The 56,636-nt window shown below is 62.3% G+C and carries 54 protein-coding genes, 2 other RNA genes and 2 pseudogenes (2 of these 58 cut by a window edge); 22 read left to right on the top strand and 36 right to left on the bottom strand.

Annotated features, from left to right (window positions below; translation table 11 throughout):
- Positions 1-408: the 3' portion of a methionine synthase gene (locus RQH86_RS12220; protein ID WP_311239169.1), read on the top strand. 624 nt of this gene lie to the left of the window's left edge; only the last 408 of its 1,032 coding nucleotides appear in the window; its start codon lies beyond the left edge, outside the window; it ends in the stop codon at positions 406-408.
- A gap of 175 nt (positions 409-583) precedes the next feature.
- Here RQH86_RS12220 and RQH86_RS12215 read toward each other — a convergent pair.
- Positions 584-748, bottom strand: a pseudogene (locus tag RQH86_RS12215) (porin); the annotation flags it as partial.
- A gap of 364 nt (positions 749-1,112) precedes the next feature.
- Here RQH86_RS12215 and RQH86_RS12210 point away from each other — a divergent pair.
- The gene (locus RQH86_RS12210; protein WP_311239170.1) at positions 1,113-1,850 is read left to right on the top strand and encodes an SDR family oxidoreductase; all 738 of its coding nucleotides are present in this window, start codon (positions 1,113-1,115) and stop codon (positions 1,848-1,850) included.
- Positions 1,851-1,941: 91 nt separating this feature from the next.
- On the opposite strand, the gene RQH86_RS12205 is transcribed toward RQH86_RS12210, so the two are convergent.
- Positions 1,942-2,640, bottom strand: coding sequence for a YafY family protein (locus RQH86_RS12205; RefSeq protein WP_311239171.1), 699 nt, complete (start codon positions 2,638-2,640; stop codon positions 1,942-1,944).
- Between the two features lies 1 nt (position 2,641).
- Entirely contained in the window at positions 2,642-3,577 is a 936-nt protein-coding gene (locus RQH86_RS12200) for an NAD(P)-dependent alcohol dehydrogenase (protein WP_311239172.1), read from the bottom strand.
- Between the two features lie 604 nt (positions 3,578-4,181).
- Here RQH86_RS12200 and RQH86_RS12195 point away from each other — a divergent pair.
- From RQH86_RS12195 to RQH86_RS12185, 3 genes are all read left to right on the top strand, one after another.
- Positions 4,182-4,775, top strand: a complete 594-nt coding sequence (locus tag RQH86_RS12195; RefSeq protein ID WP_311239173.1) for a TetR/AcrR family transcriptional regulator — start codon at positions 4,182-4,184, stop codon at positions 4,773-4,775.
- Between the two features lie 160 nt (positions 4,776-4,935).
- Complete coding sequence (locus RQH86_RS12190; protein WP_311239174.1) at positions 4,936-5,796, top strand: oxidoreductase; 861 nt, start codon at positions 4,936-4,938, stop codon at positions 5,794-5,796.
- 58 nt (positions 5,797-5,854) lie between these two features.
- Positions 5,855-6,853 (top strand): NADP-dependent oxidoreductase, encoded by a 999-nt coding sequence (locus RQH86_RS12185; RefSeq protein WP_115526808.1) that lies wholly within the window; start codon positions 5,855-5,857, stop codon positions 6,851-6,853.
- Between the two features lie 177 nt (positions 6,854-7,030).
- On the opposite strand, the gene RQH86_RS12180 is transcribed toward RQH86_RS12185, so the two are convergent.
- From RQH86_RS12180 to RQH86_RS12170, 3 genes are all read right to left on the bottom strand, one after another.
- On the bottom strand, positions 7,031-7,663 hold the full coding sequence (locus RQH86_RS12180) for a dihydrofolate reductase family protein (protein ID WP_311239175.1): 633 nt from the start codon (positions 7,661-7,663) through the stop codon (positions 7,031-7,033).
- A 64-nt stretch (positions 7,664-7,727) separates the two neighbouring features.
- Positions 7,728-7,804: non-coding RNA, sX9 sRNA (locus tag RQH86_RS12175), on the bottom strand.
- Positions 7,805-8,442: 638 nt separating this feature from the next.
- Positions 8,443-9,426 (bottom strand): zinc-binding dehydrogenase, encoded by a 984-nt coding sequence (locus tag RQH86_RS12170; RefSeq protein ID WP_311239176.1) that lies wholly within the window; start codon positions 9,424-9,426, stop codon positions 8,443-8,445.
- Between the two features lie 191 nt (positions 9,427-9,617).
- Between RQH86_RS12170 and RQH86_RS12165 the strand changes: the two genes are divergently transcribed.
- The gene (locus tag RQH86_RS12165; protein WP_055853470.1) at positions 9,618-9,989 is read left to right on the top strand and encodes a helix-turn-helix domain-containing protein; all 372 of its coding nucleotides are present in this window, start codon (positions 9,618-9,620) and stop codon (positions 9,987-9,989) included.
- Between the two features lie 429 nt (positions 9,990-10,418).
- On the opposite strand, the gene RQH86_RS12160 is transcribed toward RQH86_RS12165, so the two are convergent.
- Both RQH86_RS12160 and RQH86_RS12155 read right to left on the bottom strand, forming a co-directional pair.
- Positions 10,419-11,870, bottom strand: coding sequence for an OprO/OprP family phosphate-selective porin (locus tag RQH86_RS12160; RefSeq protein ID WP_115526810.1), 1,452 nt, complete (start codon positions 11,868-11,870; stop codon positions 10,419-10,421).
- A 782-nt stretch (positions 11,871-12,652) separates the two neighbouring features.
- Positions 12,653-13,543 (bottom strand): SDR family oxidoreductase, encoded by an 891-nt coding sequence (locus RQH86_RS12155; protein ID WP_311239177.1) that lies wholly within the window; start codon positions 13,541-13,543, stop codon positions 12,653-12,655.
- A gap of 135 nt (positions 13,544-13,678) precedes the next feature.
- Between RQH86_RS12155 and RQH86_RS12150 the strand changes: the two genes are divergently transcribed.
- The 3 genes from RQH86_RS12150 to RQH86_RS12140 all read left to right on the top strand — a co-directional run bounded on the left by RQH86_RS12150 (position 13,679) and on the right by RQH86_RS12140 (position 17,194).
- Positions 13,679-14,116, top strand: coding sequence for a helix-turn-helix domain-containing protein (locus RQH86_RS12150; protein ID WP_115515067.1), 438 nt, complete (start codon positions 13,679-13,681; stop codon positions 14,114-14,116).
- A gap of 499 nt (positions 14,117-14,615) precedes the next feature.
- On the top strand, positions 14,616-15,113 hold the full coding sequence (locus RQH86_RS12145; protein ID WP_311239178.1) for a hypothetical protein: 498 nt from the start codon (positions 14,616-14,618) through the stop codon (positions 15,111-15,113).
- Positions 15,110-17,194 carry a methyl-accepting chemotaxis protein gene (locus tag RQH86_RS12140; protein WP_311239179.1) on the top strand — a complete coding sequence of 695 codons (2,085 nt, stop codon included), beginning with the start codon at positions 15,110-15,112 and terminating at the stop codon, positions 17,192-17,194. The genes RQH86_RS12145 and RQH86_RS12140 overlap by 4 nt, the downstream gene beginning before the upstream one ends.
- 106 nt (positions 17,195-17,300) lie before the next feature.
- Here the strand turns inward: RQH86_RS12140 and RQH86_RS12135 are convergent, their stop codons facing one another.
- Positions 17,301-17,714, bottom strand: a complete 414-nt coding sequence (locus tag RQH86_RS12135; protein WP_311260587.1) for a DUF5655 domain-containing protein — start codon at positions 17,712-17,714, stop codon at positions 17,301-17,303.
- Positions 17,715-17,854: 140 nt separating this feature from the next.
- Positions 17,855-18,250, bottom strand: a complete 396-nt coding sequence (locus tag RQH86_RS12130; RefSeq protein WP_311239181.1) for a DUF1801 domain-containing protein — start codon at positions 18,248-18,250, stop codon at positions 17,855-17,857.
- 953 nt (positions 18,251-19,203) lie between these two features.
- On the opposite strand from RQH86_RS12130, the gene RQH86_RS12125 reads away from it, so the two are divergent.
- A non-coding RNA gene (locus RQH86_RS12125) (sX9 sRNA) lies at positions 19,204-19,272 on the top strand.
- A gap of 4 nt (positions 19,273-19,276) precedes the next feature.
- Here RQH86_RS12125 and RQH86_RS12120 read toward each other — a convergent pair.
- The 3 genes from RQH86_RS12120 to RQH86_RS12110 form a co-directional block, all read right to left on the bottom strand.
- Positions 19,277-19,663 carry a YfeK family protein gene (locus RQH86_RS12120; protein WP_311239182.1) on the bottom strand — a complete coding sequence of 129 codons (387 nt, stop codon included), beginning with the start codon at positions 19,661-19,663 and terminating at the stop codon, positions 19,277-19,279.
- Positions 19,664-19,914: 251 nt separating this feature from the next.
- Positions 19,915-20,706, bottom strand: a complete 792-nt coding sequence (locus RQH86_RS12115; RefSeq protein WP_311239183.1) for a hypothetical protein — start codon at positions 20,704-20,706, stop codon at positions 19,915-19,917.
- Between the two features lie 481 nt (positions 20,707-21,187).
- Positions 21,188-21,682 carry an N-acetyltransferase gene (locus RQH86_RS12110; RefSeq protein ID WP_311239184.1) on the bottom strand — a complete coding sequence of 165 codons (495 nt, stop codon included), beginning with the start codon at positions 21,680-21,682 and terminating at the stop codon, positions 21,188-21,190.
- A gap of 95 nt (positions 21,683-21,777) precedes the next feature.
- On the opposite strand from RQH86_RS12110, the gene RQH86_RS12105 reads away from it, so the two are divergent.
- Positions 21,778-22,023: a hypothetical protein gene (locus RQH86_RS12105; RefSeq protein ID WP_311239185.1), complete on the top strand. Its 246-nt coding sequence runs from the start codon at positions 21,778-21,780 to the stop codon at positions 22,021-22,023.
- A gap of 37 nt (positions 22,024-22,060) precedes the next feature.
- On the opposite strand, the gene RQH86_RS12100 is transcribed toward RQH86_RS12105, so the two are convergent.
- The 13 genes and pseudogenes from RQH86_RS12100 to RQH86_RS12040 all read right to left on the bottom strand — a co-directional run bounded on the left by RQH86_RS12100 (position 22,061) and on the right by RQH86_RS12040 (position 33,285).
- Positions 22,061-22,276, bottom strand: a complete 216-nt coding sequence (locus RQH86_RS12100; protein WP_311239186.1) for a DUF4287 domain-containing protein — start codon at positions 22,274-22,276, stop codon at positions 22,061-22,063.
- 874 nt (positions 22,277-23,150) lie between these two features.
- The gene (locus RQH86_RS12095; RefSeq protein WP_311239187.1) at positions 23,151-23,417 is read right to left on the bottom strand and encodes a hypothetical protein; all 267 of its coding nucleotides are present in this window, start codon (positions 23,415-23,417) and stop codon (positions 23,151-23,153) included.
- A gap of 80 nt (positions 23,418-23,497) precedes the next feature.
- Complete coding sequence (locus RQH86_RS12090; RefSeq protein WP_055853953.1) at positions 23,498-23,815, bottom strand: ribonuclease E inhibitor RraB; 318 nt, start codon at positions 23,813-23,815, stop codon at positions 23,498-23,500.
- Between the two features lie 69 nt (positions 23,816-23,884).
- Entirely contained in the window at positions 23,885-24,424 is a 540-nt protein-coding gene (locus RQH86_RS12085; RefSeq protein WP_055853444.1) for an HAD family hydrolase, read from the bottom strand.
- A gap of 44 nt (positions 24,425-24,468) precedes the next feature.
- A pseudogene (locus RQH86_RS12080) lies at positions 24,469-24,927 on the bottom strand (hypothetical protein).
- Positions 24,928-26,201: 1,274 nt separating this feature from the next.
- On the bottom strand, positions 26,202-26,618 hold the full coding sequence (locus RQH86_RS12075; RefSeq protein WP_311239188.1) for a hypothetical protein: 417 nt from the start codon (positions 26,616-26,618) through the stop codon (positions 26,202-26,204).
- 507 nt (positions 26,619-27,125) lie between these two features.
- The gene (locus tag RQH86_RS12070; protein ID WP_311260582.1) at positions 27,126-27,725 is read right to left on the bottom strand and encodes a DUF4304 domain-containing protein; all 600 of its coding nucleotides are present in this window, start codon (positions 27,723-27,725) and stop codon (positions 27,126-27,128) included.
- Positions 27,726-28,646: 921 nt separating this feature from the next.
- Entirely contained in the window at positions 28,647-29,597 is a 951-nt protein-coding gene (locus RQH86_RS12065; protein ID WP_153066213.1) for a hypothetical protein, read from the bottom strand.
- A 963-nt stretch (positions 29,598-30,560) separates the two neighbouring features.
- A complete protein-coding gene (locus RQH86_RS12060) occupies positions 30,561-30,818 on the bottom strand; it encodes a hypothetical protein (protein WP_153066731.1) in 258 nt (85 codons plus the stop codon).
- 437 nt (positions 30,819-31,255) lie between these two features.
- On the bottom strand, positions 31,256-31,612 hold the full coding sequence (locus RQH86_RS12055; protein WP_153066214.1) for a hypothetical protein: 357 nt from the start codon (positions 31,610-31,612) through the stop codon (positions 31,256-31,258).
- 70 nt (positions 31,613-31,682) lie between these two features.
- Positions 31,683-31,886 carry a hypothetical protein gene (locus RQH86_RS12050; protein WP_153066732.1) on the bottom strand — a complete coding sequence of 68 codons (204 nt, stop codon included), beginning with the start codon at positions 31,884-31,886 and terminating at the stop codon, positions 31,683-31,685.
- 228 nt (positions 31,887-32,114) lie between these two features.
- The gene (locus RQH86_RS12045) at positions 32,115-32,528 is read right to left on the bottom strand and encodes a hypothetical protein (protein WP_311239191.1); all 414 of its coding nucleotides are present in this window, start codon (positions 32,526-32,528) and stop codon (positions 32,115-32,117) included.
- A gap of 412 nt (positions 32,529-32,940) precedes the next feature.
- A complete protein-coding gene (locus tag RQH86_RS12040; protein ID WP_161964593.1) occupies positions 32,941-33,285 on the bottom strand; it encodes a hypothetical protein in 345 nt (114 codons plus the stop codon).
- 325 nt (positions 33,286-33,610) lie between these two features.
- Between RQH86_RS12040 and RQH86_RS12035 the strand changes: the two genes are divergently transcribed.
- Both RQH86_RS12035 and RQH86_RS12030 read left to right on the top strand, forming a co-directional pair.
- Entirely contained in the window at positions 33,611-33,850 is a 240-nt protein-coding gene (locus RQH86_RS12035; RefSeq protein WP_311239192.1) for a phage integrase N-terminal SAM-like domain-containing protein, read from the top strand.
- 56 nt (positions 33,851-33,906) lie between these two features.
- Entirely contained in the window at positions 33,907-34,149 is a 243-nt protein-coding gene (locus tag RQH86_RS12030; RefSeq protein WP_311239193.1) for a tyrosine-type recombinase/integrase, read from the top strand.
- Positions 34,150-34,537: 388 nt separating this feature from the next.
- Here RQH86_RS12030 and ilvD read toward each other — a convergent pair whose 3' ends face one another.
- Positions 34,538-36,376, bottom strand: a complete 1,839-nt coding sequence (ilvD, locus tag RQH86_RS12025) for a dihydroxy-acid dehydratase (protein WP_311239194.1) — start codon at positions 36,374-36,376, stop codon at positions 34,538-34,540.
- Between the two features lie 405 nt (positions 36,377-36,781).
- On the opposite strand from ilvD, the gene RQH86_RS12020 reads away from it, so the two are divergent.
- A complete protein-coding gene (locus RQH86_RS12020; protein WP_115561029.1) occupies positions 36,782-37,048 on the top strand; it encodes a YkgJ family cysteine cluster protein in 267 nt (88 codons plus the stop codon).
- A 56-nt stretch (positions 37,049-37,104) separates the two neighbouring features.
- Here the strand turns inward: RQH86_RS12020 and RQH86_RS12015 are convergent, their stop codons facing one another.
- A complete protein-coding gene (locus RQH86_RS12015; RefSeq protein WP_115561030.1) occupies positions 37,105-37,650 on the bottom strand; it encodes a gamma carbonic anhydrase family protein in 546 nt (181 codons plus the stop codon).
- 900 nt (positions 37,651-38,550) lie between these two features.
- Here RQH86_RS12015 and RQH86_RS12010 point away from each other — a divergent pair.
- From RQH86_RS12010 to RQH86_RS11985, 6 genes are all read left to right on the top strand, one after another.
- Positions 38,551-39,861 carry an MFS transporter gene (locus RQH86_RS12010; protein ID WP_311239195.1) on the top strand — a complete coding sequence of 437 codons (1,311 nt, stop codon included), beginning with the start codon at positions 38,551-38,553 and terminating at the stop codon, positions 39,859-39,861.
- A gap of 150 nt (positions 39,862-40,011) precedes the next feature.
- The gene (locus RQH86_RS12005) at positions 40,012-41,265 is read left to right on the top strand and encodes an HD-GYP domain-containing protein (RefSeq protein WP_311239197.1); all 1,254 of its coding nucleotides are present in this window, start codon (positions 40,012-40,014) and stop codon (positions 41,263-41,265) included.
- 548 nt (positions 41,266-41,813) lie between these two features.
- Positions 41,814-42,290 carry a MarR family transcriptional regulator gene (locus RQH86_RS12000; protein WP_115552710.1) on the top strand — a complete coding sequence of 159 codons (477 nt, stop codon included), beginning with the start codon at positions 41,814-41,816 and terminating at the stop codon, positions 42,288-42,290.
- Positions 42,291-42,478: 188 nt separating this feature from the next.
- Positions 42,479-43,447: a transporter gene (locus RQH86_RS11995; RefSeq protein ID WP_311260586.1), complete on the top strand. Its 969-nt coding sequence runs from the start codon at positions 42,479-42,481 to the stop codon at positions 43,445-43,447.
- Positions 43,448-43,480: 33 nt separating this feature from the next.
- A complete protein-coding gene (locus RQH86_RS11990) occupies positions 43,481-44,248 on the top strand; it encodes a coniferyl-alcohol dehydrogenase (RefSeq protein ID WP_055853410.1) in 768 nt (255 codons plus the stop codon).
- Positions 44,249-44,278: 30 nt separating this feature from the next.
- On the top strand, positions 44,279-45,760 hold the full coding sequence (locus RQH86_RS11985; protein WP_115526830.1) for a benzaldehyde dehydrogenase: 1,482 nt from the start codon (positions 44,279-44,281) through the stop codon (positions 45,758-45,760).
- Positions 45,761-45,886: 126 nt separating this feature from the next.
- On the opposite strand, the gene RQH86_RS11980 is transcribed toward RQH86_RS11985, so the two are convergent.
- Complete coding sequence (locus RQH86_RS11980; protein WP_311239526.1) at positions 45,887-46,783, bottom strand: helix-turn-helix domain-containing protein; 897 nt, start codon at positions 46,781-46,783, stop codon at positions 45,887-45,889.
- Positions 46,784-46,879: 96 nt separating this feature from the next.
- On the opposite strand from RQH86_RS11980, the gene pobA reads away from it, so the two are divergent.
- Positions 46,880-48,067, top strand: coding sequence for a 4-hydroxybenzoate 3-monooxygenase (pobA, locus tag RQH86_RS11975; RefSeq protein ID WP_311239527.1), 1,188 nt, complete (start codon positions 46,880-46,882; stop codon positions 48,065-48,067).
- Between the two features lie 214 nt (positions 48,068-48,281).
- Entirely contained in the window at positions 48,282-48,794 is a 513-nt protein-coding gene (locus RQH86_RS11970) for a nuclear transport factor 2 family protein (RefSeq protein ID WP_055853403.1), read from the top strand.
- Between the two features lie 111 nt (positions 48,795-48,905).
- Here RQH86_RS11970 and glpK read toward each other — a convergent pair whose 3' ends face one another.
- From glpK to RQH86_RS11935, 7 genes are all read right to left on the bottom strand, one after another.
- Positions 48,906-50,405: a glycerol kinase GlpK gene (glpK, locus tag RQH86_RS11965; protein WP_115512812.1), complete on the bottom strand. Its 1,500-nt coding sequence runs from the start codon at positions 50,403-50,405 to the stop codon at positions 48,906-48,908.
- 130 nt (positions 50,406-50,535) lie between these two features.
- Positions 50,536-51,357, bottom strand: coding sequence for an MIP/aquaporin family protein (locus RQH86_RS11960; RefSeq protein ID WP_055853399.1), 822 nt, complete (start codon positions 51,355-51,357; stop codon positions 50,536-50,538).
- Between the two features lie 170 nt (positions 51,358-51,527).
- Positions 51,528-53,042, bottom strand: coding sequence for a glycerol-3-phosphate dehydrogenase (gene glpD, locus RQH86_RS11955; protein WP_311239528.1), 1,515 nt, complete (start codon positions 53,040-53,042; stop codon positions 51,528-51,530).
- A 224-nt stretch (positions 53,043-53,266) separates the two neighbouring features.
- Entirely contained in the window at positions 53,267-54,094 is an 828-nt protein-coding gene (locus RQH86_RS11950) for a DeoR family transcriptional regulator (RefSeq protein ID WP_311239529.1), read from the bottom strand.
- Between the two features lie 140 nt (positions 54,095-54,234).
- The gene (locus RQH86_RS11945) at positions 54,235-55,218 is read right to left on the bottom strand and encodes a PDR/VanB family oxidoreductase (protein ID WP_311239530.1); all 984 of its coding nucleotides are present in this window, start codon (positions 55,216-55,218) and stop codon (positions 54,235-54,237) included.
- On the bottom strand, positions 55,211-56,014 hold the full coding sequence (locus tag RQH86_RS11940) for a GntR family transcriptional regulator (protein WP_055853392.1): 804 nt from the start codon (positions 56,012-56,014) through the stop codon (positions 55,211-55,213). The genes RQH86_RS11945 and RQH86_RS11940 overlap by 8 nt, the downstream gene beginning before the upstream one ends.
- A gap of 22 nt (positions 56,015-56,036) precedes the next feature.
- On the bottom strand, positions 56,037-56,636 hold the 3' portion of the coding sequence (locus RQH86_RS11935) for an aromatic ring-hydroxylating dioxygenase subunit alpha (protein ID WP_055853391.1). It continues 477 nt past the right edge of the window; the window shows 600 of its 1,077 coding nt (coding positions 478-1,077); the start codon falls outside the window, past its right edge; it ends in the stop codon at positions 56,037-56,039.

The raw sequence follows: 56,636 nt of genomic DNA, 5'->3' as shown, positions 1-56,636 counted from the left end.
GCCGTCCATATTTGCTATGGCTACGGCATCAAGGCCAATACTGACTGGAAGCAGACCCTGGGCTCGGAGTGGCGTCAGTACGAAGAGTCGTTCCCCAAGCTGCAGACATCCACGATCGACATCGTCTCGCTGGAGTGCCACAACTCGCACGTGCCGATCGATCTGATCGAACTCGTCCGCGGCAAGAAGGTGATGGTCGGCGCCATCGACGTGGCAAGCAACACGATCGAAACACCGCAGGAAGTGGCCGATACGCTGCGCAAGGCGCTCCGCTTTGTCGATGCCGACAAGCTCTACCCGTCCACCAACTGCGGGATGGCGCCTCTCGCCCGACACATCGCGAGAGGCAAACTCTCTGCCCTCAGTGCAGGCGCAGAGATCCTTCGTGCAGAACTGGCGGCGCGGTAGCGCGTTGGTGCTTGCGTGGATCGGCGGCCGACGCAGTGGGGCCAGGCGCGCTCCATCCTGCCGAAGCAACGGGTGACCGATATCGGCGACGCAACAGCATCACGCCCCCGCACGCGAGGGCGCGATGTCTTTCATCGGGTTGCAGGACGCGGTCATTGATCTGCAACTGCAACTGCAACTGCAACTGCAACCGCAGCAGGTCGCCTTCGACCACCGGAGACGGTGCGGCGGTGACGTCGCTGCGCTTGATCTTCGCGTACGCCGACACCAGTTCCAGCGTGCTCATCGGTTGTCATGGCACAGCGGCTTCCACAGCGTCCAGGCGCAGCGCATTGGGGGCGACCACCTGGTCATTGCCTGCGACGTGCACGTCCACGCCGTCGGCCTGTTTGTCGCGCGCCATCGCGGCGTAGGCGGCCAGCGGAGCGCGCGCGGTGAGCGCAGCCGACACAATGCCGACGCTGAACCTGCGTACGTCACTGCGTCCCGCGCAATTGCCTGCGTTGCATGGCATGGCTACAGTGGCGGGGTCGAAAGAGTGCAGGCCGGATGGTAGCCCGGTCATCCATCCGATCCGGGTGGCAAGCTCTCCCGCTGAGGGTATCCGCGACACCGAGACCGGCATTGCCGGAACGAGGTGTGCCCGGTGATCTCTCACGACCCATCATCGGCGCGCCTCCACTGACCCTGGAAGGATATTGCGCATGCAACTCACCTCACACACCCTCTTGATCACCGGCGGTGCCACCGGCATTGGCTTTGCGCTCGCACGCGCGCTGGTGGAGCAGGGCAACACCGTCATCATCTGTGGGCGCAGCGCCGCGGCGTTGCGCCAGGCCAAGGACACGCTGCCAGCGTTGATCACCCAGGTCTGCGACATCACCGACACGGCGAGTCGTCGTGCACTGGTGGACTGGTTGCAGGCACACCACCCGCACTGCAACGTGCTGATCAACAATGCCGGTGTGCAACAGCATCGCGATTTCACTGGCACCGATGCTGCGGCCCATCTCGATCAGGAAATCGCCATCAACCTGGCCGCGCCGATCCATCTGATAGCCGAGCTGCTGCCGTTGCTGCAGCAGCAACAGCACGCGGCCATCATCAACATCACCTCGGGGCTGGCGTTCTCGCCGATGGCCGATGTGCCGGTGTACTGCGCCAGCAAGGCGGCGCTGCACTCCTTCACCCTGAGTCTGCGTCACCAGTTGAAGGACAGCGCTGTCCGCGTGATCGAGATTGCCCCGCCAATCGTCGATACCGGGCTAGGTGGCGGCACGCGCAGTGCAGGGACCGCAGCGCGCAACATGATGTCTGCCGAGCAGTTTGCGCAAGAGGCCATTGCCCAGCTGGAAGCCGGCAAGGACGAGGTGTTGATCGGCATTTCGGCCGACACCCGTCGGTTGGGTGAAGCCTTGTTCGAGCGGATGAATCACCGCTAGGTTGGGTGACGTCACTGGTGGTCGTTGCACAACGCCACCAGCGACGTCTTGGCGACGATAGCGATCGGTGTCGCCGCTGCAGGTCAAGCGCTCAGCAATCGCTCTGCTTGCATGGATTGCCAGCGCTAGCCCGCCATTGCTTCACCAGTTGGCGGCGATTGCGTTGATACTGCTCCTGCAGATAATCGATCCTGTCGATAGAGTCTGCCTGGAAGATGCGGAAATCGCCGCACGCTTCGCACCACGCGGCGATATGCCACCGTGCGTCGACCAAGCCCAGCATGATCGGCCAGATCGTGCGCTCCGAGATCACCCCGGTCTTGCTCGTATAGCCGATCTGCAACTTGCGCTGCGCATGCAGCGCCTTGCGGATTTTTCCAAGGTCGACGATTGCTTCTGGCCGCCGTGCCCGGCTGATGTACAGCACGTTGTCGTCCAGTGCCAGGCGCACCTCCTGCGAGATCACCCCGTCGAGTTTTGCCAGTGCGTTCTGCACTGCCTGCGTCATCGCATCGTCGCTCTGGCTGCTGACCCACTGCGCGCCGGTGACCAGCGCGCGGATTTCTTCCTCGGTGAAGGAGAGCGGCGGAAGCACAAAGCCTGGTCTCAGGATGTAGCCCACGCCCGCTTCGCCTTCGACATCGGCACCCATCGCCTGCAGGGTCGCAATGTCGCGCCGGATCGTGCGCAACGAGACGCCAAGCTCTTGTGCGAGCGTGCTGCCGGACACGGTTCCCCGGTGTCGACGCAACACTTGCAAGAGATCGAACAGGCGCTGGCTACGCGACATGTCAGTCCATTCTGACCAGGCCCTTGCCCGGGCGCTTCTGGCCGGATTCAAGGGTATTCATCAAGCCGATGGCATTTTCCAGCGGAACGATCTCGCCGATCGGCAGGCCGAAGGTTCCCGATTCCGCAGCGCTGGCGAGGTAAGCAAGGATGGCACTGGACGGCTTGCCGATCACCAGCTTGAAGCGGCGGTCCACCACGGCGCGGACGAACTTTCCCAGGTCGGGTTCCAGATCCAGGAAGCTGCCGCGCTTGTCGCGCAACAGCGCCAATCCCGCAGCAGCTTTCATGACGGCCGAGGTGTCGAAGATCACGTCGAAGCGCTCATGGATGTCTTCCGGTCGGGTCACCCTGTAATCGTAGACCTGTTTCAGGCCCAGCGATCTGGCCCGCTCCATCGACCTCGCGCTACAACTCCCGGACACGGTTGCACCCAAGAGCTGCGCCAGCTGCACCGCCGCTTCGCCCACCGCGCCGGCGCAGCCGTTGACGAACACATGCTGGCCTTTCTTCAGCGCCGCCTTGTCGACCAGACCATTCCACGCGGTGACTCCGGGCGTGCCCAGGCACGCGGCGTTTTCATAGGAGACGTTATCGGGTTTCTTGACCAGGCTCTCTTCGGTGGTGATCACCGCTTCGCCCAATGCGCCGCACTCCTTGAAGCGCGCCAGACCGAACACCGCATCGCCGGGCTTGAAGCGGGTGACGCCTTCGCCTACCGCGAGCACCACGCCCGACAGATCCATGCCCATCGCACGTGGAAAGGTCCGCCCGGTCACGATCTTCATGACGCCGTTGCGCATCTTCCAATCGACCGGATTGATCGCGGCGTACTTCACCTTCACTGCGACTTGTCCTTTTGCCGGCGCACCAAGCGTGAACTCGGCCAGCTGCATGACGTCCTGGCCACCATAGCGGTTGTATTGAAGGCGCTTCATTGGCGCGGCGCTCCGGTGGCAGCGGCACGTGTGGACGTGACCTTGCAGGCGAGAAGCACGTGTCGGCGGTCGACCGGGTTGCCGGGATGGGCGGCAGGCCCGGTGCGGCGGCCAACAAAAGGCCGGCCAGCGCTGCGGAACACAAACGTGACCGGACGCGAGGGCATCAGTGTGGGCGCGTGGGCATCGAGCGCGCTTGAAGCTGCAGGGTCGGTCGGGCGGGAGCGGGTGAAGATGGTCACCAGGACATTCCTCGGAGTGGGCGCCCAGTGTAGAAAGCGGTGGTGACAGATTTTGTCACCATGCTTTTCGCCAGATCGTGGATGCGCAACCGCCGTCGCCAGCGCCGGCATCGCGTGACTTCACGGCATGCCCGCGCAGCCCGACCGGCGCGAACCGAGCTCGTCATCCGGTCTGTCAGACAGCCGCGCGCGCTGCCAGGCCAGCGCTCCATCGAAGCGTGCGACTGCCATTCCCGTTCCCTTGTCTGTGCTGTCGCGGTGCCGCTGGGTCCTGAAAGCGGGCGGCGCCCCGTGGTCTACCGCTCGTCGGACAGCCGCCGGCGCGGCTTCCATCGCGACCGATCTTATGTATGATGACCATCATGAAAAAGACCTCGCCACGCTCCCGCGCATCGTCAGGCCGCAAGGCCGATAGCCATGCACGCATCGTCGAAGTCGCTGCGCGTGCGATCCGGCGCACCGGCTACGACGGCACCGGCGTGGCCGACATCATGAAAGAGGCCGGCCTGACCCACGGTGGCTTCTACGCGCATTTCTCTTCGCGCGATGCGCTGCTTGCCGAGGCTGCCGACCATGCCGGCGCGCAGACGGTGGCCAACTCTGCGCAGATCGCTGCCGCCGTGCCGCCGGAGCAGGCGGCGCAGGCACTGATGCGGGCGTATCTGTCCGATGGGCACGTCAACAACGTCGAATCCGGCTGCCCGATCGCTGCGCTGGGTTCGGAGATGCCGCGTCAGGCACCGGCGGTGCGCCAGGTGGCGACGCGTCGCATCAAGGAGATGATCGACCTGGCCGCGCGCCAATCGCCGGACTGGGGAACGCCGCAGGCGCATGCACGTGCGCTGGTGACCGTCTGCGCCATGGCCGGCACCTTGATGCTGGCGCGTGCCGTGGACGACCCCGCATTGTCGGCCGCGATGCGTGAGGCGGCACTCGAGCACTTCGGCGCAGCCTGAGCAAAACGCTCGGGTTGATCGTTGTTTAAAAATATGATGTTCGTAATATTTTAGCCGTGCAGATCGTAGTCCGCCGCAGCCGCGGCTCTCCACCACCACCGCGTGCGACGGCAGCCCCTCAATGGCTTGCCGGCACCCATCACTCGAGACAGAGACACCCATGAACAGCAAGATCGCACTCGTCACCGGAGCCTCCTCCGGTATCGGCGAAGCCACCGCCGCCCACCTGGTCAAGGCCGGCTACACCGTCTATGGCACCAGCCGCCGCGGTGGTCGCTCCAGCACGCCCGGCGTGCAGATGCTGTCGCTGGATGTCACCAACGACGAGTCGGTGGCCACCGCCATCGATACCTTGCTGCGCAAGGAAGGCCGCCTGGACCTGTTGGTCAACAATGCCGGCTTCAGCGTTGCACCGGCCGCGGCAGAGGAAAGCTCCATCGCGCAGGCGCAGTCGGTGTTCGACACCAACTTCTTCGGCACCGTGCGGATGAGCAATGCGGTGATCGGCCAGATGCGCAAGCAAGGCAGCGGGCGCATCCTCAACATCGGCTCGGTGCTGGGGCTGGTGCCGATTCCGTATACGGCGATGTATGTGGCCAGCAAGCACGCCGTCGAGGGTTACAGCGAATCGCTGGATCACGAATTGCGCGATTGGGGCATCCGGGTGTCGGTGATCGAGCCGGCCTACACCAGGACGCCGTTCGACGCCAATGCGCTGCAACCGGATGCTCCGCTGGAGATCTATCGGGACATGCGCGCGCATCTGGCCGCACACGTTGCACAGGTGATGCAAAAGGCCGATGCGCCCAGCGTGGTGGCCGAGGTGGTGCTCAAGGCAGCGCAGGATCCGCAACCGAAGGTGCGCTACACCGCCGGCAAGGTGGCCAAGCAGATGAGCCTGCTGCGTCGCCTGTTGCCCAACCGCATGCTCGGCAATGCGCTGCGCAAGGAACTCAAGCTGGATCAGGTTGCATCGCCAGCCCGCGCCAGCGGCTCGGCTGCTGCCGGAGCACGCGCATGATGCACAGGATCGATCGCACCGATGCCAAGATGTGGGCACGCGCCTGCGGGGAACACGCATGAAAGCCGTCATTGTCGACCAGTACAAGAAACATGGCCCGGTGCGCATCGGCGAGATGCCGATGCCGCAGCTGCGCCCCAACGATGTGTTGATCAAGGTCAGCGCCGCCAGCCTGAACCCGCTGGATGCCAAGGTGCGCGACGGCGAATTCAAGATGCTGCTGCCGTTCAAGACGCCCTTCGTGCTGGGTAACGATGTGGCCGGCGTGGTGACGCAGGTCGGCACCGCAGTGCGCGACTTTGCGGTTGGCGATGCGGTATTCGCCAAGATCGAACCCGGCCGCATCGGTACCTTGGCCGAGTTCGTGGCGATCGATGCAGCGGTGGTCGCGCACAAACCGGCCAGCCTGAGCATGGAGCAGGCCGCATCGTTTCCGCTGGTCGGCCTGACCGCCTGGCAGGCGCTTGTGGAAACCGCCGCGCTCAAGCCGGGTCAGAAGGTGTTGATCCATGCCGGCTCCGGCGGTGTGGGTACCATCGCGATCCAGCTGGCCAAGCATCTGGGAGCGTACGTGGCTGCCACCACCAGCACTGCCAATGTGGAGCTGGTCAAATCGTTGGGTGCCGATCTGGTGATCGACTACAAGCGGCAGGACTTCCAGGCGCTGGTGCGCGATTACGATGTGGTGCTGCACAGCTTGGATACGCCGACGCTGCTCAAGTCGCTGCAACTGCTCAAGCCCGGCGGTGTATTGATTTCGCTGACCGGCCCGCCGACGCCGGCATTTGCGCAACAACTTGGCCTGGCGTTTCCGCTCAAGCTGGTAATGCGCCTGCTCAGCCGCAAGGTGCGCGCGCAGGCCAGGCAGCGGCAAGTGTCGTACACCTTCCTGTTCATGCGCGGCGATGGTCCGCAGCTGCGCACGTTGGCAGGTTTGCTCGACAGCGGCGTACTGCGCCCGGTGATCGATACGGTGTATCCGCTCGCACGTGCGCAAGAAGCGCTCGCGCAGGTGGACAGCGGCCGCGTCAAAGGCAAGGTCGTGGTCACGCTGTAGCAGCGGCGATCGCGTGGTGCTGCCTTATCGGTGACAGCGATAAAGCCGTGCTTCGAAAACGATAACGTGGCGGGCAGGGTGCCCACCCCGTTTGCGTCTGCGCTATGTGCGGAGTGAGCGTTTGCAATAAGAGGGGCTTTGGCGCCTCGCACCTAAGTGTATGAGCCAGGCCTCAGCTCACTGCCGCACATAGCGCAGGTGGGCGGCCGCAGGCCCATCAAACACCCTGTCGATACGAAATTGTGTCGCGGGCTCGCCAAGGTGTTCGAACAGGCGTCGTCCGCCGCCGAATAAGACCGGTGCCAACGCAATCTCCAGCTCGTCGACAACGCCCAAGCTCAGATACTGCTGGATCAGATCCGCTCCACCGGCAATCCGAATATCACGGCTGCCAGCCGACTCGCGAGCCAGTTCCAGCGCATGTTCCGGCCCGTCGTTGATGAAGTGGAAGGTCGTTCCGCCGGGGCGCACCCAGGGCTCGCGTTTCTCGTGGGTCAGCACGTAGACCGGTGTGTGGAACGGAGCCTCCTCTGGCCAGGCAACCTCGCCTTGATCGAACATCCGCTTGCCCATGATGTTGGCGCCGATACGCGCGAAGGTGCTGCGGACCAGGTCGTTGACCGGGCCGGTGTCACCACCCGATGCGAGCTTGAGCACGTTCTCGCGGAAATACTGCGTTGTGATCAGCCACCCCATCATCGCGCCCCACTTGGCTCCCCAGTTTTTGTGCTCGGGATCGTCCATGGTCATCCCTTCCGGCGCCATGTAGCCATCAAGGCTAAGGCCGATGCTGACGAATACCTTGCTCATGATTTCACCTGTGGCGCGTCTGAGGGCTGCAGAACATCCGAATTCATCTCGACCCGCTAAGAGCGGCTAATAAACCGAAGCGAGCAGTGGTCAGCTGGGTGTGGACGGCGTGTTCAGAACCGGAGTGTACGCGTGGTACCTACCGCACCGAATATCGGCCGCGCCCGCCTGACGGTGAGCACAGTCCTTTTGTTAGCTGCTCTTAGTTGCGTCTGCTTGCATGCATTGTTAGTCCCCATGATGCGCAGTCTTCGCCTGGTACAGCGCTGATGCAACCACATCTGCAGGCCAGTGGTTTTTTTCCGTTATTGAAGATAGAAACCACCAGAAACGCCATGCGCCGTAGTCCAACGCCTGCGCATGTCGGTGGGTTGCCAACCGATCTATGCGTGCGTCCTTGTGGCGTGCTGCACGGTGTCGTTACCCGCGTCTTAGGGGGCTAACCGCAAACGATGTGCTGGCGCTGATACCGAGTGCGCCCGGTAGGGCCCGGCCGCAGCGCAACGATCCAGCAATGGCCGCAGCGCCATCGCGCGGTGCGGCGTGCAGACGTGCATTTTGAAACGCGCAACGTGCAACACCCGCAGTGACCGCCGATTCGATGGCCGCTGCGGGTGTCGTGTGGTGTGACCAGCAGTCATGCCGTCCATGCCTTCAAATCCATCCAATCTCGCGATGGGTTTGAGCCCGGTTGCGGGCCTCACCACGCAACCCGGTGCATGGCGCTCGCCGACGCCGACCGCGCCCGATTGCCGGGGCGGTCGTTTTGTCTGTCGCGGTTACTCGGCCCAGGGCTCCAGCACTACCTTGCCGGTGGTCTGGCGACTTTCCAGCAATTGGTGCGCCTGCGCGGCCTGCGACAGCGGCAACACCGTGCCGATTTGCGGGGCCAGCTTGCCGGTCATGATGAAGCCCATGATTTCGCCCAGCACCTCCTGCAGCAGTCCGGGCTGTGCCTGGTAGCCGCCGATGTAGAAGCTGGTCAGCGTGTGGTTCTTCAGCGTGAGCTGCCAGGGGTCGATCAATGCGGTCTTGCCGCTCGACTGGCCCAGAAACACCATGCGCCCGAACGGTGCCAATGCCGCCAGGCCTTCGCCCACACTGTCGCCGCCGGCACTTTCCAGGATCACATCCACGCCGCGTCCATCGGTCAGTGCCAGCACCTGCTCGGACCAGCCGGGTGCGGTGTAGTCCACCGAGGCATCGGCGCCCAGGCGTTCGGCCAGTGCGCGTTTTTCCGGCGAGCTGGCTGCAGCGATCACCTTGCCGGCGCCATAGAGTTTGGCCAGTTGCACCGCGAACGAACCCACACCGCCGGCCGCCGCTTCGATCAATATCGTCTCGCCCGGTGCCAGTCGTGCGGCTTGCCGCAACGCGATACCGGCAGTGAGCCCGTGCGCGACCACTGCGGCGGCCTGCACCGCGCTCACGCCCGGCGGCAACGGCACCACCAACGCGGCGGGGAAGGCGATGTATTGCGCATAGCCGCCCACGCCCGGCGTGGCCAGCACGGCCATGCCCACCTCCAGCCCGGTGACGCCTTCGCCGAGCGCGGCGATCGTACCGGCCACCTCGATCCCGAGGGTGTACGGCAGTGGCGATGCCTCGATGTAATCGCCGCGCCGACGCATGACGTCGGCAAAGTTCAGGCCGGCCGCTTCGATCTTGATCAGCACTTCGCCATTGCCGGGCTGCGGCTGCGGAACTTCTTCATAGACCAGCACGTCGGTGCCGCCGTGCTGGTGAAACCGTACTGCCTTCATGATGCGTGCTCGCTGGGTCAGGGGGCCGAATGGCCGGAGACGCCTGCCGCAACCAGAGTGCCGGCAGGAGATGTTGTCCCGGGGAGAGGCTGTGCAGCCGGTCGTCGCGGGATGCATCACAAGGTATATTCTATAAACCTGATGTCAATCAGGCACCACTTATCCACCAGGTATCCCACGAGACACTTGCAATGAACACAGCGATGCTGCAACCCGCTTTCAAATTCGATTGCCCAGGCCGTGAGACGTTGGAGCAACTGGCAGACAAATGGTCGGTGATGGTGCTGGCGTGTCTGCTGGTAACGCCGCTGCGTTTCAACGCGATCAAGCGCAATCTCGAAGGCGTTTCGCAAAAAGCCCTGACCCAGTGCCTGCGTCGGCTGGAGCGCAACGGCATCATCGTGCGCACGGTCATCGTGCGCTCGCCGATTGCGGTGGAATACCGCATCACTCCGCTCGGCCTGCGTCTGAAAGAACCAATCCAATTGCTGTGCGCCTGGACGCTGGATAACCAGCACGCGATCGAGCAAGCGCGTGAGGCATTCGACCGCGAAGCAGCGTAAGCGTTGGTACGGAGACAGGCGACAGGACGCGCCTGCGTTGCGATGTGCACCTCAGTGGCAGACAGTCACGCCGCGATGCTGGATGACCCGGCATCGCAGCGCACGCAATGGCGCACGATCCGCGCTTGCACCAGCCTGGCGGGCACGGACAACCGCAAGGCAATGCAGTGCTTACACCGTGTCATCGACATGTCGCTGCCGCGCGATGAGTCGCACAACACGATGCCTTGACGTGCAGCAACCATCACTGCCCTCAACGTTGTGCAGGCATCGCATTGCAGGGGCGTACCAGCACATCTGCGCCACAATACGCAGCGTCGTCATGCAAACGCCCCGCACAGGGCGGGGCGTTTGCAGTCGTAGCACCGCAGCGTTGCATCACTCCCACTGCTGCGGTGGTGCGCGCGGCGTGGCCGCGGATGGCATGACTCAGTAGTTGACCTGCAACTGCAACCGCAGCAGATCGCCTTCCACCACCGGATACGGCGCCGTGGTGACGTCGGTGCGCTTCATCTTCGAATACGCAAACACCAGTTCCAGCGCGTCCATCGGCTGCCATTCGACGCCGGCTTCCACTTCGTCCAGGCGCATGCGCGGCGCATTGGTGTCGAACTTGGAGCCGCCGCGGTAGGTCTGCCATTTCAGGTACGGCAGCAAGGTGCCGTAATTGAAGTCGTGCTTGAACATCGCCTGCACATACCCGCCGCTCAGCGAGCGGGTGCGGATGCGGCGCTGCGCCACATCCAGCTCCGGTCCGCGTCCCACCGTCCACTCGGCCTGCAAGCCGAACGGCTGCGGGTAATAGATCACGTGCGCGGCAACGCGCTGGTCGGTATAGCCGTTGGGGTCGGTGATGGCCGGGGTGAAGCTGCGGCCGCCGATATTCACCGCCGCCGCCGTCGGCACGAACTTGCCGGCGTAGGCATCGGCGCCCACTTCCAGATACTGGCCGTTGGCGAATTTGAACGGGTAGGTGGCGTGCACCACCGCATGCATGCCGTCGTTACGCTCGGCGCGGTTAGCACCTTGGCCGTTGTACACGCCCGCGCCCAGCACGCCGTAATCGCCCGAGCCCTTCAGACCGGATTTGACCAGGTCCTGGAAGCGGCCCTTGGCCACGGTGGGGCTGTAATAGAACACCGCACCGATATCGCGTTCGTCGCGCAGGCCGGAGTTGAGCGCGTCGGCGCGATCCAGGGTGAGGCGGTTCTGGCTGGACTGCAGGTTTTCCCAGCCGTACGGCATCTTCGACTGGCCCACACGCACGCGGTACTCGCGCTTCTTGTCGAAGAAGATATCGGCGTAGGCATCGCGCAGCTGCGCAAAGTTGGAGGTGGTCGAACCAGTCGGAGTACTGGCGAAATCCGGCTGGAAATACAGCGACACGTGCTCGTTGAGATCGCCGCTCAGCACCAGGCGCGCACGCCGGATGCCCAGGCTCTGGTCGTTGCCGATGAAGCGATCGCCCGGCGCACGCAGGTCCTGCGCATCGCCGCCAATGCCCTGGTTGTAGCGGATCTGGGTGTAGCCACGCAGGCTCAGCTTGTCGTACCACTTCTTGCCGACATCGCCGGCCTTGGCCGGTGCGGCGGCTGGCGCCGGTGCAGGGGCGGCCTGTGCGATGGCAGTGTCGGCCGGCACGGTTGCGCCAGGTGCCGGTGGCAGCGTCTGTGCCGGCGCGGCAGGCATCGCCGAGGCGGGCAACTTGCCGTTTTCGTCCACCTGCACGAAGGTGCCCAGCTTGTCGCGCCCGGGTGCCGGCTCGGCAAAGATCTGCTTGGTCTTGCGGTCAACGTACAACTCAAGCTCGGCGGCCAGCGTGCTGCCGCTGGCGGTCGCGCTGAGGGCGCACAGGACGGTAGCGAGATTGCGTTTTTTCATGGATCCGGCTCGGCAAGGGAAACTGGGCGGCGGTGGCGTGGCCGGTCGAAGCGCCCTCGCATAGGGCGCGTGCGACCAGACGCCGGGCACCGTCATGGCGCTCCGCACTGCTGCCGTAGCAGCGATGGGGTGCAGTTATATTTAGGTTTGATGTCAGTTTGGTGACATCCAGGCCGTTATCCGACCGGTGACTGTGTCAACTGCGTGTCCGGTAGATGTCAGTCCGGCGACGCGAGCTGTGTCGAGAAGCGGTGGCGGCCCTGCTATGGCGGGGGCCCTGGAGGCATGCCGTCGCCCTGATGCTTGCGTGGTCCATCCGCCTAAGCAGGTGCTGCGTGCAGCGATACGCCTGGCACGCACGTTGACCGTGACGGCCGAAAAGTCGAACAGTCGAACGGTCGAGCAGTCGGCCAGATTGAGGAATGCGCTCTTCGAGCGGGGCTGGTGGCACCTCGCCAGTAAGAGCGGCGAACAAAATCGAGCGAGCGCCTGTCAGCGAGTGCAGGGTCGAATGCGCGGTGCCCTCACCGCTCGCAGGACACGCGGTGAACCCGTCCCTGGGGGCTCGGTGGCGGCATCCGTGCCGCGCAATCGGCGAGGACACCGCGCCACGCCCGGCCAGCGCTATCGCCGTGCGCAGTCAGTCCGCACCGAGTGGGTCGTCCGCAGCGCACTGGCACAGGCCAAAAAAAACGCCACGCCCGACGGGCATGGCGTTGCTTGTCTTCGCTACCGGCCGCCACACGCATCGCTGCGTCTCGCGGCCGGCCCGGCCCCCTGGCTCAGGCTGCCGGCTGTGCCGCCGCCAGCGCCGCCGCCACGGTCTCGCGCCACGGCGTGGTGGGGCGGCCGATCAAACGACTCAGGGTGTGGCTGTCGTCGAACAGGCTGCCGCCGCGCGAAGAGGCCGAGCACTGCGCCAGCACCTGCGCAAAGCCGGCCGGCACGCCCACCTGCACCAGCGCCGCGGCGTAGTCGGCTTCCGGGAGGTCGTGGTACACCACCGGCTTGCCCGCCAGCTGCGATAGCTCGGCTGCGTACTCGGCCATCGTGAAGGCGGTATCGCCGGCCAGCTCATAGACCTGCCCGGCCTGCGGCGCATCCGATGCCAGGACCGCTGCGGCAGCTGCCGCATAGTCGGCACGTGTGGCGGTGCTGAGCTTGCCCTCGCCCGAGCTGCCCATCGCCCCGCCGTGCGCCACTTCGGCCGCGATCGAGCCAGTGTAGTTCTCGGTGTACCAGCCATTGCGCAGCAGCACATGCGGCACGCCGCTTTCGCGCAGCAGCGCCTCGGTGACCACATGTTCTTCGGCCAGCGACAGCGTGCTGGTGTCGGCACGCAGGATGCTGGTGTAGGCGAGCAACTCCACCCCGGCGCGCTTGGCCGCGTCGATCACATTGCGGTGCTGCTCCACGCGTGCGCCCACCGCGTTGGACGACACCAGCAGCACCCGGCCGACGCCCGCAAAGGCCAGGTCCAGGCTGTGCGGGTCGGCGTAGTCGGCCTGACGCACCGTGATGTCGCGTTTTGCGAACTCGGCAAGTGACGCAGTATCACGGGCCGTTGCTACGATGCGGCTGGCAGGCACATGTTCCAGAAGCGCGTCGACGACCAGTGCACCTAGCTGTCCGCTGGCGCCGGTAACAAGAATCAGGGGGGAGGCATGTGCCATGTGGAGCTCCAATAGGTTTAGAGAAGAGGTTTGGTCTAGTATCTAGACCTTGTGGTCAGCGAGCCTATTGTCAGGACCGCCCGGTCCTTCGCAAGGAGGCAGTTTTACTCCCCCTGGTTACTGTGAGATACCCCCGTGAATGCGATTGCCTTGTTCCCACCGCCGCCCTCCCTGGAAGGCCCCTTCGATGCCACCAAGTGCCCCGTGCGCGATGTGCTCGATCAGATCGGCGACAAGTGGACCTTGCTGATCCTGTTGACGCTGATCCCCGGCCCGTCCCGCTTCAGCGCCATCCAGCGCGCCGTGCCGGACATCTCCAAGCGGATGCTGACCCAGACCCTGCGCAACCTTGAGCGCAACGGCATGATCACCCGCAAGGTCTACGCCACCAAGCCGCCCAGCGTGGAATACGCACTGTCCAAGCTCGGCGTCGCCCTGCTCGGCCCGGTCTCGCAACTGCTCAACTGGGCAGGCGAAAACCATGCCGGCATCCGCGCCGCACGCGAGCGCTTCGATCGCGCCCAACAGCCGCTGCCCGCGTTGGATGCCGACGAAGCGATGGCGCATGCATAGGCGGGCTGACCCGCGCTGACGGCCGGGGCGGTGTCCTTGGCGTGGAAACGATGGTCGCCACGCGCGTGGCTGCGTGGCTGCGTGGCTGTGCGGTTGGCGCAGGTAGTCCGCCGACTGCTCCGATTGCCCGCCGTGTTGCCACCACTGACGTCCGGTGGCGTACGGCAGGCGGTCGGGGGTGTTGCGCCGATGCGCTCACGGCCGCCGAGCTGGAGTGATCCGGCAAGTCGCGGAGGCATAGTGGTGCTACCTCGCCCGTCTCGGCGGCGTTGACGACCTGCTGCGGGCAGCTGCAAGAGTGTGAACGTGTGCTCACAAAATCGCGTTTCAGCTAAATGCCTGATCGCCGCGGCATGGGTAGATGCGACGGCAAACGCTTGCAGCGCAACGGCCAAGCGCCTGCCTATCGCTCCCATCGCAAACTTCAATCGCAAGCTGGCTCAAGCGCACGCAGGTGCGTCCGATAAGGGCTCACCTTATTTCGCGAAGCCACTCCTCTATGCCTGTGCTCGGCAGCCTGTCTTGTGCATCGCGACGTACCCTGGGCATCGCCCTGCTCGCACTGTGGTGCGGCTGGATTGCCGTGGCCTGGACAACCCCGCGCGCGCAAGCCGGTGATCTGAGCAGTGCCTGGGCACAGGTCCAGGCGGGCCTGCCGGCCGCCCAGGCGGCGCCAATGTTGATCGGCGTCGTCGGCGCCTGCGCCTGCACCGATCTCGCATCAGATCGCGCCTGGGCCGTGCTCAGCACCGCCGTGCGCGCCCACGGCGGCCAGGTGCGGCTGCTCGACAGCCCGGCACTGCAGGGCAGCGGTTACACCGTGTGGCTACTCGGCGCCGATGGTCAGCCGCGCTATGCCGGCCCCGCAGACGGTGGCGCGGTGTGCGGCACTGCGGGTGCGGCGGCGTGGTCGCGTTGGCTGCCTGAAGTTCTAAACCGCGCGGCAAGTGCCGCAGTGGTGTCCCCCTGTCCGTGTGCCGTGGAGTCGCTGTCATGATGGAACTGTCCGCATCGGCGCCGCCGACCTCCAACTACGCCACGCGTCTGGCCATCAAGGCCGACCGGCTGTTCCTGTGGTTGGCGGTGCTGCAGAGTGCCGGCTCGCTGGTCCTGGCCTGGAGCCAGGGCCAATGGACCACCTTCCTCGCCGTCACGCTGCCCAGCCTGCTGCTGATGGCCTGGCAGGTGCATGCAAACCCCGGCACGCGCCTGACCCGGATTACCAACGCGCTGGTGCTGATGGCTCTGGTCGCCGCCACCATCCAGCAAGCGCATGGTCTGGTGGAAATGCACTTCGGCGTGTTCGTGATCCTGGCGTTGTTGCTGTATTACCGCGACTGGCTACCGGTGGTGGTCGCCGCCGGCGCCATCGCCGTGCACCATCTGGCGTTTTACTGGCTGCAATCGCGCGGGATGCCGGTGCAGGCCTTCACTGTCGGCAGCGGCTTCGGCATCGTGCTGTTGCACGCTGGCTACGTGATCGTGGAAACCGCCTTCGTCTGCGTGATGGCTATCCAACTGCGGCGACAGGTCGATGCGTTGGATCACGAAGCCGATGCATTGGCGGAACTGGCCGACACCCTGGCGACCGGTGCCACCTTGCCGCCGGCGATCATGCAGCAGACATTCCGCAGCGGGTCGCTGGCGCAAGCGCTGGTGCGGATGAGCGTGCAGGTGGAAGAACGCATCGCGCAGCAACAGCAATTACTGCTGGAAAACCGCCGCATCCGCCTGGCATTGGACGCCTCTGCGATGGCGGTGGCCATCGTCGACGGGCAGGGCGCTGCCATCTACCGCAATCAGTCGTTCCAGCAACTGAGCACGCACGTCGATGCCGATGTGCTGGAGACCGCGTTGGCCGATGCAGTACAGCTGGGGCATGCCACCGGCACCAGCAGAACGCGCGCCCTCGCTGCGCTGCAGCTGCAGGAAAACATCACGCCGGTGCACGATCATGACGGCAGTTCGCTGGGCGTGGTGGTGGAGTGGCAGGACCGCACCCAGGACCTGATGCTGGAAGATCAGCTGGCAACCGTTATCGCACAGGCCACGCGCGGCGAACTGGGCGCGCGCCTGCACGGGCATGCCAACGGCGGCACGCTCGGCCAGCTGGCCGAAGGCGTCAACCGCTTCCTCGCCATCACCGACGACAGCCTGCAGGACATGCGCCAGATGCTGGGGGCGATGTCGCGCGGCGATCTGTCGCAACGCATCGATCGCCCGTGCGAAGGCGTGTTCGAGCAGATGAAGCGCGATGCCAATGCCACCGCCGATGAACTGGCCCGCATCATTGCGCAGATCCGCAGCTCAAGCAGCGCGATCAATCATGCGGCCGGCCACATCCTCACCCGCAACGATGCGTTGGAGCAGCAAGTGCAGCGTCAGTCGGCTACGTTGGGCCACACCGCTACCCAGATGCAGGCGGTGCTCGGCACCATGCAGCAACACACCGCCCAGGCAGCGGATGCGGACAAACTCACTGCCGCTGCTTCGGAGGCCGCACGCAGTGGCGGCGACACCATGCAACAGGCGATGGGCACCATGCAGCAGATGGAGCAAGCATCGCGCCGCATCCAGGACATCATCTCGGTGATCGACGGCCTTGCGTTCCAGACCAACATTCTGGCCTTGAACGCTGCGGTCGAAGCCGCGCGCGCTGGCGACGAAGGTCGCGGTTTTGCAGTGGTCGCCAGCGAAGTGCGCGCGCTGGCGCTACGCTCGTCCACCGCCGCCAGCCAGATCAAGACGCTGATCGGCGAGTCGGTCACGCACATGCAGGCAGGCGTGCAGCAGGTGCGCCACGCTGGCCAAGGCATGCAGCACATTGTGGCCACCATCGGTCAGGTCAGCAGCACGCTCAGCAAGATTGCCATCGCCTCGCAACAGGAAGCCGGCAGCATTGCGCAGGTGCATCACACCCTTAACGACGTGGATACCGACATGCGCGACGGCGTCACCCGCATGCAGGACGCCAGTGCTGCTGCACGCGCGATGGGCGATCACGCCGCGCAGCTGGAAGATGCGGTGAGTGCGTTTGTTGCCGACGCATTCGATAACTGCGCCAAACGCGCGGCCTGAAGCGAACGATCAATCCCGGCACCGTCATCGGTATAGTGCTGCAGCAGGGTCGAGCAAGCGCTGATCAGTAACGCAGACTTGCGAGTGGGTTGGCTTCACGGGATTTCTAGAGTGCGCGCGAAGCAATCGAACGCTCATACGCCTCGTGCAAAAACGGTTTTATGGCTTCAAGATCGGCCCGTGTGTAGAGCTTCGCAATCTGGGTCACCTGCTTTCCATCTGTCACTGATTTAATGAACATCGCGTGGTCCACCCGTCGCCCAAGGTGGACAGCAAGGCGTATCGCGTCTGTCATGATGGTGGCATCCGCAAAAACCTTGCAGCTGCGGAAGAGGACATACCGCTCCCGCGCGACGCACTCCACTGCTCCAAGCGCGGTCATGAACGTCTCCAGCGCGGTATACAGCTCCACCAGATCGGCTGGCCTGCCGCGCAAGACCTCGCGTCGATCGCCTGTTCCGCACGCGTGGCGCTGATTCGTTCGAGTGAACCGGCGATTGCAGTTGGGGCATGCCCACATGCGCGTCATCACCGGTAATTCACTGAATGAAGAGCGCTAACACAACGTAGCGAGCAGTCGTCAATGTGCGAGTAGCACATGCCGATTCCAAGCACTGGCCGCGCGCATTTTGCGGCTGTACAGTCCTTTTGTTCGCCGCTCTAAACATGCGTGATCCATTGCCGAATGATCGCAAGTAATGCGTCATGCTTGAGCGCCAGATCCGCGGCCCCGGAAAAACTGAGCGAGGCGCGGTCTGTTCCGTGCCACGTCAATAGCCCTTCCGGATCAGCGATAGCGTCTGCTGGAACCTTCCGTCCGGGTTTGGCGCCCAGATGAAAAATAAGCTGCACCGCGGTTGTTGCGCGCAAATGCATGGTGGCAAAGTGCTCGGTGGTGCGAAAGCTGGGTGCGTTCCATTTGATCTCCTCCGAGATCGTCGGATCCGCACCCAGCAAGAGTTGCCTGATCGCAACAATCTCCCGCTTGAGCGGATGGTCGAGTGCATCAATGAAGGACTGCACAGATAGTGCTGGCTTGCGCTTCTTGTCCGTCACCGTGCGCTCTCCCTTGAATCGCCCCAAGTAGATATCCGAAGCGGACTCGGCTTGAATGCGTTGTTAGACCGCTGTATCACTCGCGTCGACGCTTGTTGAGGAAGCCAACAAGGGGCTCAATAGCATGTTCTCTAGCCACCTGCGGCCCCTCGTTCAAAGCAGTCTGATCTGTAGCGAACCGGTCCCCGACGGCAGCGTTGTTGAATGGCTTACCAACGTCAGGCATCCAATCCTTATCTTGTCTACGATAGATCGCAAAGCGAGCCGCCCGCGCATTGTCCGGGACCGATTGATAAAGCGGGGGCATTGCCTTCTGGAATTGATCCTCCATCATCATCTCAGTCCGGGCTACGTTTTACTGAGTCGCCGAATGTTTGAATAAGGCCGACCTGCGAAGCTGATTCGGCTTGACCGACTGGTGGACACTCATGCTGTCCGCCTTCCGTCGAGTTGATCCAGTCATCGCTGACGTTCTGCGGTCACCGACCCGGCTCGGTATCAAGCGCCTCGCCAGCATGCGCTAGGCCGGCAGTGTTCGACCTACATCTCGGGCACATCAGCAGCCAACCGCAGATCATCTGGTGTGATCTGAAACACGTCATCGGCAACGCTTACAACGGGACTGTGTGCAGAATCAATGCCTGCTGCGGAGGGCGCGTTGATAGCGGAGACTCGCACTCCACCGGCCACCTAGCGTTCGCTGAAAAAGTGCATCACCGGTGTGCGTGTCAGGCAATCGACGCGTCATGGCACGTGTAGAGGTCAAACAGGCGGTCCTGTACCGCAAGCCTGCCGGCAACACTGCTTCAGCGATTGGAACCGCTCGAGCAGCCTCGGGCCTGCCACTGCGTGTTGATCGGTGGATCAAACGCGGCCGAGTGGCTTAGAACAGTTAACAAAACGAGCGTAGAGCCGCCAGGCGGGCGCGGTCGGTACTCGGTGCGGCACGGACAATGCCTACACTTCGGTTCCTCAGCGCCGTCCACACTCACCTGACAACTGCTTGCCAGCTTTCGTCAGCCGTTCTTAGCCGGACGCGGCGTCGTTGTTCGAGGGTCGCTTACGTAACTCCCGTAGCTTGCCGATGAACCATGACTGGCTCGATACCGGCGCGGCGTTCCCGCAACGTACCTGATACGCCTTGCCCGACATGCTGCTCTTGGTCGCGGCGAGTTCGATGAAAGACTCGGTAGACGTCACCAATGCCTTTTTCTTCAGGTACTCGTACTTGCGCTGCAAGTGTTCGCTGGCTTTCGGCGCTGCATACCACGACCCGTTGCGGGAAAATTCGCAGTTGGATTGCTCAAGTGCTTTGAAAAGCTGGCCAACCTCACGTGTGGTGGTTGGCGAAACAGCTTGTGCAGAAGCAGAGGTACACAGGAATAGTGCAACAAGAAGAAATTTAGTGTTCATGACCGCATGGTAACGCAGGACGCCACCCTGTTAGCCGGTAGAACAGCCGATGGAGGCGAGGGTTGTCCAGCGTCAATCAAGAGCACGGCCCACTTCATGGTGCAAGACGGTCGGAGGCGTCGGTCTTGCAAGACAGCGCGGGTATCGGAATGGCACAGCACAGCGTGCACTGTGCGCAAGCATTACTGCGCGCCACTGCATCGCGTCCGGCTAACCGCATCAATCCAGCCTGCGCGCATCAAGGGCGAACGCTAGGCATCTGCCGGGACATAGCGCAGCAGCGTGGAGCCATCAAAATAATTTCCGTAATACTCGCTCTCCCGCAAGCCGGGGTTCGCTCTGAAATCGATGTATGGCATGGAGCAATACGGGCAGCGGAAAGGGTTGAGGTAGCTATAGCTCGACCCGTCGGGTGCCAGAGGCAATGCGCTTTCCAGCGCAGCAAGCGCGTCAGCATCGGGCTCGGACAGCGCCGCTGGGCTGCCAGGCAGATGGCTGTCGACCGTCATGGTGTACGCGCCAGATGCCGAGTAGAAGTAGCCCGCGTTGCTAAATCCGGCGTGATAGGAGCGGATCTGGAATGAACGCCGGCAGTGGTCGCACACACAGGACAGCACCACGTTGCCACTGGTGACCGTGCCGCCGTAGTGCAGTCCCCGCGCGAACAGCCCCTTGCCCGCAAGCGCGGAGTTGCTGGCCTCTGCGCCCGGCAAAAAGAACGGCTGAAACCTGATCCCGGATGCCTTGCCGGTCGCAAACGCATCCGCAGCGAGCTGCTGGTCCTCGGAAATGACGCAATCCACTTGGCATCCCAGATTGGCATGGACGCGCACGGAAAAATGGAACCATCCAGACGCACTACCGAGCTCATGCGTGCGTACGTCTCCTGCCGAATCCGCACATTCCAGCATGCTGCCAGACTTCAACTGCACTGAAGGCGTCATTTCGCAAGGGAGATCTTGTTCTGTCACGCGACACAACTCTTTTCCATCTGCTCGAACGATCAACAACGGTGTGGTTTTTTTCTTGAAGAAGGAGAACATGCGTTCCTTGGCGATTACGTGTGAGTGGCAGCGCAGGGCGCCGAGTGCAAGCGTGATAGAGCGGCGCGCAGACACAAGGCGCTAACCATGCCTGACGCGGCATCGTCTTGCCAGCCTGTCACGGAGCAGGCGACGCGCTCGCGGTCGCCGTCCATTCGCGTCGGAGTGGATGCTTGTTGTTTGACTTCGGTGCAAAGGTGCAAGTAACGAAGCACGCAGGCGTGCGCAGGGCTGGCAGAACGCAGCTGGCGAGGCACGTCGCAGGAGCCGACACCGTTGGGTTGCGCACTGCGGAGTCTGTGAGCCACGCGCACAAGAGCGGCGCCTCGATGAAAGCAACTGCAGTTCCGCCACAGCCAGTTGTCTTCTCGATGCTATCGCGACGCATCGTGCAAACTCGCCCTGTGTGCAACGTCTATGTGCAGGCGACCCGAAGATGGCACCACCACCGATCTGCCCAACGGGCTGGCTAGACGAATCCTCAGGCATCCTCTGCCTGCAGAGGCCTGTGCATGACATAGACATCCACGAGCCCCAGTCGGCGATGGTGAAACGCCTGTGGCAAAGTACCGACGATGGCGAACCCCAGCTTCTTGTAGAGCTCCACAGCTGGCGCATTGCTGCTCACCACATAGTTGAATTGCATGGCTAAATAGCCGGCATCTTTTGCCTGCGTCAGACTGTGTTGGACAAGCGCACGTCCAACCCCCCGGCTTTGCGCCTCCGGATCCACCAGATAGGTGGCAGTGGCCACATGAGACCCAGGCCCGGGGTAATTGGCCCCAAACTTATACATGCCCAACACAGCGGCATCAGTGATAGCGACGTAAGACCTCTGCGATGTGAACCAATGCGACTGAAACGTGGAAAGATCGAAGTCAGCAGCGAATGGCAGTGCATCACCCGCTGAAATAACTGCCTTGAAGATGCTCCACATCGAAGCGAGATCGGACGCGTTTGCTTGTCGAATGCGCATGATGAATCGCGGATCCTACTGATTGAGTGAAGCCGGCCGGCGAAGCGGAATTGCTAACCCACAGCCAGCATCTCGTCGGGACGTGGCGGACGTGCATGAAGGAGGTCTTTCTTTCAGCAAGCACCGAACTCTTTGTAGTTCAATTGTCCTTTGCTAAGGCTGATGTGCCTACTTCGGCCAACCCGGACCTCATCAGCATCTTCGTCATCCTGGCCATCGTCCTTCCAGAGACACACAGCGCAGTTGTCAAAACCACCAGGCTCGATAAATTGTTTACCCGCAGCAGGGACGCCGAAGGGGAAGATCTGTCATCTCTACCATCTGACCTAATGCTGGAGTGAGTTCGCACCGCAAAGAACTGTTGGCTTCGGTAAACGCTTAGAGATCGCGCTGGGCCTTGTGGTAGGCCACAAGGGCATTCGCATGGCCGTGGCCAATCTCATGTTCGGTCTTGAGGAAAGCCACCTGCTCCATATGCTTTTTGTCTTTTACGGAGTCAAGCAAATTGAACCAATGCGCAACCGGCTTCCCGTAGCTCTTCTCGATGGAGGGGAAGTACGAAGCTGGTCCCTTGACCTTCGTTTCCGTAGTCACAAACGGTTCTCGCTATTGAAGAAGTAGGGAGGTCAGGATAACTGGCTTGGCTTGCATCTGCTTGTCCAGCAACACGACGTCGGACAAGTGGCGATCAGAGCATCGCCTACAGGTCAAAAAGATATAAGTGCCTCATCAAGCGGGCCCAGCTAGGAGGATTTCAGGCGCGCTAAGGTGCGCTTCGATCCATAACTAGGTTGCTCCCGCCCGTGCTACGGACGACAAGAAACACAACAGCCAACAGCACCGCTAGTACCAGCAGGTAAGTAAGCCTATATCGGGTGACTCGAGACATTGCCTGTGAGGCTTAAAGCATTAATTAAGCCGCGCCGCGAAGCGGCGTCGGCTTGAATGAATAGTTAGCCGCCTGGCCGCATCACCGGGCAAGCCCCCACTAGCGCGTTCGACACGAGAACATTCATGGGGTCTTTCCAGACATCTTTGTTGGTCAGCAGATACTTATCAACAACGTCTCGCAATGCCTCGCTGCTCATTTCAGAAGTACATGCATGAACCTTCTGCACCTCTTCCTTAGAGGCTCCGTAGAATCCAGAGCTCAGCAGCCCGTCTACAACGCCCATTACATAGGCTGATCGAGTGGCAGGTGACTGTGTCACATACGTCTCGCCTTTCAAGTACCCATCATAGACGTGCACCGACTGCGCAGAACTAGTCGAGGCAGCTAACAACAGACCAGCAAATAATCCAAATCGCATAACCAAATCTCCTAGGGGCTAACGCCTGAATTAAGCCGACTGGCGAAGCCAGTTCGGCTTGAATGAATTGTTATCCGACAAGCTCGCATGGCAAGGTCAGCGGCACCAGGAACGAAACTTTGCTGCTGCCGGACTGCTCGCTGCTTGACTGTCCGCTGCTACCAAGTCAAGGGTGCGACGAACACACCCGCGCCACCTTTTGTGCCCGAAACGTCCTTAGTTGTGATCGACACCTCAAACTCAACGAACTGCACCGCATCACCGCCCGCAAGCGTGAAACCATGTCTGGCGAGCTGGTCAGCCATTGGGTCAAGGAACGGATTGACGCGTGCCCCGGCATTGAGCGCATCGACCTTGGCACGAGCATCAACAACTCCGCCCACAATCTGGACCAAGGTCTCGGAAATGAAATCTTTCAGCTCCACGTGATGCTCCATTGCCGGCTAACGCCTGAGTCAAGCCGAGTTGCGAAGCAACTTCGGCTTGAATGAGTTGTTAGGCCGCATTAGTGCATGACTCCCCAGGACTCACAAATGCCGCCAAATGGCTGCATTGTTGAGCTGGTGCGGCGCTGAACGGAAATGACTCCTGCGTAGGTGACGGGTCCAATGACTTGGAAGAGAACATACCCATCTCCGTCCTCATCTGGCTCAATCACCTCAATGCCGCCGTACTGCGAACGAAGTACCTCAAGTGCCAATGGAGCAGGAGGCCAAGACTCAAAGTCCACGTTGTAATCAACTGCATAGGGTTTGGAGAAATCGAAGCCATCGGCTTCAAGGCGCCGAAAAACATCCCCATCTGCATCATCTGGCCAGCTCATTGAAATCTCCATACGGCTTAACGCTTGAATTAAGCCGACACGCGAAGCGGGTTCGGCTGGAATGAATTGTTAGGAATCACTAGCGGATTTGCGCCAGAAGCGCTTTTCAAGCCTTCTGACGTTTGGTGCCTTTGCGAGTGTTGGCAAGTACTCACCTAGCTGGAACAGTTCCTGGTCAGCTAGATCACCAAAGAACGGCTTCACCCTGACGAGGTTTCCGTAGTGTTTGGCCAGCTTGGCGGGTGTGTCATCTACCATCAGCACCTGTTCAAGCCGATAACCCCGACGCTTTATCTTGCCAAGATTCTTTGTCCACTCATAGTCTTGATGCTCTGGATCAAAGCGCATCGTGCAACGCTCGCGGGACCATATGAACTTGAGGTCGATGTCCGGTGGGAAGATTGCCGCGACAACCGGCGCCGCGTACAGACGAGTAGAAGAAGTCCAAACTGCTAGGTCAAAGTGCGAACCTACCGTAGACAGAAACGAGCTAAGGCCCGGCCGCCTGTACACAGCGTACGGTCCAACCTCAAAGTCAGGATCACGGTCCAGGCAACCTTCGGTTGCATGGATGAGTGTCTCGTCGAGATCTAGAATCAAGAGTGTCATGCAGCGCTGGGTGTGGGGCTTAACGTTTGACTTAAGTGGCCCGGTCAGGCGTCCGCTTGAAGGAAGGGTGAGGCATTCAGGCGCCTCAGCCGGTATGCCATTTCTTCCGCTACGTCAGGCTTGCCTGATGCGGCGATTTCTTTGATGAGCGCGATGGACTCGGGCGTGTTGATGTCTGCGAGAGCATGGCTGAACTACTTGGCAATAACGCCTGGTTCGGAACACGTGTACTCAAACATTTGAAAGTCACCTTCGAGAACCTGACGAATGTAGCGAACGCTCGACGGACTACGAAGGAGTTGGATTTCCCTGGTTATCTCTTGATGAAGCTCGTGCCCTGGCATCACAAGCAGCTCATTGAGGATGTCTGACCGATTTTCTGGCTCGCCGATAGTTAGGGTAAGGCTCAGTAGATCACATGAGGCCTGCCAGTTATTCTGGGAAATTGCGACAGACATTTCACGCAGAACTTGCTGTTTGACCGTCTCAGGCTGCTGGTTCATGTTGGAATGCCTAACGCCTGAAATAAGCCGACTGGCGAAGCCAGTTCGTCTTGATTGAATTGTTAGGGGGGAATGTATCAGAGTTCGGCGCTACAGCGGCGATAGCAGAGGACACCGAAGCAATCACCCGAAGTCAGGCAGCTCTGGGCGCACCCGACACAGCCCCAGCGGCCTAGTCACAGAAACAAGAACTTGACAACCCAGCACACTCTCCTAGCACCGAAGCCGCATGCCAGCAGCATGAAAACCGTGAGCCAAGTGAACCCGCCGAAGCCAAGGCCGCACCAGCCAACCCCAGAAGCGTGCCGCAGAACAACACCAGCAATCTGGCCGCTCCCGGTGCAACCGCCACAGTAGCTCTTAAATCACCTAACGCCTGAATTAAGCCGACCCGTGAAGCGGGTTCGGCTTGAATGAATTGTTAGGCCGCAAGCCGACGCAGCCTGCCCCGCGACTGTCGAAGCCCAACAAGGTGCACCAGACCAATGGCGAGACATATCGCCGAGCTCACGACCCAAAAAGTGAGGCTGTTGCCAGGGAAGTAGGCCATAACCGGGACGAACGCCACACCGCGAACGATGTAAACACCTGTGATCGCCGTAAGGACTGTTCGACGTAGCGGAAACGGCCAGAATACGCCCGCGGCCGAGAGTGCGTACGCACCCCAGGTGGCCAAGACGGTGGCGATCGCGAGCGTGACAACTGTTGGGTACCAGCTGCCCCCAGCGTGAAGTTGCGCCATCTGTTCTCCAGCGCCCAAGAGGCGGAAGAGTGGCGCGCCCACTACTAAGCACGCAAGATGTATCAGTGCTGCAACGCCACTCAGTGCGCCGCCGACGATGAGGAACTTGTTGGTTGGGCCTTTCACGCGATTTCCCTTGCGGTCTAACGCCTGAATTAAGCCGCGCCGCGAAGCGGCGTCGGTTTGAATGAGTTGTTAGGCAGTGGTCGCAGAGGTTGAGTGGTGCAACCATGCTCCCCAGCACTGCCGCCGGGACCGAGTGTGCCACAGCTTGCGGGATGGAGCTTGCCCAGTGATGCAGCGGCGCCTGATACCCACCGATGCCAACTGCACCGAGCGCAGCGCGGGAACGACTCGCCAAGGCGAAGCACCGAACTTGCCGCAACCAGCAACGGTCATGACTGCTGTCCGGAGCCAACCGCAAGCACGCCTGCGAACTCACCGAAGCGGCAACCACATACACTTTTGCTCCACAACGGCCTAACGCCTGAATTAAGCCGCGCCGCGAAGCGGCGTCGGCTTGAATGAATTGTTAGGCTCCGCCCTGTGCTAGCTGAGCTCTTGCCCAACTAATCGCGCTGTCGGCCGGCACCGAGTCGCCTGCCTGAGGGTCATCAAGACAGCCGCCCGTCATCGCAGCCAGGACACTAGATGCGGCCAGGGCTGACACCAGCTCAAGCGGGCGTGAGCCGATACAGAACTGGACTGAGAAGTCAGTGCCCGGTGCCAGTCGCATCTCCTCTATGTCCTCAGCTGCAACGTTCGATGCGTAGTACTCAAAGCCGGATGTCTCACCGCTAACCGGACAAGGAAGGAAGCCAGAGAACGTGTCCACATTAAAATCGTAGTCCAACGCGACCGGAAAGCCCGCCTCAACTATGGCGTCATGCCAAGCGCCTGGTGATGGCATCACGTTACGCTTCAGATAGACAACTAGGTCGTACGACATGAGCTTCCGAGGGCTTAACGTCTGAGTTAAGTCGACCCGCGAAGCGGCTTCGGCTTAAATAAATTGTTAGGCGCGCTGCAAGACGTAGTTGGTAGGCGGCGCGTCGTTGAAAGATGTGATGAGTGTAATAGTATCCCCGTCACGAGAAATAACAAGACCCATTGGTAGACCAGAAGCCTCGAACGAGATCTCGCTCTTAGAACGAAGACTGCCGCTAAAGCGAACCACGCTGGGTAAGCCCAGTTGGGCAAGTAACTCTACAGAGTAGCCAGAAGCGCCAATCACTCCAGCAATTTGAACCTTATCTCCCAAGCGAAAATCAATGATCTGTCCGTAGCCGACGCGAGTAACCAGCAGCGAAGCTAGCCCATCACCTGAGCAGTAAGTTCCGATCAAAATTTTGCATGAATTCAAGAGCAGGGATACGGGTAATCATTTCGAGCGCCTAGCGTCTGAGATAACCGGACATGCTCCGGCTTGCCGGGGCATGTCCGGTTAATTGAAGGGTTAGAGCGCATTGGTAGTAGCAATAAAGTGGTTGATTGAGTGACGGAGACCGACTGCCTTCTCTCCGACGCGACCAAGACCCGACGTTGCGATTGCTATTGCGCAGTTGGCCTCACCCAGATGTGCAGCTATACGTGCCATGAGGAGGCAATCTGCCGGATGCACATGTTCGGGTTGAAAATTGGCAACGAGCTTGAAGAAGCTCTCTGGATATGCCTTGAAGCGTTCGAAGAAGGCAGTTCCTTGGGTTGCCCAGGCCTCTGCCACTGACAACGCGCTTGCTTCAGCTTCTTGCTCGGACGTGCCATAGCTCCAACCAAAGGCCTGCCCCTCTGGAGGTAAAATGCGAGACCGAAATGCGCATTCGTATTCCGGCAACTTATCCGGCTCCTTGTTGAAACTTGCGGAAGGCAAGAACGAAAGGTGTGCTCCGAGGTTTAGGTAGCACCGATCTCCACCGCTACTGCCTTGAACATTGACTACATAGATCAGTGGCTCATTTACCCGGCGTAGGGTAGATCCGGAACCGCGGAAGCCAGCCTTCCGTAGCACAGGATAAAAGTGTTTAGAAAGTGCCTTTTTGAATATGCCTAGATTCATGGTTCGCAGATGCGCTCTAATGCCTGAATTAAGCCGACCCGCGAAGCGGGTTCGGCTTGAATGAGTTGTTAGGCCGTGAAGTGCGAGCCACGGCCATCCCAGTCCTTTCGAGCCCAGCCCGGTGTGGGCACGAAACATTCATAACCGAGATCCGCAAGCACCATAGCTGACTCATTGGCGTATGTGTCGGCAGGCATCGAGTTTGCCGAGATGGTTAGCCAAAAACGGTGCTCGGAGAATCTCTCGTCATCTGAGTAGCAGATCTCTAACTTGGGGTCCTGACCGACAGAACAGAAGTAGTGCTCATCAACATAGTTACTACTCTCTCGCTCCTCGTGCTCAAGAACCCCAAGCGCCCGAAAAGCTCGCGCGGAGAACTCGGCGAGAGCGGTTGAGCTAGGTGCCTTAATGAAGATGTCGCTATGTGTGAGCACGGCCTAACGCCTGAATTAAGCCGACCCGCGAAGCGGGTTCGGCTTGAATGAATTGTTAGGTTGCGCCCGATGAGGCGTAACCTGGAATGTGGAACCTAAGGTAGTGATGGATATCCCCCGCCGCATCCTCTGCGTGTCCGCGGACATACTCATGCTCATCTTGAAGTGCCGCTGCAATAACTGGAGAAACTGCTACCAAGTCTAGGCGCCGACAGGTGCGTGCGAGGTGGCCGAAGCCAAGAATTGCATTGCCGCGAACATTGAAGTGCGGGTGCTGAGCCAGCGAGAGACAAATAGCCTCGGCCCACGCACGGTCATGCGGGTCCATGGTTATGACGATCGGAACATATAGCAGCTCTTCTGGAATGCCTCGAGCGACTACAGCCTCTACGTTTTGCTCTGTCCATCCGTCTCGAAATGGTCCCATTGCGCAACCTAACACCTTAATTAAGCCGCGCCGCGAAGCGGTGTCGGCTTGAATGAATTGTCAGCCAGCACGGTCTGCAAGCTCGCGTTGCATTTGCTCCTCCGACCATCTCTGATCTAAGGATACATAAAATCCATCGCGGTAGATGCGCATTCGGCCGTCATCGCCGCCCAATTGGCGTGAAGCATGCACGGGCAGGCGTGGCGGTTCCTGGATGGATTCTGCAAAAACAATAGATGCTGGTAACCCTATAGTGATGCCGGAGTCTCGATCCTCACGAATGATATATTCAGTCTCACCAAAGCTCACTGGTTCACCTGAGAGCCTCAATGCGTGACGTACCGAGTAGTACACGCGCATTGCATGACCAACGTCTGCTTCAACTGGCTCGGCCTCCTCAGTAGGAGGCGGATCAATAGCGGTGGCGCTTAATTCAGGATCAAAGAAAGCTTGCAGCCCTAGAGCACAAAGGGGTTTAGCCCCATTGATATAAGAGATCATTGCAGACTGTGCTTTTGCTTTGAGAAGCGCATCCGGAGCGAATCCGTTGGATCGCCCCTTGCACTCGACGACTACCCACTTTCCACCGTTATACGTGCACCCTATCAAGTCCGGCCGCGAACCCCCAGGCTTGTACGCAATTGCCTGCGATGCAGTTGATACGTGAAATAACCAAGGGGTATCGAGGAAGTCCTCGGCGATAAGTTTGGCTAAGGTCATGCCAAGGAAGTACGAGGCCGCTGCCTTCTCAGTAGGATCCATGAAGTGATAGAGCCCCGATTTCATCACGAATCCTGAGCTTTGATGCAGGTGCGCATAAAGAGAGAAGGCGCGTGAGCTAGCCTCTGCGAAAGAGTTTTGTGGGTGTGGCACCCAGTACAAAGGCCCCTTCTTTCCAGAAGTTACTGCAGCCCAGACGAGGTCCACCCACGAAGTGACATGGTCCACTGTTCCATTGAGCCCTGGAAAGTCCAATGGACTGAAGCTCTCAAAGTTGAGACGTATCTTCATGTGCTGGCTAACGCCTGAGTTAAGCCGAGCCGCGAAGCGGCTTCGGCTTGAACGAATTGTTAGACCACGCCCGCCATGCTCCAAGAGCAGCGAAGACGTTCGCAGCTATGGCAAACCAAAAGCCACCCTTGATCTCATGCCAGAGTCCGGTACTGGCAGAGTAAAGGCAGACGGTTGCCGCCAAGGACAAGGCGAAACCAGCACGTGGCGCGCGATAGAGCAAGATGGCAGTGGCAAGACCCAACGCTACGAAACAAAGCCAAAAAGTTTTTACTGGAGGGCTAGTAGCCCACAGCGCTTGAAGCTCTGGTGTGGCGTGGAGGAAGTGCAGGACCAGGTCAAATGCCACCAGCGAATGCAAGAGAGCGGCGAAGCCCATGAGCAGGCCTGCGTATCGGCTAGGAACTGGAACCTTAGGCTGCATAAGTGTCTCGTGCGCGGTCTAACGCCTGAATTAAGCCGGCCCACAGCAGCGCGGCGACTGAGTGCTAATATAGTCGAAGGCGCGCACTTAGGTGCCGCCCTGATGCGGGCTCGGCTTGAATGAATTGTTAGGGCTCACTAGCCCTGCGGAAGCTCCGGCATGGGAACAAACTTACCGGTAAGAGCAGCACTTGCTACGCCAGGCTCCTGAGAGGACGGGGGAACGCGGATAACCAGCGCGTGATTCTCCGGTGCATCTCGGGCCTGCTTGGCGTAGCCATCACGCCACTCTTGCGGTGCCTGAAGCAGAACCTTCTCTGCCCGAAGTGAGATTTGAAAAAGGCCACACTTTGCGCAGCGGAAATACTTGCACTTGTCGTAGTCCACCAGATAGTACTCGGCGGATGAAGCGCACAAGGGATAATCCTGCTTTGTTGTTCCTTTCATCTGCGGAGTAGCCTCATGTGAGCCCTAACACTGGATTTAAGCGGCGGCGAAGCCGTCCGCCTTGAACGAATTGTTAGGCCGCGCGCAAGCAACCTAAACGCCAAATGCAGTTTTTACGGCAGCGCAGTTTCTTGGATTTTGCGCATTCCAGATCGCGATCGCATTATTCATGCGCACGACCCAGGCGTCACAGTCAGCAGCGACGCCAAGGTTGTATTTTTCTCGGAGCTTTTCCCAAAGACCCTCACCCTCGATTCTCGGGCAGACTTGCTTGAAAGCGGAGTAAAGCGGTGTGATGTCTTTACCCTCGAGTCGACCGCAATCATCTTTTGTGACGTTACGAACAGGCATGTCTGTGTCTCCGATTGATATCAAACGCGGGAACTTATAAAAAGCGGCCTAACGTCTGAATTAAGCCGCGCCGCGAAGCGGCGTCGGCTTGAATGAATAGTTAGACGGTGGTGCCGCAGAGCAGTGACGCATGACCTCTGCTCCCCAGCACGACCATCGCTGGGCCAAGCATGCCACAACCGAAGTCACGTGGCTTGCCAAGGTAGCGCGACCGCGCAGAGCAACCGAAGCCAAAGGCAGTGAGCGCAGCGCGGCAGTGACGTTGCAAGGCGAAGTGGCAAACAGGCCGATCGCTGTTACGCAAAGACCGCGCACCGGAGCCGACCGGTAAACCACCAAGGTGTTACCGAAGACAGAAGCCACCAACGATGCCAAGCACTGCCGCCTAACGCTTGAATTAAGCCGACTGGCGGAGCCAGTTCGGCTTGAATGAATTGTTAGCCTGCAAGCTCGCGTGGCAAGGTCAGCGGCACTCGGAACGAAATTTTGCTGCTGCCGGACTGCTCGCTGCTTGACTGTCCGCTGCTACCAAGTGTGAAGGGTACGACGAACACGCCGACCCCACCTTTTGTGCCCGAAACGTCCTTAGTTGTAACCGACACCTCAAACTCAACGAACTGCACCGCGTCACCGCCCGCAAGCGTGAAGCCATGTTTGGCGAGCTGGTCAGCCATTGGGTCAAGGAACGGATTGACGCGTGCCACGGCATTGAGCGCATCGACCTTGGCGCGAGCATCAACAACTCCGCCCACAATCTGGGCCAACGTCTCGGAAATGAAATCTTTCAGCTCCACGTGATGCTCCATTGCCGGCTAACGCCTGAATTAAGCCGACCCGTAAAGCGGGATCGGCTTGAATGAATTGTTAGGCCGTGCCGGTCGAGTTGGCGAGTCTGGCCAGCATGATCTTGGACATTTCCGCTGGCACCCGACTATACGACTCTTTAAGCATGGGACCGTAGTTGTATGGCAACGCCTCCACCCCATGAACGATCGACCAGAACACTCCTGCGCCATCGTCCGCAGGGAATCGCTCAAAGACACCAAAAAGGGTGGGAAGTGAACTCACGTGTGGCTCCCCTGCAAGCCATAGCTCGTTAAGAAGATTGTCTAAGGGCAACCACGAGTCAGCTAATGGCGCGAAGCTGGCGATGTCTTTCAGGATGTCCGAGTGGGAGCGCATTTGAATAGCCGCCTAACACCTGAATTAAGCCGACCCGCGAAGCGGGTTCGGCTTGAATGAATTGTTAGCCGCCACTGTAGCCTCCGGGCTGCCAGTCAGCAGGCATGATGGTCACTAGAGCGATGCCATTGGCGCCAAAACTAAAGTGCAGGCTGTGCGAGGATGTGACGTACTTGGCCCAGGAGACCACCCCAAATGACGGGGGTTTAGTGTGGCATCTGTGGTAGGACTTCCCAGTCGCTTTAGGACGTCGGCCTGTGTGGATGAGAAATTGAGGCCGGCGATCAGTGGATGCGAGAACTGGCCAAAGCCGTCCTTGCCGAATGAATGAAGAAATATCGTGCCAATACGGTCATCGGGCCTAATCTCAATTTGAACTCCACCTGCCTTGTTAGTCAGGAAGCGCTCCGCATGCATACCCTCCTCGAGCGGTTCGAATACTTGGTCGAGCAGGTTGAAGCGAGACAGAACTTGCCGTGTCTCGTCCGAGGCGAGTGGCTTATCAATAATAGAAGCGAGTTCTTCCATGCGGCTAACGCCTGAATTAAGCCGTGCCGCGAAGCGGCATCGGCTTGAATGAATTGTTAGGCATTGCTGCCCGGAACCTCACGGACCGACTCTACGGCAAACGATATTGGTGCTGACTCAATGGGCAAGCAAGCGCAGATTGCGTCCGAGAACTCGTCTAGGGGGGCCTTTCCCTCTGGGTCAAAGTCGTTCTGAGCTTCAAGCACGATGCAATCGCTTTCCCAGCGGCAAGACACGTTCTCGTGCCATGGACGACTGGCGAACTCGTCTGCAATTTCTGAGAGGCCCGCCAACGCAGATTGCTCTGACATTCCCCGGCAAGAGACCGTGATCTTGAACATGCAATGCCTAACACCTGAATTAAGCCGACCCGCGAAGCGGGTTCGGCTTGAATGAATTGTTAGATGGCGTTCTAGTTGTCTACACGCCAATTAATCGGCAGATTAATGTTAAAGATCAAAGCGTCTTGAGTGATCTCGAACGCCAAGTCCTCGCTGTGCCAGTCATCTGAGTTTTGGTCCTTGCAGCCTGCGTAGAACGATGACATGAAATCGACTTGCGCTGAACCACTCTTGCCTCCCTCGTCGATATCAACCTGCTGCACGTCTAGACTCTCGTCAACAAGTTGCACTCGGGCGTCGTCAACATCAATTGAAAGCTCAAACAGCGGAGCAAACTGCGCCTGATTTTCTATGATCAGCTTTTCAATTTCTTCTTCATCTATCGACCAAGACCGGTTATTGATCGGGATCGTCACAGTCAACTTTCGAGTCATCGCGACACCCCCAGTGCCAGCTAACAACTATTCGAAGTCAAAAAGGTGCACAGCACCGGGGCGTAGTACGTAATTTCTGACCTCCCCATCCAGTGCAACCCCAGTCGTATCAACGCAGTGTGCCGATCGTGGTGCGTGACCACGATACATAAGTATGTCGCATTCCCTGGCGCGACTCATCTGAATGCGACCGTATCATTCCGACCGAACGGCTTCAATCTCCTGGTCTGCATCGGGTGCCAGGCAGCCGTCTTCGGCAGCGCCGACCGGGCGCCCGGCTCGGCTGCTGGATCGCGTCTGCGTTCGGTTGCGGCGGCTGGGCCGTGCCAAGCGCACCGAGGATGCCTATGTTGGCTGGATTCGGCGCTTCATCCTGGCCAACGGCAAACGGCATCCAGAGGCGATGGGAGTGCGCGACGTGGAAGCGTTCCTGATTCTGCTGGCGGCGCGCGATCACGTGGCGCCTTCGATGCAGAATCAGGTGCTGGCCGCTTTGCTGTTTCTGTATCGCGAGTGTTGGGACGCGATCTACCATGGATGGACGTGATTCGGCGGGCCAAGCGGCCGCGGCGGTTGCCTACGGTCTTGAGTGAGGCGGAGGTCATGGCGGTGCTGGCGCGGATGGAAGTGCGTCAGGCACTAATGGCGGCACTGCTCTACGGGACCGGCATGCGTTTGGTGGAATGCGTGCGCCTACGCATCAAGAATGTGGATGTGGCACGCAACGAGATCGTGGTGCGCGACGGCGAGAGTGATAGCGACGGGCTGGTGCCACTGGCGCTCAGTCTGCGCGCGGCGATGATGCAGCAATGCGAGCGGGAACCGCTGCATCGTGCGGGGAAGTGATGACCTGTGCCCGGTGGGTGGTGTTGTCGCATGCGGTAGCGCGCAAGTATTCCCATGCCCATGCCCATGCCGATGCCGATGCCGCGCCATAGTTGGCAGTATCCGTTCGGTCTCCGCGTCAGTCGGTGGATCCAGGCATCCGCCGGATTGGCCGGCGTCACGCTTACATGGACGTTCTGCTGGGTGCGTTGCAGCGGGCGCGGTTTATGTTCTTCGGCTTTGTCGCGTGATCGTGTGGCTGCCCCCATCCGCCCTTCGGGCACCTTCCCCCGCAGGCGGGGGAAGGGCGCAGGGTGGTTTTTCCGTAAATCTTCGTAAGTCTAGGGAGTGCAGTTGGTCACGGCCGCGGCTGCGGGGACGGACGGCATGGGCCTGGCTCGCAGATATCTCAGCCGTCCAGCATCGCCTTGTCGCGCACCGCGCCCTTGTCCGCGCTGGTGGCCAGCAACGCATACGCCTTCAACGCAGTGGTGACCTTGCGCGGGCGCACTTCCACCGGCTTCCAGCCCTTGGCGTCCTGCTCGGCGCGACGACTAGCAAGCTCTTCGTCGGAGACCAGCAGATTGATCGAGCGATTGGGGATGTCGATCAGGACCTTGTCGCCATCGCGCACCAAACCGATCGCGCCGCCTGCGGCCGCTTCCGGCGAGGCGTGGCCGATCGACAGGCCCGAGGTGCCGCCGGAGAAACGGCCGTCGGTGAGCAGGGCGCATTGCTTGCCCAGGCCCTTGGATTTGAGATAGCTGGTGGGGTACAGCATTTCCTGCATGCCGGGGCCGCCTTTGGGGCCTTCGTAGCGGATCACCACGATGTCGCCGGCTTTGACTTCGTCGGCAAGGATGCCCTTGACCGCCGAATCCTGGCTTTCATAGACGCGGGCGTTGCCTTCGAAGACATGGATGGATTCGTCCACGCCAGCGGTTTTGACCACGCAGCCGTCGCGGGCGATATTGCCGTACAGCACGGCGAGGCCGCCTTCCTGCGAGAACGCGTGGGCGACATCGCGAATGCAGCCGTCGCTGCGGTCGGTATCCAGGCTGTCCCAGCGCGTGGCCTGGCTGAAGGCGATCTGCGTGGGGATGCCGCCCGGTCCGGCCTTGTAGAACGTATGCACCTTTTCATCGCCGGTCTGGGTGACATCCCATTGCGCGATGGCGTCGGCCAGGGTGCGTGCATGCACCGTGGCTGCGTTGGTATGCAGCAGGCCGCCACGTGCGAGCTCGCCGAGAATGGCCATGATGCCGCCAGCGCGATGCACGTCTTCGATGTGGTACTTGGGCGTATTCGGCGCCACCTTGCACAGCTGCGGCACGCGCTTGGACAGGCGGTCGATGTCGCGCATGCCGAATGGCACTTCGCCTTCCTGCGCGGCGGCGAGTAGATGCAGGATGGTGTTGGTCGAGCCGCCCATGGCGATGTCCAACGTCATCGCATTTTCAAACGCTTCGAAGGTGGCAATGCCACGCGGCAGTGCGGTGGGATCTTCGCCGCCATACCAGCGGTGGCACAGTTCCACCGCCACGCGACCCGCACGCAGGAACAACTGCTCGCGGTCGGCGTGCGTGGCCACCACGGTGCCGTTGCCCGGCAGCGACAGGCCCAGCGCTTCGGTCAGGCAGTTCATCGAGTTGGCAGTGAACATGCCCGAGCACGAGCCGCAGGTGGGGCAGGCGCTACGTTCGAATTCGGCGACTTTCTCGTCCGATGCGCTGTCGTCGGCAGCGATCACCATGGCGTCGATCAGATCGAGTTTATGTTCGGACAACTTGGTCTTGCCGGCTTCCATCGGGCCGCCGGAGACGAACACGGTCGGGATATTCAGCCGCAACGCGGCCATCAACATGCCCGGGGTGATCTTGTCGCAGTTGGAAATGCACACCAGCGCGTCGGCGCAATGCGCATTGACCATGTACTCGACCGAATCGGCGATGATTTCGCGACTAGGCAGCGAATACAGCATGCCGTCGTGGCCCATCGCGATGCCGTCGTCCACGGCGATGGTGTCGAACTCCTTGGCCACGCCGCCGACGCGCTCGATCTCGCGCGCGACCAGCTGACCAAGATCCTTCAGGTGCACGTGGCCGGGCACGAACTGGGTGAAGGAATTGGCGATGGCGATGATGGGCTTGTGGAAGTCCCCATCCTGCATGCCGGTGGCGCGCCAGAGTGCGCGCGCGCCGGCCATGTTGCGGCCGTGGGTGGAGGTCTTGGAGCGGTATTCGGGCATGGCGATGTCGACGACTGATCAGCGAGCGGTGGCTGGCAATTAGAGCGCGTCGCGACTGTTGCTGCTGCAACCGTCACGGCCCGTTCTGGCGATCGGTCACGGTAGCACGCAGCCGCCAGGCACGAGCGCGGCGGCAGGCGAGCACGGATGCGGCGAACGCGCGGGCAGACAGGCGTTGCGGCCACCCCGAACGGTTCATCGATGCGGCGCGACGCGCGCGCCTTTCAGGCTGCACGCCGGCGCGCGGGTTCGGGGCGGCCACGACAACTACAGCGCTCACCGTCAGGCCGGTGCGTTCGCCCCGCAGCGTCGTCGCCAACCACGCGAATCGCGGGGCTGCGTGCCTCGCCCGCACGCACCTGACGTTCGCTCGCTACGTTCTGCTGGCCGCTCTAAACTGCGCGCATGACCTCTGCCATGTCGTGCCGCGCCGGCTGTGCCGCGTGCTGCATCGCGCCCTCGATCAGTTCGCCAATCCCCGGCATGCCCAACGGCAAGCCGGCCGGGGTGGCGTGCGTGCAGCTGGACGCGCAGTTGGGCTGCCGGTTGTTCGGCTCGCCGCAGCGCCCGGCGGTGTGCGGCAGCTTGCGGCCGTCGCTGGAGATGTGCGGCACATCGCGCGAACAAGCGTTGACGATGCTGACGGCGTTGGAGCGCGCCACGCAGCCCTGAAAAACCAGCTCTGCGCGGGTGCGTCGACGCCAGGCAGGACTCGGCCGCCCGCCTGCTCAGTCGCGGACAGGCGCGCTCAGATACTGATCCTTGAGCCGCACATAATGTTGCGCGGAGTAATGCAGGCTTTCGATTTCCTTGTCGCTGAGCGTGCGCGCCAGCCGCGCAGGATTGCCCAGCCACAATTCCGCTTCGCCAACGATCTTGCCCGGGCCCACCACCGCACCGGCGCCGACAAACCCGTAGCGTTTGATGGTGGCCCCATCCAGTACGCAGGCGCCCATGCCGATCAGGCACAGGTCTTCGATGGTGCAGGCGTGCAGGATGGTGCCGTGGCCCACGGTCACGTCCTCGCCGATAATGGTTGGATAGCCGGCCTTGTTGAACGGACTGTGGTGGCTGACGTGAATGATGGTGCCGTCCTGCACATTGGTGCGTGCGCCGATCTGCACATGATTGACGTCACCGCGGATCACCGTGCCTGGCCATACCGATACATCGTCGCCCAGGCTCACCTTGCCGATGATGGTGCAAGCCGGGTCGACATAGACGCGTTCACCCAGCTGTGGGGTGTGTTCCAGAAACGGGCGAATCGGGGTCACGGCACTCTCCGGTCAATCAACGTGCCGCCAACTGCGGACACGGCTGGATGATACCTGTGCGGTGCGGATTGCCGCGGCAGCAGTCGTGCTGCGCAATGGATGTCGCCAGATGCGGGCGTGTGTTGTGGATGCCGTGGACGCGGCATGCCTCGATGTGTGTTGAGCCAGACTGTGGTCAATCGCTGCAGACGAGTGACGCCCTTTGAAGTCAAACGCGGTGCTGCTGTCTGAGCATGCTGCATATCCGACGATCCGACAGACACGCAGCGCGTCCGCTGCCCATGATGCATGCATGACCAGGAGCAGGTAACAGAACTACGGCGCGGCCACCGGGCGGGCAGGGCCGGTGCTCGGAATCGGCATGGGCGACGCGTACGCTCCGGTTACGCACGCGCTGTCCGTACCCACGTGACGGCTGTTTGAGCGGGTTTGTTAGGCGCTCCAAGCTGCATGGAGCGTTGTCGCCGTGATATTCGCCGACGAACTGCATTGCGCAAGTTGGCGCAACACTGCGGACAAGCACCGCACACGCTCGTCGAAGGCGATCTCGCACACCTAACGAGATAACGCTGCGGCCGCGCCGGATCTGATCGCCAGGCGCGCCTTACCTGAAGGAGCAGCCGGCAACGCAGAGAGCACACCCGAACGCATCGCTGCGCAAGCGAAGTCCAGTTTGCCGGTCGTCCGATAAGCGCACAACACTGCGGTAATCGGTCTTGAACACCACCTGCAATCGGCCTAGCGTGCATGCGGTTGCCACGCGTTGATCGCGGTCTGCCGCACGTACCAGTTTTTCCAGTTGGCGGCCACGTGGCGTGGCACGGCGCACAAGGCACGCCGCGATGCCGCACGTCCTGCAGCGACACTAGACCAGCACGCCTCATCTCACAGGACACGCCAATGCTCCAAAGCACCCCAACTTCCACGCACTTTGTCCTGGAGCGCATGACGCCGTTCCAGTGGAGGGCCGTGGCGGTGTGCGTGCTGCTGACGATGCTCGACGGCTTCGACGTGATGGCGATGGCATTCACCGCTCCGCATGTATCGGCCGACTGGCAGCTGTCGGGCAAGCAGCTGGGGGCGCTGTTCAGTGCCGGGCTGGTCGGCATGGCGGTGGGCTCGCTGTTGCTGGCGCCGTTGGCAGACCGCATCGGCCGCCGTGCGCTGATCCTGGTGTGTCTGGCCATCCTGACCGTCGGCATGGGCGTGTCTGCGCTGGCTGGCAATGTGTGGCAGCTGGGCGCCCTGCGGGCGTTCACCGGGGTCGGGATCGGCGGCATGCTGGCCTGCGTGGCGGTGACCGCTGCCGAATATTCCACCGCACGCTGGCGCAGTACGGCGACGGTGCTGCAGGCCACCGGCTACCCGGTCGGGGCGACGATCGGGGGCGCGATCGCGGCGCTGCTGGTGCAGCACTGGTCCTGGCCAGCGGTGTTCTGGCTCGGTGCGCTCGGCTCGCTGCTCTGCGTGCCGCTGGTGCTGGCCTTTTTGCCCGAATCGCTGGACTTTTTGATCGCCCGCCGGCCGCCCCACGCGCATGCACGCTTCAATGCGGTGCTGGCACGCATGGGGATGGCGCCGCATCCGCAGTTGCCGCTGCCACCTGCGCAGGCGGCAGGGCAGGCGCAGGGGTATGCGGCCTTGTTCGTGGGTAAGCTGCGGCGGCAATCGCTGCTGATCGCGCTGGCGTTCTTCCTGCTGATGTTCGCGTTCTACTTCGTGCTCAGCTGGACGCCCAAGCTGCTGGTGACCGCCGGCCTGTCGGCGGCCGAGGGCCTTACCGGCGGGGTGCTGCTGAACCTGGGCGGCATTGTGGGCGGCACGTTATTCAGTTGGTTGGCCCTGCGCGGGCGCTTGTCGCGGCTCACCGCCGGCGCACTGGTGCTGGTGGCGATCGGGATGGTCGCGTTCGGGTTGAGCAGCACGGTGCTGAGTTGGGCATTTGTCACCGCGTTGCTGACCGGTGCGGCCCTGACGGCGGCGATGGGTGGGCTGTATGCGGTTGCGCCGGTGGTCTTTACCGCGGCGGTGCGCTCCACCGGCATGGGCTGGTCGATCGGGATCGGGCGTCTGGGCGCCATTGCCTCGCCGCTGTGCGCCGGGGTGCTGCTGGATGCCGGTTGGTCGCCGGCCATGTTGTATCTGGCCTGTGGCGTGCCGTTGCTGTTCGCCGCTGCTGCGGTGGTGGCGATGCGCTTGCCGGAGCGCTGAATTGCTCAGCTTGCGGTGCCCAATGCCGGCTGGTGTGGCGGCTGCGGTTACGTTCGTAGACCAAAGAAATCGCGACCGGTGCCGATAACTCCGGAGACCGCCAAGCCCGTGGCGGACTCTTCCGTGGATATTGTGCAGACCAGCGCCGGCATGCTCAGAACCATCGACTCCGACCAACTCCGTCCCGGCATGTATGTCTACAAGCTGCTGGGCGCGTGGGTGCACCATCCGTTCTGGAAAACGTCCTTTCTGGTCGATTCCGACGACGTGGACAAGATTCACGGCAGCCGGATCGAGCAACTGGTGATCGACACCGCCCGCGGCCTGGATGTGGACACCGGCGCGACGGTCGACGAGCAGGAGACGGGCGCTGCGCCACCGCCGCCGCCCACGCCGGAACCGGAGCCCGAACCGCCGGAGCCGGCGTCCACCGCGCGCAGTGCACGGACCAACAGCGTCACCGCGCAGGTCGGGATCGAAGCCGAAGTGGTGAGGGCGCGGCGTATTTTTGAAGACGGCCGCGACATGGTGGAAGCGATGTTTCGCGACGTGCGGCTGGGGCGCACCGTCGACACCGAGGCGGCCATGCCGCTGGTGGAAGCCATCAACGATTCGGTACTGCGTCATCCGCAGGCCTTGATCAGCGTGGCGCGGCTCAAGACCGCCGACGACTACACCTATCTGCATTCGATGGCCGTGGCCGGGCTGATGAGCGGGCTGGCGCGGCAGCTCGGTCTGCCCGAGGCGCAGGTGGTGGAAGCGGCGATGGGCGGCCTGCTGCACGACATGGGCAAGGCGGTGACGCCGTTGGACATTCTCAACAAGCCCGGCCGGCTCACCAACGACGAGATGGAAGTGATGCGCCAGCATCCGCTGGATGGACATCGCCTGCTGATGGCCGGCGGCGTGCAGAACGCGGTGGTGCTGGAAATCGCGCTGCATCATCACGAAAAGATGGATGGCAGCGGGTACCCCAACTGCCTGGTCGGCGAAGACATCTCGCTGATGTCGCGGATGGGCGCGGTGTGCGATGTGTACGACGCCATCAGTTCCGACCGCCCCTACAAACGCGCCTGGGACCCGGCCGAATCGCTCAAGCAGATGGCGTCGTGGAAGGGTCACTTCGACCCGGCGATCTTTCAGGCATTCGTGCGCCGGCTGGGCATTTATCCGGTCGGCTCGCTGGTGCGTCTGGAATCGCAAAAGTTGGCCGTGGTGATCGAACAGACCCCGGACGCGCTGCTCAAGCCCAAGGTGCGCGTGTTCTATTCGGCCAAGTTGCGCAGCCACGTGCTGGTGCAGGACATCGACCTGTCGCGGCCCGACTGCCAGGACCGCATTGCGCAGATGGAAAGCCCGACCGACTGGGGCTTCCGCGATCTCGAGAAACTCTGGCTGCCGTAAGCGCGCAGCGCAGGGCGCCTTGCCGGGCATTGCAGGCGCAGCGTGGGCGGGCGCGGCCGTCGGTGATCTCGACAGTGGGCTGCGGCGATAACGCCGTGGCAGCCATCGCAGCTGGCTCACCTGCGATCCGCACTTGCCTTCCCGCTACCCGGCACCAGGCACCAGGCACCAGGCACCCAGCACCCAGCACCCGTCTGCGGACTAGCGAGCGCGACCATGCTGCGCTGCAGCTTGGCAATGTAGTTATGATCAATAACTATTCCGGAACGCAATCACTTGCCGACCGGATCTCATGTCCAAGCCGTGCCTGGATCACCGCCGTCCCCCGCACATCGCAGCGCTGCTGTACCGATGGCAGGCGCATGCGTGGAAGAGCTGTGCGGCAGACGCACGGACGCGTGCGCAAACAACGCGCGTACCGGCAGCCTGCATGTCCACATCGGCAGGCCTGGCCGCGTCTACAATGCGCTGCACGCCGGGGATCGGCGTTGCGGACCGGGCGCATGGCGCGTACCGCTCCGCCCGCTGCCTTTGTCGCGAGAACCGTCATGCCCGCTACTGCCACTGCTGCACCGTTGCCCGATGCCATCACTGCGGTGGACCAGGCGCGTCTGCTGCGACTGCTGGGCTATCGCATCACCCGCACCGAACTGCTGGTGCGGCGGATGTTCCAGGAGTGCGTTGCCGCCTTCGATCTGAAGCCGGTCGATTTTTCCCTACTGATGCTGGTGGACGGCAATCCGGGCATCAACCAGCGCCAGATCGGCGACGTGTTGCATGTGTCGGCTCCGAATCTGGCCATCGTGGTGGCGCGGCTGGTCAAGCGCCGTCTGCTGCGTCAGGTGCGCGGGCGTCAGGACCGGCGCATGCAGCATCTGTCGTTGACGCCGGCCGGCGTCACCCTGCTGACCGATGCCGAAGCCGAAGTGCTGCGCATGGAACAGCAGCTCAGTGCGGTGCTCGGTACCAGCGAGGCGCCGCTGCTGCGCGCGCTCGATCGCCTGGATCGGCTCGACACGCTGTAAGCCCGCTGCGCCAGCCCGTTGCCGGGCGGCGTGATCTCACCAATATCTTGATGACACGTGCTGTGCGCAGCGCGGGGATCGCCCCTGCCTGATCGCGTGCCAGGTGGCACGCCCGCTGTTTTCTTCCAACGCTGGAGATGTGCGTCGTGATTCGACCCTTGGTGGTGCGTGGCGTGGCTGTAAATGCAATGTGGCGGGTGCGTGCAGCGCTCGGCATCGTGGGGCTGCTTGCGAGCGGGGCGGCGCTGGCGCAGGGCGTGCCGCAGAGCATGGCGTTGACCAATGGCCTCAACACCGGCGGGACGAGTTTTCTGGATGGCTTTACCCGCACTACGCCCGGCTGGGCGGTGATCACCTACCTGCGCCAGACCTCGCTGGATTCGGTGAAGGACGCGCGTGGCGACGATGTGCCGGTGTTCGACAACCCGCGCATCGACTCGACGCTGCTGCTGACCCAGATCGCGTACGTCACGCCTTACAAATTGTTCGGTGGCGTAGTGGGCTTCAACACGCTGCTGCCGCTGGTGAATCTGGATGCCTCGTTCGGTCGCAACAGCATCGCCACCTTGCGCGACAACGGCGCCGGCGTGGGCGATCTGACCTTCGGCCCGTATGTGCAGATGCTGCCGGTAATGCGCGACGGGCGGCCGGTGTTCTCGCAGCGTTTCGAGTTCAACGCGGTGGCACCGATCGGCAAGTTCGACCGCGACCGCGATCTCAACCAGGGCTCGGGCTATTGGTCGCTGATCCCCAATTACGCAGTGACGGTGCTGCCCACGCCCAAGTGGGAAATCAGCGCACGCTTCAACTACGTCTACAACTTTCGCAGCGAGCGCAGGCCCAACCTGCCCGACGGGTTTGCGTTCCGCAACGGCCAGGCAGGCGACGCGGGCTGGATCAATTTCGCCACCTCCTGGGAAGTGGTGCCGGATGTGCGATTCGGCATCAACGCGTATTACCTCACGCAATTTCGCGATAACCGCACCAATGGCCAGCGCGTGCCCGACAGCCGCCAGCGTGTGTTTTACGCCGGCCCGGGCGGTGTATGGCGGTTCGATGCCGACAACATTTTGTTCGCCAATCTTTACCTGCCGGTGGAAGTCAGAAACGCGGCTTCCGGCAACAACGTCAACCTGCAGTACGTTCATGTGTTCTAGTGCCGGCGCAGCTGGCTCCTACGGAGGGTGACAATGAATTTGCAAAACAAGACGATCGTGGTGACCGGTGTGGCGTCGGGTATCGGCGCAGAGGTCGCACGGCTTGCGCGGTTCCATGGCGCCACGGTGATCGGTGTCGATCGCACTCCGGTGCAGATGACCCTGCATGGCTTCCATCAGGCCGACCTGGGCGATACGGCCTCAATCGATGCGCTGGTGCGCGCGCTGCCGGAGAAGATCGATGCCCTGGCCAACGTGGCCGGCGTGCCGGGCACCGCACCGCTGGATGTGGTGGCACGCGTCAATTACCTGGGCCTGCGGCATCTGAGCCAGGCCCTGCTGCCGCGCATCGTTGCCGGCGGCAGCATCATCAATGTCGCGTCGATCCTGGGCGCAGAATGGCCGCAGCGGCTGGACCTGCACAAGCAACTGGCCGCTACCGACAGTTTCGACGCCGGCACCGCATGGCTGGCCGCGCATCCGGTGGCGCACGACACCTGCTATCAGTACTTCAAGGAAGCCCTGATCGTGTGGACCTTGCTGCAATCGCGGCCGTGGTTTGCCGAGCGCGGTGTGCGTGTCAACAACGTCTCGCCCGGGCCGGTGTTTACGCCGATCCTTGGCGATTTCGCCGCCATGCTGGGCGAGGAGCGCGTCAAGGAAGACGCCAAGCGCATGACACGCCCTGCGTATGCCGACGAAGTGGCCGAGGCCATCGTGTTTCTCGCATCCGATGCCGCGCGCTGGATCAACGGCATCACCCTGCCGGTCGATGGCGGCCTGGCATCCACCACTCTGTAATTCCCCCACTGTTTTAGCAGGAGCTAGACCATGAATGCTCTTCCCAGCGCAGCGGTCGCTGCGACCGCGACACCCGCTTGGCACGGCTGCATCTTCAATGGCGATTGGGTGCCCGGCCACGGCGGCGCGTTGCCGATCTATGAGCCGGCCACCGGCGGTTTGTTGCACGAGGTGAGCAAGGCCGATCTGGCCGATGTTGCCGCCGCCGTGGCACAGGCCAAACAGGCGCAGCGCGCCTGGGCCGCTACCGCGCCGCGTGAGCGTGCTGCGATCTTCCATCGCGCTGCACAGGTGATGCAGGCACGCAGTGCCGAAGCCGCGTTGCTGATCGCACGCGAAACCGGCGGCATCCTGCCCAAGGCGCAGCGCGAAGTCGATGAAGCTGTGGTGTTCTACCAGCAGTCCGCCGGCCTGCCGTTGCAGGCGGTTGGGCAGGTGCTGCCGACCGGCGCCGGCCAGCTCAGCCTTGCCCGTCATCTGCCGTTGGGCGTGGTGGCGGTGATTTCCCCGTTCAACTTTCCGCTGATTCTGTCGCTGCGCTCGGTTGCACCGGCATTGGCGATGGGCAATGCGGTCATCCTCAAACCCGACCCGCGCACGCCATACACCGGTGGTGTGATCATTGCGCAGGTGCTGGAAGAAGCGGGCCTGCCGAAGGGCTTGCTGCATGTGCTGCACGGCGATGCGCAGATCGGTCAGGCGTTGGTAGAAGCGCCGGATGTTCCGATGATCGCCTTTACCGGCTCCACTGCCGCCGGCCGCCGCATCGGCGAAATTGCCGGGCGACATCTGAAAAAGGTGGCGCTGGAACTCGGCGGCAACAACGCCGTGATTGTGCTCGACGACGCGGATCTAGACCGCGCTGCATCGGCGATTGCCTTTGGCGCGTACCTGCATCAGGGCCAGATCTGCATGGCCACCGGACGGGTGCTGGTACAGCGCAGCGTGGCGGATGCGTTGACCCAGCGTCTGGCGGAAAAAGCGCGGCATCTGCCGGTGGGCGACCCGGTCAGCGGCACCGTGGCATTGGGCCCGATCATCGACCAGCGCCAGCTGCAACGCGTGATCGATATCGTCACCGACAGCGTCGCTGCCGGTGCCGTGGTGGAAGCCGGCGCGACCAACGAGGGGCTGTTCTACGCGGCCACCGTGCTGTCCAACGTGCGCCCCGGTATGCGCGTGTTCGATGAAGAGGTGTTCGGGCCGGTGATCAACATCACCGTGTTCGATACCGACGAAGAAGCCGCGGAAATGGCCAACCACAGCGAGTATGGTCTGGCCGCCGGCATCATGTCGGCGTCGGTGTCGCGCGCGCTGGCCCTGGGCGAACGCCTGCATACAGGGCTGCTGCATATCAACGACCAGACCGTGGTGGACGAGGTGATCAATCCATTCGGCGGCACCGGCGCATCCGGCAACGGCACCAGCGTCGGTGGCCCTGCTGATTGGGAGCAGTACACGCACTGGCAGTGGCTGACGATCAAGAACGAGGTACCGCAGTACCCGTTCTGATGGCAGGCGCCGGGATCGGCTAGCTGGTCCCGGCGCAGCTCCAAGACATGGCGGGTTGTGTCGCTGTGTCAGTGCCGAGCTTGTGGCGACGTTTTCGTGCCGCCGGCTCGGCGGCGCTTCATCGACTCACTCGCCGGTGCGAAAACGCGTCGGCGAGCAGCCTGCCTGCCGCGCGAAGTAGCGGCTGAAATACGCAGCGTCGAAAAATCCAAGCGCTGCGGCAATCTGCTGCACGCTCAGGCTGGTGTAGCGCAGGTTGCGACGTGCTTCGAGCATGATCCGGCGCTGCAATAATTCCAATGCGGACGCATTGGCCAGCCGTCTACACAACGCAGTGAGGTGGCCTGGCGTCAGTCCCAGCTGATCCGCGTAGCGGGAGATCGGCCAGTGTGCGCGGTAGTGCTGGTCGATCAAGGCTTGATAGGCGCGCAGATGCCGCAGGGCCGGATCGGCTTGCGCGTTGGCCACGGCCGCGTCTTGCAGGCCCTGCAGCGCAGCGCGTGCGGTCCAGATCACCAGTTGCGTTGCTGCGGCCTGCAATGCGGCCTCGTGCCCGACGCGCTGATGCGCGTGGTCGTCGGCGATGCTGCCGAACAGCACATCGAGCAGGCGTTGCGAGGTTCTGACCGGCAGTACTGCCGGCGTCGCCAGGCTGGATTGCAGTAGCGGTGCAGCGCTCAGGGCGTCGCGCACCAGCGGCATGCACAAGGTGATGATGTGCCCGCGCACCTGCGGGTCGAACGCGAACCCGTGCACGCACAGCGGCGGCAGCCATACCACGGTGGCGCCCCGCAGACGCTGGGTGCGTCCATCCAGTTGCAGGGTTGCCGGCCCGCGCTGCACATACAGCAGCTGCGCCAGATCTTCATGTCGGTGCGGGGTGATGTGCCAGTCATGCAGCCGGCTGCGTGCGGCGATCGACTCCCAATGCAACAACTCCGGTGCATCGGCGTGCCGCTCGCCGTACAGGCCGAATGCGGGAACAGCAGCGACTGCAGCAGTGTGGTGTGCGCGTGTAGGCATCGTCGAAAAGTCCAAGTACTGCCTGCAATCATCCCTTCAATGGCAGCGGTTGGCTACCGACACTGCAGGTCTGATCATTGAAGGCAGGAGCGCCCCATGCGGACGCAGGTTGCAATCATCGGTGCCGGGCCATCCGGGCTGCTGCTGGGCGAGCTGTTGCTGCGCGCCGGCATCGACACCCTCATCGTCGAACGGCAGACCCCGGAACACGTGGTGGGGCGCATCCGCGCCGGTGTGCTGGAGCAGGGCAGTGTGGAGTTGCTGCAACGCGCCGGTGTCGGCGAGCGCGTGCAGCGCGAAGGGCTGCCGCATCATGGCTTCGAACTGTCGCTCGATGGCCAGCGTGAGCGCATCGATCTGCTGCGCGGCTGCGGCCGCGGAGTCACGGTATATGGCCAGACCGAAGTCACCGCCGATCTGATGCAGGCGCGTCAGCGCAGCGGTACGCCCACCTACTACGACGCACGCGACGTCACCCTGCACGCGTTGGACAGCGCCGCACCCAGCGTCGAGTTCACGCATAACGGTGCCCGCCTGCGCGTTGCCTGCGACTACATCGTCGGCTGCGACGGCTTTCATGGGGTCAGCCGCGCCAGCATCCCGGCCGAGCGCGTGCGCCTGTTCGAGCGCGTCTATCCGTTCGGCTGGTTAGGCGTGCTGGCCGATACGCCACCGGTGCACGATGAGCTGATCTATGCGCGCCATCGGCTCGGCTTTGCGTTGTGCTCGATGCGCTCGCCCACCCGCACACGCTACTACGTGCAGGTGCCGGCAGACGCCCGCGTGGAAGCCTGGAGCGATGCGGCGTTCTGGGACGCATTGCGCGCACGCTTGCCGGCAGCATTGGCCGAACAATTGGTCACCGGCCCATCGATCGAAAAGAGCATCGCGCCGCTGCGTAGCTTCGTCGCCGAACCGATGCAATACGGCCGCCTGTTTCTGGCCGGCGATGCCGCGCATATCGTGCCGCCCACCGGCGCCAAGGGGCTGAACCTGGCGTTGGCCGATGTCGGCCTGCTCGCGCAGTTGTTCGCGCGCTGGAAGGCATCCGGCGATGCCGATGTGTTGCAGCAGTACTCGTCCCTGGCGCTGCAGCGGGTGTGGAAGGCCGAGCGGTTTTCGTGGTGGATGACCACGCTGCTGCACACCTTCGACGACGAGGATGCCTTTACTGCACGCATCCGCCAGGCCGAGTTGGAGTATTTGCTGGGCAGCGAAGCCGGCCGCGCGACCATCGCGGAGAACTATGCGGGGCTGCCGATGGCCGAATTGGCCGAGGCCTGACGCAGCCATTTCGAAGGTAATTCTTTTATCACCAGGCAGTTTTGAAATGCCCTGGTGCACTTCCGGGTGGCTAGCGCAGCAGCGGATGTGCTCGGTAGGGTGGCATGGACGCGTGGCGGTTGCTGTCCATGCAAGGACGCGTCATTCCCCCAATAGCGAGCCGTGCGCCAACTCCCCCGCGAGCGCACGACCCGTTTCCTCCCAGGAGAGCCCCATGAAAAAGATTGTTTCCCGCGCCTTGTTGCTGATCATGCTGGTCGCACCGATGGCGGCGTTCGCGCAGACCGCCGTCACTGAAAATACCAATCACCAGAAGATGCTGCTCGGTTCAAATTGGTACGAGACCGCCAATAAGCGCCTGGTTTACGACTTTTGGCGCATCGTGTTCGAAGCGGGGCAGGTGCAGTACGCGCCGATGTACATGGACAAGAACTACATCCAGCACAACCCGAATGTCGCCAACGGGCGCGATGCGTTCATTGCATTTCTGACCGCCTTCGTGAGGCCCACCCCGGTACAGCCGCGCGTGCAGTTGCCGTTGGTGGCCATCACCGCCGATGGCGATCTGGTCACGCTGGTGTCGGTGCGCACGCTGCCGGACCCGCGTAACCCGGGCAAGACCTATACCACCACCTGGTTCGACATGTTCCGTATCGAAAAGGGTCTGATCAAGGAACATTGGGACCCGGACACCATTGCCGGCCGCGCAAATACCAGCGGTCAGTAATCGTGTGACGTATCGCCGGCCTGCACGGTGCAGGCCGGCGATAGATGCGTTGGGTAACCAGCGAACACTGCGGCAGAACGCACGCCGGCAGCCACCATCAGGCGCAGCTGCTTAGCTGATCTTGAAGCCCATCGTCGCTTCCACCGCCTGCTGCCAACCAGCATACAGTTGTTCGCGTTTGTCCTCGGCCATGGCCGGTTCGAAGCGTCGATCCACCGCCCATTGCTTGGCGATTTCTTCGCGGCTGCTCCAGAAGCCGGTTGCAAGACCTGCCAGATACGCTGCACCGAGCGCGGTGGTTTCGGCCACTTCCGGGCGCAGTACCGGCACGTTGAGAATGTCGCTCTGGAATTGCGCCATGAAGTCGTTGGCGATCGCGCCGCCGTCGGCACGCAGTTCCTTCAACTCGATGCCCGAATCGCTCTGCATCGCGGTGAGTACGTCGCGGGTCTGATACGCCATGGATTCGACCGCCGCCCGCACGAAGTGCTCCTTGCTGGTGCCACGGGTCAGGCCGAACACTGCACCACGAATATCGCTGCGCCAATACGGCGCGCCCAAGCCGACGAAGGCTGGCACCAGGTAGACGCCATCGTTATCGCCAGCGCGTTCGGCATAGGCCTGCGAGTCGCTGGCCTTGCCCAGCATGCGCAAGCCATCGCGCAACCACTGCACCACCGAGCCGGCGACGAAGATCGCGCCTTCCAGCGCGTACTCGACCTTGCCATCGATGCCCCAGGCAATGGTGGTCAGCAGGCCGGCCTTGGAGATCACCGCCTTGTCGCCGGTATTCATCAGCATGAAACAGCCGGTGCCATAGGTGTTTTTCGCCATGCCCGGCTCAAAACACGCCTGGCCGAACAACGCCGCCTGCTGGTCGCCGGCGATGCCGGCGATGGGCACCTGCTCGCCGTAGAAATACTGGGTTTGGGTCATGCCATAGACCTCGCTGGAGGAGCGCACCTCCGGCAGCATCTGCGCCGGTACGTCCAGCATCTCCAGCAGCTCCGCATCCCATTCCAGGGTGTGGATGTTGAACATCATGGTGCGCGAGGCGTTGGTGTAATCGGTCACGTGCACCTTGCCGCCGGTGAGGTTCCAGATCAGCCAGCTGTCGATGGTGCCGAAGGCCAGTTCGCCGTTGCGTGCGCGCTCGCGTGCGCCCTCCACGTGATCGAGGATCCACTTGACCTTGGTGCCGGAAAAATACGCATCGATCAGCAGCCCGGTCTTGTCGCGCACCATCTGCTCATGGCCGGCTTCCTTTAGCTGGGTGCAGATGTCCTTGGTCTGCCGCGATTGCCACACGATGGCGTTATAGATCGGCTGGCCGGTGGCCTTGTCCCAAACCACCGCGGTTTCGCGCTGGTTGGTGATGCCGATGCCGGCGATCGAGCGCGCATCGATCTGCGCGTTGTTGAGCAGCTCGGTAATGGTGGTGTAGACGCTGGTCATGATCTCGCGCGGGTTGTGTTCCACCCAGCCCGGCTGCGGGAAGATCTGCCCGAATTCGCGCTGCGCCACGCCGGCCACCTTGCCCTGGCGATCGAACAACATCGCGCGCGAGCTGGTGGTGCCCTGATCGATCGCAAGGACGTATTGCTTTTCCATCGAAGATTCCTCAAACAATGCCGGCATTGGCGCGCGGCGAGAGTGGTCGGTGCAGCCTGGGAGCGATATGCGGGCTGCCGGTTAGCGGCGGCCCGCACATCGTCGTGGTGGTCGATTCACTGCGCGGCGACTAGCGCGGATCCAGCGGCGCGGTGTCGCCCTGCAGATGGCGCACGCGCGCCGGCAGGAACGGCAGGATCAGCCACTGGTAGGCCAGTGCGCCGATCGGCCCGCCGATCAACGGGCCGACGATCGGGATCCACCAGTAATTGTCCTTGGCCGGCAACGCCGCCTCGCCCCAGCCGGCGAAATACGCGAACAGACGCGGGCCGAAATCGCGCGCCGGGTTCATCGCCCACGCTTCCAGATAGCCCATCGACGCACCCAGCGTTGCCACCAGCAGGCCGATCATCAACGCGCCGGAATTGGCGCCCGGCGCGGCTTCGTTGAAGCGCTCGGTGATGGCGAAGATGCCGAAGATCAGGAACGCGGTGATGATGATCTGGTCGACCAGCGCATGCATTGGCGTGACCGCAAGACCGGGCGCGGTGAAGAACACACCCGCCGCACCGCCGGCTTCGCGAGTGAGCTGCTGCACCTGGTTGAAATGGTCGATCACCGGCCCGTACAACTGATAGACGATGGCCGCGCCCAGGAAGGCGCCGATGACCTGCGCAATCCAGTACGGCACTACCTTCTTCCACGAAAAATCGCGGAATAGCGCCAGCGCCAGCGTGACCGCCGGGTTGGCGTGCGTGCCCGACACCGAGCCGGTCACGTAGATCGCCAGCGTCACCGCCAGGCCCCAGGCGATACACACACCCCAATAGGCGTTCTGGTAAGGACTGGGGTCGTAGAGGATGTACATCGCCGCGACCGAATCGCCGAGCGCGATGATGATGAACATCGCGATCGCCTCGGAAATCAACTCACCCACGAGTTGACGGCTCATGCGCGCAGGCCCGCGAGCAGGTCATTGCAACGAACAGGGGATTGCGACGCGCGCGTTGGCGCGCAGGGGGAGTGGGTCGTGCTCATCGGGGGTGCCCTCCACAGGGTGATGCAGGCAGTGCGCCAGGATACGTTGCCGGACGACCCGTCCTCGCCGGCAACGCGGTGTGTTCAAACAGTTGCGGCATCGGCTGGTTGCGGCGCCTGCGTCTGCAGATAGTCTTCCAGCCGCGCACGTCCGGCTGCATCGATCCGCAGCCCGAGTTTGCTGCGACGCCACAGGATATCGTCGGCGGTCTGCGCCCATTCGTGTTGACGCAGGTAGTCCACCTCGGCCTGATACAGGTCTGCGCCGAAGTGCATGCCCAGGCCGGCCACATCCTGCGCATCGCCCAACAGTTGCTCTGCGCAGGTGCCGTAGTTGCGCACCAGCCGCTGCGCGGTGGCGGCAGGCAACCAGGAGCGCGCGCTGCGCACACGTTCGAGCAGGCTGGCGATATCGCGTTGTTCACCGCCCGGCAGCGCGTCGCCGCGCGCGGTCCATGCCGGCTTGCGGACGCCCAGCACATGGGTGAGCCGGTCGACCGCTTCTTCGGCGAGCTTGCGGTAGGTGGTCAACTTGCCGCCGAACACGTTGAGCAGCGGCGCGCCGTCGTTGATGACTTCCAGTTGATAGTCGCGGGTCACTTCGGCTGCATTGTCTTCGGCATCGTCCAACAGCGGGCGCACGCCGCTGTAATTCCACACCACATCCTGCGGGCTGATCTGCTGTTGGAAATACAGGTTCACCGCATCGCACAGGTACTGCACCTCGGCCGCGTCGATCTTGGGTGCGGCGGGGTCGGCCTCGTAGTCGACGTCGGTGGTGCCGATCAAGGTGAAGTCATGCTCGTACGGGATGGCGAAAACGATGCGCCGGTCCGGTTGCTGGAAGATGTAGGCGTGATCGTGATCGAACAGCTTGGGCACCACGATGTGGCTGCCCTTGACCAGGCGCAGCGCATGCTGATGCGGCACCGCCGCCACCTTGTCCAGGAACGACACCGCCCACGGCCCGGCCGCATTGGCCAGTGCGCGCGCCTGCACGGTGCGGCGGCGGCCGTCGCGGTCTTCGAGCTCGGCGTACCAGAACCCGGCATCGCGCCAGGCACCCACACAGCGCGTGCGGGTGTGGATCTTGGCGCCGCGCTTGGCGGCATCCATCGCATTGAGCACCACCAAGCGCGCGTCCTGCACCCAGGCATCGGAATAGACGAAGCCGGTGCGCAGCGATTCCTGCAACGGCTGCCCGACCGGGTGCGTGCGCAGCGACAGCCGGCGCGAGCGCGGCAGGCTGCGCTTGCTGCCGCCAAGGTGGTCGTACAGGAACAAGCCGGCGCGGATCATCCAGGCCGGGCGCAAATGCGGCTGATGCGGCAACAGAAAGCGCAGCGGCCAGATGATGTGCGGGGCCAGGCGCAACAGCACTTCGCGCTCGGCCAGTGCCTTGCCGACCAGCGCGAACTCGTACTGCTCCAGATAGCGCAGCCCACCGTGGATGAGTTTGGTGCTGGCGCTACTGGTATGCGAGGCAAGATCGTCCTGCTCGCAGAGACACACCGACAGACCGCGCCCGGCCGCATCGCGGGCGATGCCGACCCCGTTGATGCCGCCGCCTACCACCAGAAGATCGTACGTCTCGCCCATCGGTATCTCCGTCCAGGTGCGCTGAGGAGCGAACCTAAGTTTTCATGTTCGAACATATTCGAACATCCAACCTTTTCGGGGCGTGAAGACGTAGATTGCCTTTGAATGAAAGGCTTTTTAGGTCATGCGGCCCATCGAAAATTGAGAATTCATTGAGTCAATGAATCAATTGAGGGGCCGGGACGACACCTAAGTATCGCAAACGTACTTAAACGAACAATCTCTCAGCCGACGTCGGTCGCGCTCGCCAGGTGCACCCGGGTGCCGGCCTCGGCCAGCACGCTGGCCAGTTCCTGCGGCGGCGGTCGGTCGGTGAACCAGTCGTGCACCTGTGCGATGGCGCCCAGCCGCACCATGGCGTTGCGGCCGAACTTGCTGTGGTCGGCAGCCAGCACCACCTGGCGCGAGTGCTCGATGATGGCCTGGGCCACCCGCACTTCCTGGTAATCGAAATCCAGCAGGGTGCCGTCCAGATCGATCCCGGAAATGCCGATCACCCCGAAGTCCACCTTGAACTGACGGATCAGCTCCACCGTGGCCTCGCCGGTCACGCCCTGGTCGCGCCCGCGCACCACGCCGCCGGCCACGATCACCTCGAAACTCGGGTTGGCGCTGAGCATCACCGCCACGTTGAGGTTGTTGGTGATCACGCGCAGGCCGCGATGCTGCAGCAATGCGCGCGCGACTTCTTCATTGGTGGTGCCGAGGTTGATGAACAGCGAGGCATCGTCGGGAATGAAGCGCGCGACGTGCGTGGCGATGTGCTGCTTTTCGCGTGCCTGCAGCGCCTTGCGCGCGGTGTAGGCCAGGTTTTCCACGCTGGAGGGCATGCTGACGCCGCCGTGGTAGCGACGCAGCACGCCGGCATCGCACAGCAAGGTCAGATCGCGCCGAATGGTTTGCGGGGTGACCTCAAAGCGCGTGGCCAGGCCTTCGACATCGGCAAAGCCCTGCTGCCGCACCAGCGCCACCAATTGCTCCTGGCGCGGGTTCAATGCCGGCGCCGGGACAGTCCTGTAGTGAGTTGACTCCATGCGCAGATGATCGCGCATGCGCGTGAGGATGCAAGCACAGCGGTTGCAGGCCTTGGTCCGCCAAGCGGACCGATCGCTCTGCGCCGCCGCACGGCGCATGGCGAGTCAGCAGCACCGCGCCGGCGCAATGGCGGGCGCGGTCAGCATGACGGCTACGCTCAGCCCAGCCCGCTGCGGTAGCCGGTATCGATGCTGATGCTGCCACCCACCGCACGCGACACGCAGGCGCACAGCTTGCGATTTTCGCGGCGTTGCTCGTCGCTGAAAAACACATCGCGGTGATCGATATCGGCCGCGCTGTCGAGCACCTCCACCACGCACAACCCGCATTCGCCACGACGGCATTCGGCAATCAGCTCTACCCCGGCACCGGCCAGGGCATCGAGCATCGATTCGTTTTCGGCCACCGGTACTTCCAGGCCGAGCCCGGGCAGCTTGACCACGAACGCTTGCGCCGGTACCCGGCCACTATTGCCGAAGGTTTCAAAATGCAACCGCGCGCGCGGGCGACCGCCGGCATGCCAGTGTTGGCGCACCGCTTCCAGCATCCCCAACGGCCCGCACACATAGACCTCGGCATTGGGCGACAACCGCGCCAGTTCGGCGGCAAGATCGGGCGGGCCGTCAGCGTCGTCGCAATGGAGCTGCAGACGCGCGCCGAGCAGCGCTTCCAACTGGTCCACGTAGGCCATCGCGCTGCGCGAGCGCCCGACATACAGCAGGCGGAACGCCTGGTGCCGCTGTGCCAGTCGCTGCGCCATGCCCAGGATCGGCGTAATGCCGATACCGCCGGCGATCAACAGGATTTCTTCGCCGCGTTCGTCCAGCGCAAAGTTGTTGTTCGGGGGAGAGATCTCCACCGCATCGCCGGGCTTCAGCGTCCACATATGCCGCGAGCCGCCACGGCTGTCCGGCATCTGCCGTACCGCGATCTGGTAATGCCCGTCCGCACGCGGCTCGCCCACCAGTGAGTAAGAGCGCACATCGCTGCGGCCATGCAATTGCACGCGAAAATCCAGGTGGCTGCCCACCTCGAAGGTGCGTGCTGCGGTGCCCGGATCGAGCACGATTTCGCGCACGCCGTCGCAGGCGTCGGCAATGCTGACGACATGGGCGCGATGCCATTGGGTGTCTTTACGCATAAGGAACTCCAGGCAGAAGAGCGTGCCGGGCACTGCCGGCGTTGAATGCATGGGCGCGGCCGATCAGTGCGCCGCCGCGCACCTGGGCGATGGCCGCGGGGGTTTGCAGGATGTGGCGCAAATTGCGGTGCGCCAGACGTGCGTGCTCGCGCATCAGCGCTTCGGCGCGGCTGCCGTGGCGCTGCTCGATGGCGGCAATCACTTCGCGATGCTGGTCCTGTGCCAGGGTCAGGATCACATGCGCGTCGGCAGCACTGGTCTGTGCCATGACCAGGCTATTGGGCGAGGCGAAGGGCAGCTGCAGCACGCGGGTGAGTTCGCGGCCGAGCACGTCGCTGCCGGCCATCGCCACCAGCAAGGCGTGGAACAGCGCATTGGCCTGGACATAGGCGGCGAAGTCGATGGCCTGCGGTGGGGTGCCGACAATGGCATCGATCTCCGCCAGCAGCGCGTGCGCCTGGGCAAGCTGCGCGTGCGAGACGCCGCGCTCGGCGGCCATGCGTGCGGCCAGCCCTTCGAGCGTGCCGCGCAGTTCGATGGCGTCGTGCACGTCGCGCTCGCTGAAGGCCTGCACCGCGTAGCCGCCACCCGGCAGTGCGCGAGCCAGGCCTTCTTCGCACAGGCGTTGCAATGCCGCACGTACCGGCGTGCGCGACATGCCCAGCCGTTGCACCACGGCTAGCTCGGACAATCGCGCACCAGAGGGCAGGGTGCCGTCGAGGATCAGCTCACGCAGCGAGAGCAGCGCGCGGGTGGTCTGCGCGGCGCTGCTGTGGAACGGTGTGGTCGGTGGCATGGCGGTCTCCTGTGCGCTGCGCTCAGCCCACCATGCGCAGCGACAGATCCTGCGCGCGCTGTTCCTGGGCAATCAGGCGGTCGATCACCCGCCGTGCCCACATGCCGCCGGAATCGACGTTGAGGTTGTAGAAGGTGTGATCCGGGTGCGCATCGATGGCGCGTTGCTGCGCTTCCAGGATCGCCTCGTCCTCACCGAACACACCGGTGACGCCGGCGCGGGTGAGCGTGGTCAACGACTGATCGTGCAGCGCGTAGTTGCGCATGAACGCCCAGAAGTAGTGGCAGGTGGTGTCGGTCTCCGGCGTAATCGTATTGAGCACGTAACCGTTGACGCCCTGGCTGCGGTCGCCCTCCGGCGCGCCGGTGCCGGTGATGGCCACACCAACATCGATGGCGATGGTGCCGGGCGCTTCGAAGCGGATGATCTGCCAGCGGTCGACCTTGCCGTGGTAATCCAGGTGTTTCGCAATCTGGCTGGCCCAGAACGGCGGCGGGTCGATGTTGCGCATCCAGCGCGAGACCACCACCGAGCGGTCGCCATGCACGACATCGAACGGCGCTTCGGCAATCTCGTCCTGGCCGATGCTGGACCCGTGCACGAAGGTCTCGTGGGTCAGGTC

It is taken from the genome of Xanthomonas sp. WCS2018Noco2-27 (assembly GCF_031843525.1).
Classification (GTDB): domain Bacteria; phylum Pseudomonadota; class Gammaproteobacteria; order Xanthomonadales; family Xanthomonadaceae; genus Xanthomonas.
The sequence above is the reverse complement of the archived record's forward strand: the minus strand, read 5'-3'. Positions and strand labels throughout refer to the sequence as shown.

Excerpts from the sequence above, each read along its gene's own strand:
- RQH86_RS12210 (WP_311239170.1), top strand. The coding sequence starts at position 1,113 with ATGCAACTCACCTCACACACCCTCTTGATCACCGGCGGTGCCACCGGC.
- RQH86_RS12205 (WP_311239171.1), bottom strand. The coding sequence starts at position 2,640 with ATGTCGCGTAGCCAGCGCCTGTTCGATCTCTTGCAAGTGTTGCGTCGA.
- RQH86_RS12200 (WP_311239172.1), bottom strand. The coding sequence starts at position 3,577 with ATGAAGCGCCTTCAATACAACCGCTATGGTGGCCAGGACGTCATGCAG.
- RQH86_RS12195 (WP_311239173.1), top strand. The coding sequence starts at position 4,182 with ATGAAAAAGACCTCGCCACGCTCCCGCGCATCGTCAGGCCGCAAGGCC.
- RQH86_RS12190 (WP_311239174.1), top strand. The coding sequence starts at position 4,936 with ATGAACAGCAAGATCGCACTCGTCACCGGAGCCTCCTCCGGTATCGGC.
- RQH86_RS12185 (WP_115526808.1), top strand. The coding sequence starts at position 5,855 with ATGAAAGCCGTCATTGTCGACCAGTACAAGAAACATGGCCCGGTGCGC.
- RQH86_RS12180 (WP_311239175.1), bottom strand. The coding sequence starts at position 7,663 with ATGAGCAAGGTATTCGTCAGCATCGGCCTTAGCCTTGATGGCTACATG.
- RQH86_RS12170 (WP_311239176.1), bottom strand. The coding sequence starts at position 9,426 with ATGAAGGCAGTACGGTTTCACCAGCACGGCGGCACCGACGTGCTGGTC.
- RQH86_RS12165 (WP_055853470.1), top strand. The coding sequence starts at position 9,618 with ATGAACACAGCGATGCTGCAACCCGCTTTCAAATTCGATTGCCCAGGC.
- RQH86_RS12160 (WP_115526810.1), bottom strand. The coding sequence starts at position 11,870 with ATGAAAAAACGCAATCTCGCTACCGTCCTGTGCGCCCTCAGCGCGACC.
- RQH86_RS12155 (WP_311239177.1), bottom strand. The coding sequence starts at position 13,543 with ATGGCACATGCCTCCCCCCTGATTCTTGTTACCGGCGCCAGCGGACAG.
- RQH86_RS12145 (WP_311239178.1), top strand. The coding sequence starts at position 14,616 with ATGCCTGTGCTCGGCAGCCTGTCTTGTGCATCGCGACGTACCCTGGGC.
- RQH86_RS12140 (WP_311239179.1), top strand. The coding sequence starts at position 15,110 with ATGATGGAACTGTCCGCATCGGCGCCGCCGACCTCCAACTACGCCACG.
- RQH86_RS12135 (WP_311260587.1), bottom strand. The coding sequence starts at position 17,714 with ATGTGGGCATGCCCCAACTGCAATCGCCGGTTCACTCGAACGAATCAG.
- RQH86_RS12120 (WP_311239182.1), bottom strand. The coding sequence starts at position 19,663 with ATGAACACTAAATTTCTTCTTGTTGCACTATTCCTGTGTACCTCTGCT.
- RQH86_RS12115 (WP_311239183.1), bottom strand. The coding sequence starts at position 20,706 with ATGTTCTCCTTCTTCAAGAAAAAAACCACACCGTTGTTGATCGTTCGA.
- RQH86_RS12110 (WP_311239184.1), bottom strand. The coding sequence starts at position 21,682 with ATGCGCATTCGACAAGCAAACGCGTCCGATCTCGCTTCGATGTGGAGC.
- RQH86_RS12105 (WP_311239185.1), top strand. The coding sequence starts at position 21,778 with ATGAAGGAGGTCTTTCTTTCAGCAAGCACCGAACTCTTTGTAGTTCAA.
- RQH86_RS12090 (WP_055853953.1), bottom strand. The coding sequence starts at position 23,815 with ATGAGCTGGCCAGATGATGCAGATGGGGATGTTTTTCGGCGCCTTGAA.
- RQH86_RS12085 (WP_055853444.1), bottom strand. The coding sequence starts at position 24,424 with ATGACACTCTTGATTCTAGATCTCGACGAGACACTCATCCATGCAACC.
- RQH86_RS12075 (WP_311239188.1), bottom strand. The coding sequence starts at position 26,618 with ATGTCGTACGACCTAGTTGTCTATCTGAAGCGTAACGTGATGCCATCA.
- RQH86_RS12070 (WP_311260582.1), bottom strand. The coding sequence starts at position 27,725 with ATGAATCTAGGCATATTCAAAAAGGCACTTTCTAAACACTTTTATCCT.
- RQH86_RS12065 (WP_153066213.1), bottom strand. The coding sequence starts at position 29,597 with ATGAAGATACGTCTCAACTTTGAGAGCTTCAGTCCATTGGACTTTCCA.
- RQH86_RS12060 (WP_153066731.1), bottom strand. The coding sequence starts at position 30,818 with ATGCCTGTTCGTAACGTCACAAAAGATGATTGCGGTCGACTCGAGGGT.
- RQH86_RS12045 (WP_311239191.1), bottom strand. The coding sequence starts at position 32,528 with ATGGAAGAACTCGCTTCTATTATTGATAAGCCACTCGCCTCGGACGAG.
- RQH86_RS12030 (WP_311239193.1), top strand. The coding sequence starts at position 33,907 with ATGGCGGTGCTGGCGCGGATGGAAGTGCGTCAGGCACTAATGGCGGCA.
- ilvD (WP_311239194.1), bottom strand. The coding sequence starts at position 36,376 with ATGCCCGAATACCGCTCCAAGACCTCCACCCACGGCCGCAACATGGCC.
- RQH86_RS12020 (WP_115561029.1), top strand. The coding sequence starts at position 36,782 with ATGACCTCTGCCATGTCGTGCCGCGCCGGCTGTGCCGCGTGCTGCATC.
- RQH86_RS12010 (WP_311239195.1), top strand. The coding sequence starts at position 38,551 with ATGCTCCAAAGCACCCCAACTTCCACGCACTTTGTCCTGGAGCGCATG.
- RQH86_RS12005 (WP_311239197.1), top strand. The coding sequence starts at position 40,012 with ATGCTCAGAACCATCGACTCCGACCAACTCCGTCCCGGCATGTATGTC.
- RQH86_RS12000 (WP_115552710.1), top strand. The coding sequence starts at position 41,814 with ATGCCCGCTACTGCCACTGCTGCACCGTTGCCCGATGCCATCACTGCG.
- RQH86_RS11995 (WP_311260586.1), top strand. The coding sequence starts at position 42,479 with ATGTGGCGGGTGCGTGCAGCGCTCGGCATCGTGGGGCTGCTTGCGAGC.
- RQH86_RS11990 (WP_055853410.1), top strand. The coding sequence starts at position 43,481 with ATGAATTTGCAAAACAAGACGATCGTGGTGACCGGTGTGGCGTCGGGT.
- RQH86_RS11985 (WP_115526830.1), top strand. The coding sequence starts at position 44,279 with ATGAATGCTCTTCCCAGCGCAGCGGTCGCTGCGACCGCGACACCCGCT.
- RQH86_RS11980 (WP_311239526.1), bottom strand. The coding sequence starts at position 46,783 with ATGCCTACACGCGCACACCACACTGCTGCAGTCGCTGCTGTTCCCGCA.
- pobA (WP_311239527.1), top strand. The coding sequence starts at position 46,880 with ATGCGGACGCAGGTTGCAATCATCGGTGCCGGGCCATCCGGGCTGCTG.
- RQH86_RS11970 (WP_055853403.1), top strand. The coding sequence starts at position 48,282 with ATGAAAAAGATTGTTTCCCGCGCCTTGTTGCTGATCATGCTGGTCGCA.
- glpK (WP_115512812.1), bottom strand. The coding sequence starts at position 50,405 with ATGGAAAAGCAATACGTCCTTGCGATCGATCAGGGCACCACCAGCTCG.
- RQH86_RS11960 (WP_055853399.1), bottom strand. The coding sequence starts at position 51,357 with ATGAGCCGTCAACTCGTGGGTGAGTTGATTTCCGAGGCGATCGCGATG.
- glpD (WP_311239528.1), bottom strand. The coding sequence starts at position 53,042 with ATGGGCGAGACGTACGATCTTCTGGTGGTAGGCGGCGGCATCAACGGG.
- RQH86_RS11950 (WP_311239529.1), bottom strand. The coding sequence starts at position 54,094 with ATGCGCGATCATCTGCGCATGGAGTCAACTCACTACAGGACTGTCCCG.
- RQH86_RS11945 (WP_311239530.1), bottom strand. The coding sequence starts at position 55,218 with ATGCGTAAAGACACCCAATGGCATCGCGCCCATGTCGTCAGCATTGCC.
- RQH86_RS11940 (WP_055853392.1), bottom strand. The coding sequence starts at position 56,014 with ATGCCACCGACCACACCGTTCCACAGCAGCGCCGCGCAGACCACCCGC.